55 protein-coding genes (2 of these 55 cut by a window edge) are annotated in these 57,671 nt (G+C 52.9%); 46 read left to right on the plus strand and 9 right to left on the minus strand.

The window, feature by feature from the left end; genetic code table 11:
- The 6 genes from serS to SD69_RS09615 all read left to right on the plus strand — a co-directional run.
- Positions 1–450, plus strand: partial view of a serine--tRNA ligase gene (serS, locus tag SD69_RS09590; RefSeq protein WP_041523041.1) — the 3' end only. It extends 837 nt beyond the left edge of the window; 450 of the gene's 1,287 nt are visible here — the last part of the coding sequence; its start codon lies off the left edge, out of view; the stop codon is at positions 448–450.
- Positions 451–453: 3 nt separating this feature from the next.
- Positions 454–1,857, plus strand: coding sequence for a siroheme synthase CysG (gene cysG / locus SD69_RS09595; protein WP_041523042.1), 1,404 nt, complete (start codon positions 454–456; stop codon positions 1,855–1,857).
- 60 nt (positions 1,858–1,917) lie between these two features.
- Positions 1,918–2,157 carry a hypothetical protein gene (locus SD69_RS09600; protein ID WP_041523043.1) on the plus strand — a complete coding sequence of 80 codons (240 nt, stop codon included), beginning with the start codon at positions 1,918–1,920 and terminating at the stop codon, positions 2,155–2,157.
- Between the two features lie 78 nt (positions 2,158–2,235).
- Complete coding sequence (gorA, locus tag SD69_RS09605; protein WP_041523044.1) at positions 2,236–3,582, plus strand: glutathione-disulfide reductase; 1,347 nt, start codon at positions 2,236–2,238, stop codon at positions 3,580–3,582.
- A 132-nt stretch (positions 3,583–3,714) separates the two neighbouring features.
- Positions 3,715–4,161, plus strand: a complete 447-nt coding sequence (locus SD69_RS09610; RefSeq protein WP_041523045.1) for a hypothetical protein — start codon at positions 3,715–3,717, stop codon at positions 4,159–4,161.
- 571 nt (positions 4,162–4,732) lie between these two features.
- Positions 4,733–5,932 carry an alginate export family protein gene (locus SD69_RS09615; protein WP_052481040.1) on the plus strand — a complete coding sequence of 400 codons (1,200 nt, stop codon included), beginning with the start codon at positions 4,733–4,735 and terminating at the stop codon, positions 5,930–5,932.
- Positions 5,933–5,993: 61 nt separating this feature from the next.
- On the opposite strand, the gene SD69_RS09620 is transcribed toward SD69_RS09615, so the two are convergent.
- Together SD69_RS09620 and SD69_RS09625 are read right to left on the minus strand one after the other, a co-directional pair.
- Positions 5,994–6,602: a hypothetical protein gene (locus tag SD69_RS09620; protein ID WP_041523046.1), complete on the minus strand. Its 609-nt coding sequence runs from the start codon at positions 6,600–6,602 to the stop codon at positions 5,994–5,996.
- A gap of 102 nt (positions 6,603–6,704) precedes the next feature.
- Positions 6,705–7,979 (minus strand): citrate synthase, encoded by a 1,275-nt coding sequence (locus tag SD69_RS09625; protein WP_041523047.1) that lies wholly within the window; start codon positions 7,977–7,979, stop codon positions 6,705–6,707.
- Positions 7,980–8,764: 785 nt separating this feature from the next.
- On the opposite strand from SD69_RS09625, the gene sdhC reads away from it, so the two are divergent.
- The 12 genes from sdhC to nspC all read left to right on the plus strand — a co-directional run bounded on the left by sdhC (position 8,765) and on the right by nspC (position 24,782).
- Complete coding sequence (gene sdhC / locus SD69_RS09630) at positions 8,765–9,139, plus strand: succinate dehydrogenase, cytochrome b556 subunit (RefSeq protein ID WP_041523048.1); 375 nt, start codon at positions 8,765–8,767, stop codon at positions 9,137–9,139.
- Positions 9,133–9,501, plus strand: coding sequence for a succinate dehydrogenase, hydrophobic membrane anchor protein (sdhD, locus tag SD69_RS09635; RefSeq protein WP_041523049.1), 369 nt, complete (start codon positions 9,133–9,135; stop codon positions 9,499–9,501). Before sdhC ends, sdhD begins: the two co-directional genes overlap by 7 nt.
- A 3-nt stretch (positions 9,502–9,504) precedes the next feature.
- The gene (sdhA, locus tag SD69_RS09640; protein WP_041523050.1) at positions 9,505–11,277 is read left to right on the plus strand and encodes a succinate dehydrogenase flavoprotein subunit; all 1,773 of its coding nucleotides are present in this window, start codon (positions 9,505–9,507) and stop codon (positions 11,275–11,277) included.
- Positions 11,278–11,291: 14 nt separating this feature from the next.
- Entirely contained in the window at positions 11,292–11,996 is a 705-nt protein-coding gene (locus tag SD69_RS09645) for a succinate dehydrogenase iron-sulfur subunit (RefSeq protein ID WP_041523051.1), read from the plus strand.
- A gap of 273 nt (positions 11,997–12,269) precedes the next feature.
- On the plus strand, positions 12,270–15,101 hold the full coding sequence (locus tag SD69_RS09650) for a 2-oxoglutarate dehydrogenase E1 component (RefSeq protein WP_041523052.1): 2,832 nt from the start codon (positions 12,270–12,272) through the stop codon (positions 15,099–15,101).
- Between the two features lie 46 nt (positions 15,102–15,147).
- On the plus strand, positions 15,148–16,362 hold the full coding sequence (gene odhB, locus SD69_RS09655; RefSeq protein WP_041523053.1) for a 2-oxoglutarate dehydrogenase complex dihydrolipoyllysine-residue succinyltransferase: 1,215 nt from the start codon (positions 15,148–15,150) through the stop codon (positions 16,360–16,362).
- Positions 16,363–16,459: 97 nt separating this feature from the next.
- A complete protein-coding gene (gene lpdA, locus SD69_RS09660) occupies positions 16,460–17,914 on the plus strand; it encodes a dihydrolipoyl dehydrogenase (RefSeq protein WP_041523054.1) in 1,455 nt (484 codons plus the stop codon).
- 212 nt (positions 17,915–18,126) lie between these two features.
- A complete protein-coding gene (gene sucC / locus SD69_RS09665; protein ID WP_041523055.1) occupies positions 18,127–19,293 on the plus strand; it encodes an ADP-forming succinate--CoA ligase subunit beta in 1,167 nt (388 codons plus the stop codon).
- Positions 19,294–20,166, plus strand: a complete 873-nt coding sequence (gene sucD, locus SD69_RS09670; RefSeq protein WP_041523056.1) for a succinate--CoA ligase subunit alpha — start codon at positions 19,294–19,296, stop codon at positions 20,164–20,166. It begins immediately after the preceding gene.
- Positions 20,167–20,391: 225 nt separating this feature from the next.
- Positions 20,392–22,305, plus strand: a complete 1,914-nt coding sequence (gene speA, locus SD69_RS09675; protein WP_041523057.1) for a biosynthetic arginine decarboxylase — start codon at positions 20,392–20,394, stop codon at positions 22,303–22,305.
- Positions 22,306–22,330: 25 nt separating this feature from the next.
- The gene (locus tag SD69_RS09680) at positions 22,331–23,533 is read left to right on the plus strand and encodes a saccharopine dehydrogenase family protein (protein WP_041523058.1); all 1,203 of its coding nucleotides are present in this window, start codon (positions 22,331–22,333) and stop codon (positions 23,531–23,533) included.
- Positions 23,534–23,612: 79 nt separating this feature from the next.
- Positions 23,613–24,782 (plus strand): carboxynorspermidine decarboxylase, encoded by a 1,170-nt coding sequence (gene nspC / locus SD69_RS09685; RefSeq protein ID WP_041523059.1) that lies wholly within the window; start codon positions 23,613–23,615, stop codon positions 24,780–24,782.
- Positions 24,783–24,795: 13 nt separating this feature from the next.
- Here the strand turns inward: nspC and SD69_RS09690 are convergent, their stop codons facing one another.
- Complete coding sequence (locus SD69_RS09690) at positions 24,796–25,383, minus strand: uracil-DNA glycosylase family protein (RefSeq protein ID WP_041523060.1); 588 nt, start codon at positions 25,381–25,383, stop codon at positions 24,796–24,798.
- A gap of 122 nt (positions 25,384–25,505) precedes the next feature.
- Here SD69_RS09690 and udk point away from each other — a divergent pair, with 122 nt between their 5' ends.
- From udk to SD69_RS09725, 7 genes are all read left to right on the plus strand, one after another.
- Positions 25,506–26,135, plus strand: a complete 630-nt coding sequence (gene udk / locus SD69_RS09695) for a uridine kinase (protein ID WP_041523061.1) — start codon at positions 25,506–25,508, stop codon at positions 26,133–26,135.
- A complete protein-coding gene (locus SD69_RS09700; RefSeq protein ID WP_041523062.1) occupies positions 26,120–27,340 on the plus strand; it encodes a NupC/NupG family nucleoside CNT transporter in 1,221 nt (406 codons plus the stop codon). Before udk ends, SD69_RS09700 begins: the two co-directional genes overlap by 16 nt.
- Positions 27,341–27,746: 406 nt before the next feature.
- The gene (locus tag SD69_RS09705; RefSeq protein ID WP_041523063.1) at positions 27,747–28,259 is read left to right on the plus strand and encodes a GbsR/MarR family transcriptional regulator; all 513 of its coding nucleotides are present in this window, start codon (positions 27,747–27,749) and stop codon (positions 28,257–28,259) included.
- 32 nt (positions 28,260–28,291) lie between these two features.
- Positions 28,292–29,635, plus strand: coding sequence for a cytochrome ubiquinol oxidase subunit I (locus SD69_RS09710; RefSeq protein WP_041523064.1), 1,344 nt, complete (start codon positions 28,292–28,294; stop codon positions 29,633–29,635).
- Positions 29,632–30,633 carry a cytochrome d ubiquinol oxidase subunit II gene (locus SD69_RS09715; protein ID WP_041523065.1) on the plus strand — a complete coding sequence of 334 codons (1,002 nt, stop codon included), beginning with the start codon at positions 29,632–29,634 and terminating at the stop codon, positions 30,631–30,633. Before SD69_RS09710 ends, SD69_RS09715 begins: the two co-directional genes overlap by 4 nt.
- Positions 30,634–30,721: 88 nt before the next feature.
- The gene (locus SD69_RS09720; protein ID WP_052481041.1) at positions 30,722–31,378 is read left to right on the plus strand and encodes a class I SAM-dependent methyltransferase; all 657 of its coding nucleotides are present in this window, start codon (positions 30,722–30,724) and stop codon (positions 31,376–31,378) included.
- Between the two features lie 334 nt (positions 31,379–31,712).
- Positions 31,713–32,171, plus strand: coding sequence for a DUF2383 domain-containing protein (locus SD69_RS09725; protein ID WP_041523066.1), 459 nt, complete (start codon positions 31,713–31,715; stop codon positions 32,169–32,171).
- Here the strand turns inward: SD69_RS09725 and sppA are convergent.
- The 4 genes from sppA to arsC all read right to left on the minus strand — a co-directional run bounded on the left by sppA (position 32,152) and on the right by arsC (position 35,502).
- Entirely contained in the window at positions 32,152–34,038 is a 1,887-nt protein-coding gene (gene sppA, locus SD69_RS09730; RefSeq protein WP_052481042.1) for a signal peptide peptidase SppA, read from the minus strand. The two genes, SD69_RS09725 and sppA, sit on opposite strands and share 20 nt — an antisense overlap.
- Before the next feature lie 93 nt (positions 34,039–34,131).
- Positions 34,132–34,542, minus strand: coding sequence for a DUF2069 domain-containing protein (locus tag SD69_RS18105; protein WP_052481043.1), 411 nt, complete (start codon positions 34,540–34,542; stop codon positions 34,132–34,134).
- Positions 34,543–34,544: 2 nt separating this feature from the next.
- Positions 34,545–35,147 carry an NAD(P)H:quinone oxidoreductase gene (gene wrbA, locus SD69_RS09740; RefSeq protein WP_041523067.1) on the minus strand — a complete coding sequence of 201 codons (603 nt, stop codon included), beginning with the start codon at positions 35,145–35,147 and terminating at the stop codon, positions 34,545–34,547.
- Between the two features lie 7 nt (positions 35,148–35,154).
- Positions 35,155–35,502, minus strand: coding sequence for an arsenate reductase (glutaredoxin) (gene arsC / locus SD69_RS09745; RefSeq protein WP_041523068.1), 348 nt, complete (start codon positions 35,500–35,502; stop codon positions 35,155–35,157).
- A gap of 192 nt (positions 35,503–35,694) precedes the next feature.
- Between arsC and SD69_RS09750 the strand changes: the two genes are divergently transcribed.
- The 3 genes from SD69_RS09750 (at position 35,695) to SD69_RS09760 (ending at position 39,109) form a co-directional block, all read left to right on the plus strand.
- A complete protein-coding gene (locus tag SD69_RS09750; protein ID WP_041523069.1) occupies positions 35,695–36,060 on the plus strand; it encodes a response regulator in 366 nt (121 codons plus the stop codon).
- Positions 36,061–36,136: 76 nt separating this feature from the next.
- Complete coding sequence (locus SD69_RS09755) at positions 36,137–37,393, plus strand: valine--pyruvate transaminase (protein ID WP_041523070.1); 1,257 nt, start codon at positions 36,137–36,139, stop codon at positions 37,391–37,393.
- Positions 37,394–37,501: 108 nt separating this feature from the next.
- Complete coding sequence (locus SD69_RS09760; RefSeq protein WP_232301174.1) at positions 37,502–39,109, plus strand: inorganic phosphate transporter; 1,608 nt, start codon at positions 37,502–37,504, stop codon at positions 39,107–39,109.
- Positions 39,110–39,192: 83 nt separating this feature from the next.
- Here the strand turns inward: SD69_RS09760 and SD69_RS09765 are convergent, their stop codons facing one another.
- Both SD69_RS09765 and SD69_RS09770 read right to left on the minus strand, forming a co-directional pair.
- Entirely contained in the window at positions 39,193–39,564 is a 372-nt protein-coding gene (locus tag SD69_RS09765; protein ID WP_041523071.1) for a hypothetical protein, read from the minus strand.
- A 34-nt stretch (positions 39,565–39,598) separates the two neighbouring features.
- The gene (locus tag SD69_RS09770; protein WP_041523072.1) at positions 39,599–40,921 is read right to left on the minus strand and encodes a flavohemoglobin expression-modulating QEGLA motif protein; all 1,323 of its coding nucleotides are present in this window, start codon (positions 40,919–40,921) and stop codon (positions 39,599–39,601) included.
- A gap of 186 nt (positions 40,922–41,107) precedes the next feature.
- Here SD69_RS09770 and SD69_RS09775 point away from each other — a divergent pair, with 186 nt between their 5' ends.
- The 18 genes from SD69_RS09775 to SD69_RS09860 form a co-directional block, all read left to right on the plus strand.
- Positions 41,108–41,425 carry a Rieske (2Fe-2S) protein gene (locus SD69_RS09775; protein WP_041523073.1) on the plus strand — a complete coding sequence of 106 codons (318 nt, stop codon included), beginning with the start codon at positions 41,108–41,110 and terminating at the stop codon, positions 41,423–41,425.
- 48 nt (positions 41,426–41,473) lie between these two features.
- Positions 41,474–44,986 (plus strand): hybrid sensor histidine kinase/response regulator, encoded by a 3,513-nt coding sequence (locus tag SD69_RS18110; protein ID WP_052481044.1) that lies wholly within the window; start codon positions 41,474–41,476, stop codon positions 44,984–44,986.
- A 14-nt stretch (positions 44,987–45,000) separates the two neighbouring features.
- Positions 45,001–46,020: an HD domain-containing phosphohydrolase gene (locus tag SD69_RS09785; RefSeq protein ID WP_041523074.1), complete on the plus strand. Its 1,020-nt coding sequence runs from the start codon at positions 45,001–45,003 to the stop codon at positions 46,018–46,020.
- 164 nt (positions 46,021–46,184) lie between these two features.
- Complete coding sequence (locus SD69_RS09790) at positions 46,185–46,454, plus strand: FmdB family zinc ribbon protein (protein ID WP_041524658.1); 270 nt, start codon at positions 46,185–46,187, stop codon at positions 46,452–46,454.
- Positions 46,455–46,498: 44 nt separating this feature from the next.
- A complete protein-coding gene (gene aspS, locus SD69_RS09795; RefSeq protein WP_041523075.1) occupies positions 46,499–48,286 on the plus strand; it encodes an aspartate--tRNA ligase in 1,788 nt (595 codons plus the stop codon).
- Positions 48,287–48,389: 103 nt separating this feature from the next.
- Positions 48,390–49,136: a YebC/PmpR family DNA-binding transcriptional regulator gene (locus SD69_RS09800; protein WP_041523076.1), complete on the plus strand. Its 747-nt coding sequence runs from the start codon at positions 48,390–48,392 to the stop codon at positions 49,134–49,136.
- A gap of 59 nt (positions 49,137–49,195) precedes the next feature.
- Positions 49,196–49,714, plus strand: a complete 519-nt coding sequence (ruvC, locus tag SD69_RS09805; protein ID WP_041523077.1) for a crossover junction endodeoxyribonuclease RuvC — start codon at positions 49,196–49,198, stop codon at positions 49,712–49,714.
- A 109-nt stretch (positions 49,715–49,823) separates the two neighbouring features.
- Positions 49,824–50,429, plus strand: coding sequence for a Holliday junction branch migration protein RuvA (gene ruvA, locus SD69_RS09810; RefSeq protein ID WP_041523078.1), 606 nt, complete (start codon positions 49,824–49,826; stop codon positions 50,427–50,429).
- A gap of 9 nt (positions 50,430–50,438) precedes the next feature.
- Positions 50,439–51,461 carry a Holliday junction branch migration DNA helicase RuvB gene (gene ruvB / locus SD69_RS09815; protein ID WP_041523079.1) on the plus strand — a complete coding sequence of 341 codons (1,023 nt, stop codon included), beginning with the start codon at positions 50,439–50,441 and terminating at the stop codon, positions 51,459–51,461.
- Positions 51,458–51,889: a tol-pal system-associated acyl-CoA thioesterase gene (gene ybgC, locus SD69_RS09820; protein WP_052481045.1), complete on the plus strand. Its 432-nt coding sequence runs from the start codon at positions 51,458–51,460 to the stop codon at positions 51,887–51,889. The genes ruvB and ybgC overlap by 4 nt, the downstream gene beginning before the upstream one ends.
- Before the next feature lie 105 nt (positions 51,890–51,994).
- Positions 51,995–52,696 carry a protein TolQ gene (tolQ, locus tag SD69_RS09825; RefSeq protein ID WP_041523080.1) on the plus strand — a complete coding sequence of 234 codons (702 nt, stop codon included), beginning with the start codon at positions 51,995–51,997 and terminating at the stop codon, positions 52,694–52,696.
- A 30-nt stretch (positions 52,697–52,726) separates the two neighbouring features.
- The gene (tolR, locus tag SD69_RS09830; protein ID WP_041523081.1) at positions 52,727–53,155 is read left to right on the plus strand and encodes a protein TolR; all 429 of its coding nucleotides are present in this window, start codon (positions 52,727–52,729) and stop codon (positions 53,153–53,155) included.
- 16 nt (positions 53,156–53,171) lie between these two features.
- Complete coding sequence (tolA, locus tag SD69_RS09835) at positions 53,172–53,966, plus strand: cell envelope integrity protein TolA (protein WP_041523082.1); 795 nt, start codon at positions 53,172–53,174, stop codon at positions 53,964–53,966.
- Positions 53,963–55,249, plus strand: a complete 1,287-nt coding sequence (gene tolB, locus SD69_RS09840) for a Tol-Pal system beta propeller repeat protein TolB (RefSeq protein WP_052481046.1) — start codon at positions 53,963–53,965, stop codon at positions 55,247–55,249. Before tolA ends, tolB begins: the two co-directional genes overlap by 4 nt.
- A gap of 45 nt (positions 55,250–55,294) precedes the next feature.
- Complete coding sequence (gene pal, locus SD69_RS09845; RefSeq protein ID WP_084591539.1) at positions 55,295–55,807, plus strand: peptidoglycan-associated lipoprotein Pal; 513 nt, start codon at positions 55,295–55,297, stop codon at positions 55,805–55,807.
- 13 nt (positions 55,808–55,820) lie between these two features.
- Entirely contained in the window at positions 55,821–56,657 is an 837-nt protein-coding gene (locus SD69_RS09850) for a YbgF trimerization domain-containing protein (RefSeq protein ID WP_041523083.1), read from the plus strand.
- A gap of 141 nt (positions 56,658–56,798) precedes the next feature.
- A complete protein-coding gene (locus tag SD69_RS09855; protein ID WP_041523084.1) occupies positions 56,799–57,056 on the plus strand; it encodes a Trp family transcriptional regulator in 258 nt (85 codons plus the stop codon).
- A 9-nt stretch (positions 57,057–57,065) separates the two neighbouring features.
- Positions 57,066–57,671 carry the 5' portion of an anthranilate synthase component I family protein gene (locus tag SD69_RS09860; RefSeq protein WP_041523085.1) on the plus strand. It continues 792 nt past the right edge of the window, so only the first 606 of its 1,398 coding nucleotides appear in the window; the start codon lies at positions 57,066–57,068; its stop codon lies off the right edge, out of view.

Consider the following 57,671-nt stretch of genomic DNA (forward strand, 5'->3'; position numbering starts at 1 on the left):
CATCAGTTTGAGAAAGTCGAGTTGGTGCAGTTTGTGCGCCCTGAGGAATCCGATGCAACCCTCGAAAGCTTAACCGGCCACGCCGAGGCGATACTGCAAAAGCTCGGGTTGCCATACCGCACGGTGATTTTGTGTGGTGGCGACATCGGTTTTTCGGCCGCCAAAACCTACGATATCGAAGTGTGGGTGCCTTCTCAGGGAAAATACCGCGAGATTTCATCGTGCTCCAGCTTTCGCGATTTTCAGGCGCGCCGCCTAAAAGCGCGTTACCGCGATCCGGAGACCGGTAAGCCCGCACTACTGCATACCTTAAACGGCTCTGGGCTCGCCATTGGCCGCACGCTGTTAGCGGTGCTGGAAAACTACCAGCAAGCTGACGGCAGTGTGCTGGTACCCGAGGCCCTGCAAGCTTATATGGGCGGCGTAAAGCGCATCGGCGCCGAGGGCTAAATCATGCAGTACTTCCCGTTTTTTATGCACCTGCGCGGCGAGCGCGTGCTGCTGGTAGGCGGGGGAGATATTGCCACACGCAAGGCGCGCTTGCTGAGTAAAGCCGGCGCGCACTTGGTGGTTATTGCACCTGAGGTGGAGGCCGAGCTGCAGGCTCTTATCGCTGAGACCCGCGGGGAGATTGAATTGCGCGAGTACCGCCCGGGTGATTTAGACGGCGCGGTACTGGCGATAGCGGCAACGAATATTGCCGCGGTGAACGAGCAGGTGTCGCAAGACGCCAGAGCCCGCCAACTCCCTGTCAATGTTGTCGATAGCCCCGAGCTGTGTACAGTTATCACCCCTGCCATTGTCGATCGCTCGCCGTTGGTGATTGCGATCTCCAGTGGTGGTGAAGCACCGGTATTGGCGCGTATGGTTCGCGCCAAGCTCGAGACCCTGATTCCCGCCAGCTACGGGCGCCTTGCCGGGCTTGCCAGCCGCTTTCGCGAGCGGGTTAAGCAGACCTTTAGCAGTGGCGATGAGCGCCGACGCTTTTGGGAGGATACCCTGCAAGGGCCGGCCGGCGAATTAATGTTAAGCGGGCGCGACGCCGAAGCGGAGCAGTTGTTGCGCCAGCGGCTGGATGATAGTACCGGCTCGCATCGTCAGGGCGAGGTCTATTTGGTGGGCGGTGGGCCGGGCGATCCGGAGCTGTTAACCCTAAAGGCGCTGCGACTGATGCAGCAAGCCGAGGTAGTGCTCTACGACCGGTTGGTTTCCCCCGAGGTGATGGAGCTTGTGCGCCGCGATGCGGATCGTATTTATGTGGGTAAGCGGCGCAGCGAACACGCCGTCGAGCAAACCGCCATCAACCAAATGTTGGTGGACCTTGCCCGTGAAGGCAAGCGGGTGTTGCGCTTAAAAGGCGGTGACCCGTTTATTTTTGGCCGTGGTGGCGAAGAGATCGAGTTGCTGGCCGAGAACAATATTCCTTTCCAGGTGGTGCCAGGTATTACCGCAGCCTCGGGCTGCTCGGCCTACGCCGGTATTCCGCTGACGCATCGGGACTACGCCCAGTCGGTGCGCTTTGTCACCGGCCACTTAAAAACCGATAGCGCCAATATTAGTTGGCCCGAGTTGGCTCGTCCCGATCAAACTCTGGTTATCTATATGGGGCTGATCGAGTTGGAGGCCATTTGTCGTGGTCTAATGGAAGCCGGTCGCGCCGCCACGACTCCGGTCGCGTTGGTCGAGAAAGGTACGACTCAAGAGCAGAGGGTTATCGTCAGCGACTTGGCGGGTATTGGTAGCCGGGTTGTCGAAGAGGCGGTTAGTGCTCCCACCTTGCTGATTATCGGAGAGGTGGTCAAATTGCATAGACAGCTGGAATGGTTTGCCCCGGCCACTGGCGAGAAAAGTGGCTAAAGTTTATCCGTGATCGGCCGCTAGCCGTGCATATAGTGACTATTTATCGAGGCTGATGTCATGGTGTATTTGGGACCCATCACCCGGCTCACGCCGGTTAGTAAGCCAAAACCGGCAACAGGTTACGAGCCCGATCGAGATATTCTGGTCAGTAAGCAACTCCCCGAGCATCAGCCGCCGATTGTTGAACGCCGCCGTGGAGACCGCCGCAAACAACGTGACGACGCGATGTTAGATACTCGTAGTGGTAAAGACCGGCGCCGTTCACAGCCTCGCCCTAAAATCGATATCGAAGTTTAATTCCTGTCATCCTGCCGACGTTAGTCAGTGCTACACTTGCAGCTATATTTTTAACACCTGAAAAAGGCGAAAACACCTATGCAACACTTTGATTTGCTGGTAATTGGTGCCGGCTCTGGTGGCGTGCGTGCCAGCCGAATTGCCGCTAACCTGGGCGCCAAAGTAGCCGTAGCGGAAGAGCGGTATTTAGGCGGCACTTGCGTAAACGTCGGTTGCGTCCCCAAAAAGCTGTTTGTTTATGCGTCACATTTTAGTGACTTGTTCTCACAGTCGCGCGGGTATGGGTGGAGCTTAAGCGACTCCCGGCTGAGCTGGCAGAAGCTGCGTGAGAACAAAGATCGGGAAATCGCCAGACTTAACGGCGTTTACGGCAATTTGCTTGATAACGCCGGAGTTACTTTGCTGCAGGGGCACGCTCGCTTGCTCGGCCCGAAACGTGCGATGGTTGCCGATCAAGAGGTCTCTGCGGAGCGAATCATTATTGCGGTAGGGGGCTGGCCCTTTGTGCCAGAGTTTCCTGGGCGCGAGCACGTCATTGATTCTAATGATGTGTTTTACCTCGATGAATTACCCGAAGAAATTGCCATAGTCGGTGGCGGTTATATTGCCGCTGAGTTTGCCGGCATTTTTAACGGGCTAGGGGTTAAAACCCATTTGATTTATCGCCGCGAGTTGTTTTTGCGTGGTTTTGATCGTGAAGTTCGCGAGTTTATGGCCGAGCAAATGCAAGCCAAAGGTATTGAGCTGCATTTTAATGCTGATGTGGAGTCTATTGCTTTGACAGGTTCTGGCTCGCGTCTAGTGGCGCTCGATAATGGCCGCTCTTTAGAGGTCGGCGAAATCATGTACGCGACCGGTCGGCGCCCGCTGTTGGATAATTTAGGGCTTGAGAATACCTCGGTTAGCCTGACGGATAAGGGCACTATTGCGGTTGATGATAATTTTGAGACTACAGAGCCCGGCATCTATGCTATTGGTGATGTTGTGGGGCGTGCGGAACTGACCCCCGTAGCGTTAGCAGAGGGGATGGCGCTGGCGCGGAACTTATTCGGCGAGCCCGGGCAGAAAGTGAATTACGATTTGATTCCCACAGCTATATTTACCCAGCCTAATGTCGCGACCGTAGGGCTATCTGAAGAGCTGGCCCGAGCTCAATACGATGAAATTGCGGTATATCAGTCTAACTTTAAGCCTATGCAATTATCACTCACCGAGAGCACTGAGCGCTGCTTGATTAAAGTTATTGTTGATGTCGCGACAGATACGGTTATTGGTTGTCATATGGTGGGGCCAGATGCGGGCGAGATTATTCAGGGGCTCGCGGTTGCTATGACAGCGGGAGCCACTAAGGCAGATTTTGACCGCACGATTGGTATACACCCTACGTTAGCGGAAGAGTTTGTGACTTTGCGTGAGGCTCGTTAGGTGCAATAGATATTAGGTTTTAATTGCGGCTATTAAGCAGGTTGCGCTACTCTGCACGGCACGGGTTGAAACGATTGGCATTAAAAGCAATGCGCTTTTGATGAGTATTATAATGTGAATGGGATCAATACAATGAGTTTACAGGTTAAGGCTATTTTGGGGGGGCTGGGCTTGGCGCTCTTGCTGGGTGCTGCACATTCTCAGGCTCGCGATGACAAATCAATGCGACCGATTAATGACGTGCTTGATAAGTACACTGAGCAGCTTAATAGTGATGTGGCACTGTACTTTGGGGAGCAATCGTATCCAGCCGTTACAAAGAAGCTAGGTGAGTATCCAACCAATAAAAAAACCAACGGGTTTAATAAGTCAGACGCCGAAGCCTGTGAGTGGGTAATGTTGTCGGCGCTGTTGTCACTGCAAGAGCGTGCAGTGCGTGAAGGTGGCGATGCGGTGGTTAACATTCGTAGTTACTACAAGAAAAATGAGCTCAGCAGTAAAACCGAATATGAATGTCACAATGGTACGTTCGTCGCGGGTGTCGCGCTTATCGGTGAAGTTGTTAAGCTCGGCAATTAACGCATACGTATTCGTTTAGGTTGCTCGCTTTACATAAAGTGAGCGTGGAAAAAAGCGCTGTAGATCAGCGCTTTTTTTATGTCTGTACCATGCACCTGCGGCTCACACGAGCTTTGATTGCACACGCTTAATCGGGCGGAAAGTAGTTCTCTTCACTGGCTGTACACTTCTTTCGTGCCATACTTTTGTGCGGGTTTAGCGGTGTGCACCACCACCTGCGCCTTGTTGTGGGGCGATATACGCGCTTTCTATTGAGGCGAGTTTCTCAGTTAATGTTCAAAACAGTGCGAGCTTGCAACGCTATCGATTGACCTGAGGCTTGCGACTACTGTGTTGATCTTGCTTTTTTTAAGGTTGTAAGTTTCTGTATTGTAAGAAAAATTTTGATTTTCCTGATGTTTTTGAAGTCGCTGGCATAGGCCTTGCTCTATGGCCTGTAGCCGCAGTGAGCCGGCGAGGCAGGTAAAAGTGCAGTGCACACTAATCGCTCACAAATTACCGAAAACAAGAGATGTCAAAAATAGGGCACGGTGGGAAGAAACCCGATAATTGACAAGTTTGGAGACGAGCAATGAAAAAACCAATGGTTCAACTGATGTGCGCGGCAGCCGCCGCAATGAGTGTGGGGGCCCAGGCGCAAGAGGCGTCAGCGACAAACTTAAAAGAAGCGCTGACAGAAGCTGACGTAAAGCTGAACCTGCGTTTACGCTATGAAGATGTAAGTTGGGATGGGCTTGAGGATTCTGATGCGCTGACACTGCGAACTCGCCTGTCGTTTACCTCAGCCGATTACCACGGTTTTGGTTTAATGTTGGAGATGGACGATGTTACAGCCCTGACGGAGGTGGATTACCGCACTGCCGGGAATGATGCAAGTAATCCGGGTACCGCTATTATCGCCGACCCAGAGGGTACCGAGGTCAACCAGTCGTACTTGTCTTATCAGGGGTTTGATACCACCTTTCGCTATGGCCGCCAGCGTATATTGTTAGATAACCAGCGTTTTGTGGGCGGAGTGGGTTGGCGCCAAAACGAACAAACCTACGATGCTTTTTCGATTAAGAATAACAGCGCCGACGACATAACACTGTTTTATTCGTATGTGTACAACGTCAACCGAATTTTTGGTGAAGAAAATCCCATCGGTGACCACAAACACGAAAGTCATTTGCTAAACGCTCACTTTGGTGGTTGGGACGCGGGAAGTTTATCGGCTTACGCTTATTTATTAGATAACAAAACAGCCGCCGCCTTATCGAGCGATAGCTATGGTGCCCGTTGGATGGGGAAGGTGGGTGATTCCTTCACCTATAACCTGGAGTATGCCACGCAAACAGACGCCGGTGATAATCCGGTCAGCTACGACGCTGATTACATGTTGGCGGAGGCGGGTTTAATGGTTGGGCCGGTTAAGTTGGGTGGCGGTTATGAATTGCTGGGCTCCGACGAAGGGCGTGCGGCGTTTAACACGCCACTGGCAACATTGCATAAGTTTCAGGGTTGGACCGACCGATTCTTAACAACACCGGATGATGGTGTCGAAGACTTTTACCTGAGCGCCAGCGGTGCAGTAGCCGGTATTAAGCTACTCGCGACTTACCACGATTTAGCGTCAGATTATGGCGGTATCGATTACGGTCAGGAGCTGGATTTGAGTGCCGCGAAGCAGCTTGGTCCAGTAACGGTTTTGGTTAAGTACGCCGACTATCAAGCGGATGATTACGGCAGTGATACACAGAAATTTTGGTTGCAGCTTAGCTCCGTTTTTTAAGGTGCGCAGGCACGCTTAGCACTGTGTAACCGCCGCTCGTTTGACCGCGTTTGCCTACTTATTACAGGTAGTCCTCGAGCCAGCGGCGAATCTTCTTTTGATGCCGGCGACCGGTTAGGTTGTCGGTATCGATATGGGTCGGGTTTAAACAGATATCGCCGTGGTGATCTGTGTCAAAACAAAATTCTCGCTTAGCGCCAACCGCCTGATTTTCAGAGCCGTATATCCCAATCACGTACAGCGTTAATTTTTGAGCCTGTTGCAGCATTTGCTCGTCTAAGTCGTTCGCCTTAAGTGCACCTTGCACGATGTTATTGAAGGCGCCAATGTTGCGGTAGTCCCCGCCTTTTATCGGCCCTTGAATCGTGATGTTTTTTGTTTGTTCGGCCTCGTGAATTTCCAGGTCGGTAACCGAGCAGCGGTAGGCTTGATCATCAATGGTGAGGTCGGCTAAAACCAGCGAAACATAAAACGATTGCTCGCTCATGTTGCAAATGAGGCAGTGCGACTGTAGGGCTGTACCGAGGCTTTGGTTAATTAAGATTTTTGGGCGTAGTTTTCGGCGGTAATCACGCAGCAACAGTTGCGCGTAAAGCACCCAAATACCCAGCATGCCGGCGTTGATAAGTACCGACAGTGGCCCCTGATTTTTCGCGATCCAGTCCAACACATTAGCGCCCTCACAAAGCTAAACCTGTAAGGGTAACATTTTTTTGTCACTGGCAATAAAAAAAGGCCCCGAAGGGCCTTTATGGATACACTGAGTTAACCGTTAGACTGGGTAGTCGCGCTGAGTGTAGCCGGTATACAGCTGACGTGGACGGCCGATTTTGTATGGCTGGCTGACCATTTCATCCCAGTGGGCGTACCAGCCAACGGCGCGGCCGGTGGCAAAGATAACGGTAAACATCTCGGTTGGGATGCCGATCGCCTTCATGATGATGCCGGAGTAGAAGTCAACGTTAGGGTAGAGCTTCTTCTTGATGAAGTACTCGTCTTCCAGGGCAATCTTTTCCAGCTTTTTAGCAATCGCCAGCAGTGGGTCGTTCTCCAGCCCCAGCTCGGCCAGTACTTCGTCACAGGTTTGCTTCATTACTTTGGCGCGGGGGTCAAAGTTTTTGTAAACCCGATGGCCGAAGCCCATCAAGCGGAATGGATCGGCCTTATCTTTCGCTTTGGCAACGTAAGTATCGATGTTGTCGACACTGCCGATTTCTTCAAGCATGTTGAGCACGGCTTCGTTGGCACCACCGTGAGCGGGCCCCCACAGAGTAGAGATGCCTGCGGCGATGGCGGCAAACGGATTGGTGCCCGACGAACCCGACAGGCGTACAGTCGAGGTGGAGGCGTTTTGCTCGTGATCCGCGTGCAGCAAAAAGATGCGATCCATGGCTTTGGCCAGTACCGGGTTAACGGTGCTTTCGTCGCTTTTGCCGAAGGTCATATTTAGGTAGTTTTCGGCGTACTCAAGCGCTGCGTTCGAGTCGATGAAATCTTCGCCTTTCAGGTGCTTGTAGGTCATGGCAGCCAGTGTTGGCATTTGACCAATCAAGCGGAACGCGGTGGTGTCGCGGTCTTCTTCTTTGGTGATGTCGATTTCATCGTTATATACCGCCGCCAGCGCCGCAACCGCACTACAAAGCACCGCCATTGGGTGGGCATCTTTGGGGAAGGTTTGGATTAGGTTGGCAACGGAGGGGGCAACAGCGGAGTTATCTTTAACGGCTTGCACAAAGGTGCTTTTTTGCTCGGTATTGGGTAGTTCACCCTTCAGTAGCAAATAGCAGCTTTCCAGGTAGTCAGAGTGTTCGGCCAATTGGTCGATAGGGTAGCCACGGTGCAGTAGAACCCCTTTGCCACCGTCAATAAAGGTGATCTGTGATTCACACGCTGCGGTGGACATAAAGCCCGGATCGTAAGTGAAATAACCGTTTTTTGTCAGGCTGGTGACATCAATGACGTCTGGACCAACGGCGCTGGCATAAATGGGCAGCTCTACATCTGCATCCAGGCCCTCGACCGTTAAACGTGCTTTTTTGTCAGTCATTACGGACTCCTGTAGTTACTTGACGGGCTCGACTGCCCCGTGGCGGTCAAACCGATAAATTGCATGACACGCGACCGCATGGCTCCGGCCCGACAAGGGTGCCAGTGATGGGTCTGTACGCTATATACATGGGTTGTGAAGGCGAATCAGGCAAATGCCAAGGGGCAGACTGCAGGTCGCGCTCACCAGGTGGTGTTGCTGCGGCTCTTATCTGAGCTCTTTGTTTTAGTCGAGCTGTTGGATTAACCAACGCGACTCGGCGTGGCTCTGTTTTACACAATATTCGCAGAATATTGGTAATGGCAACACTTTTCTGAGTCAGGGCTGAGTCAACAACCCTGTCGTCAGGAGGCGGCATTATAGAGGAGATTTTACGTTCAGGCATAGCTTTGAAGGCTAAACGGTGTGTTTTTGTTGTATTTTTTGCCGGCCAGCTGGTTGTTTTGTGTTCGCATGCGCAAACTTGGTGCGCGCGGTAAGGCCAGTTTGGGGCGGTCGCCGGTATTTGCACGCTCTTGGCGCAAAAGTCCGCAGTGCGAAGGGGCGAATGTGCTGGGAATTGCTTAGAATTTCGGCAAAAAAACCAATTTTGCACGTCTGCTTTTTATTTGTGTTTCGTCGGCCAAATCCCTATAATACGCCGCGACTTGCAGGATGCGGCTGGGGGTTGTCTGCGGTGCACAATTATGGCGCATGTCAGATGTTATCTTCTTATCCATGGGCGATAGACCCAGACGCTGATTCTTAAAACCGGCCCCACAAGGGCAAAAAGGTGATTAGCTACCGTGAACAACAATAGACCCGTCAATCTCGACCTAACGACGATTAAATTTCCAATAACAGCCATCGTCTCTATCTTACACCGCGTCTCGGGCGTTTTTATTTTTGCCGGCATGGCCGTGCTGCTGTGGATGCTTGATTCTAGCTTAAGCTCAGAAGAAGGTTTTGCCGCTGTACAAGATGCGCTGGCAAGCCCCGTCTGTAAATTCATTATCTGGGCCGTTTTGGCCGGCTTGGCGTATCACTTGGTGGCGGGTGTGCGGCACTTGATTATGGATTGCGGCATCGGTGAAAGCTATGAGGGCGGTCGCCTGGGGGCCAAGCTGGTATTGGTGTTTTCAGTAATTTTGATCGTGTTGGCGGGGGTTTGGGTATGGTAACGGCAATTACAAATTTGGGGCGCAGCGGTCTGTACGATTGGCTGATTCAGCGCCTCAGCGCGGTTGCGATGACCGCCTACATTATTTTTCTGGTCGCTTATATAGCAATCAACCCCGATCTGGATTTTGGTCAGTGGCGCGCGCTGTTTGATCAGCTGTGGATGCGTGTTTTTAGCTTGATCACCTTGTTGTCGATTGTGACGCATGCGTGGATCGGCTTGTGGTCCGTGCTGACCGACTACATTACCAATCAGGCGATGGGTGGCAAGGCCACTGTGGTGCGCGTATTTGCTCAGGTTATCCTGGGTGTGGTCGCCATCACTTACACCGTCTGGGGAATCCAAATCATCTGGGGGCTTTGATAGATGTCTAATATGCGTACGATTTCGTTTGACGGCATTGTTGTCGGTGGCGGTGGTGCAGGTATGCGCGCCGCGCTGCAGCTGGCCCAATCCGGCTACAAAACAGCCGTAATTACTAAAGTGTTTCCCACTCGCTCGCACACGGTTTCGGCCCAGGGTGGCATTACCTGCGCGATCGCCAGTGACGACCCGCAAGACGATTGGCGCTGGCACATGTACGATACCGTCAAGGGCTCCGATTATATTGGTGACCAAGACGCTATCGAGTACATGTGTTCGGTAGGTCCAGAGGCGGTATTTGAGCTTGAGCACATGGGCTTGCCTTTCTCCCGTACAGAAGAGGGGCGTATTTATCAGCGTCCATTTGGCGGTCAGTCGAAAGATTTTGGTCGCGGTGGGCAGGCGGCTCGTACCTGTGCGGCGGCAGACCGTACCGGTCACGCTTTGTTGCACACGCTGTATCAAGGCAATATTAAAAATAACACCGTGTTCTTAAACGAGTGGTTCGCTGTTGATTTGGTGAAAAACGACGACGGTGTTGTGGTAGGTGTTATCGCCATCAATATGGAGGACGGTGAAACCGTCTTTATTAAGTCTAAGGCCACCGTACTGGCCACGGGTGGTGCGGGCCGGATTTACGCATCAACCACCAACGCTCACATCAATACCGGCGATGGCATTGGTATGGCGCTGCGTGCGGGCTTCCCGGTGCAGGATATCGAGATGTGGCAGTTCCATCCCACCGGTATCGCCGGCGCCGGGGTTTTGGTTACTGAGGGGTGTCGCGGTGAAGGTGGCTACCTGATTAACAAAGATGGCGAGCGCTTTATGGAGCGCTACGCACCGAACGCCAAAGACTTGGCGGGGCGCGATGTGGTGGCCCGTTCGATGGTGCTGGAGATTCTGGAAGGGCGTGGCTGCGGTGAAAACGGCGATCACGTGTTTCTGAAGTTGGATCACTTGGGTGAGGAAACTTTGAACGCCAAGTTGCCCGGCATTTTGGAGTTGTCGCGTACGTTTGCTCACGCCGATCCGGTTAAGGTGCCGATCCCGGTCGTGCCAACCTGTCACTATATGATGGGCGGTATCCCGACTAATGTCAGCGGCCAGGCCTTGTGTCAGGACGAAAACGGCAACGATAAAGTGATTGAGGGGCTGTACGCCTGCGGTGAAGTGGCCTGTGTATCGGTACACGGTGCAAACCGCTTGGGTGGTAACTCGCTGCTGGATCTGGTGGTGTTTGGCCGCGCGGCAGGTCAGTACATCGAAAAAGCGTTGCGTGAGGGTGTTGAGTACCGCGAGGCCACTGACGACAATATCGCCTCGGCGATGTCACGCTTAAACAGCTTAAACAACTCCACTGGCGGAGAGTCAGCCGCGGCGCTGCGCACCGAGCTGCAAAGCGTAATGCAGAATCACTTTGGTGTATTCCGCAAAGGCGAGTTTATGGAGCAGGGCATCAAAAAGCTGGCCGATTTACGCGAGCGAATCGCCAACGTAGCCCTTGACGACAAAAGTAATGCGTTTAACACGGCGCGTATCGAAGCGCTGGAGCTGCAAAACTTGTTTGAAGTGGCCGAAGCTACGGCGATCGCCGCTGATGAGCGCAAGGAGTCACGCGGTGCTCACGCTCGTGACGACTACACCGAGCGCGACGATGATAACTGGTTGTGTCACTCTATGTACTTCCCTGGTGAAAAACGTGTGGGCAAGCGCGATGTGAACTTTGCGCCTAAGACCATGGACAAGTTCGAACCAAAAATCCGTACATATTAAGGGGTGGGCCTGCTATGTTGAATGTAGAGATATATCGCTATAACCCAGAGACCGACTCCAAGCCTTACATGAAGCGCTATGAGATTGGTACTCAGGGCAAAGATTTGATGGTGTTGGATGTGCTCGAGCTGTTAAAGGCTCAGGATTCGACCATTGTTTACCGCCGTTCTTGCCGCGAAGGTGTGTGTGGCTCTGACGGTATGAACATCAACGGTAAAAACGGCTTGGCTTGTGTTACGGCGCTGTCCGAGTGTGTTAAAAACAATAAGCTGATTCTGCGTCCGCTACCGGGTTTGCCGGTAATTCGCGATTTGATCGTGGATATGTCGCAGTTTTATGCGCAATACAAAAAAATAGAGCCATATTTGCAAAATGAAAGTCCCGCTCCGGCAATTGAGCGGTTACAATCTCCAGAAGACCGTGCCAAGCTGGATGGCCTGTACGAGTGTATTCTCTGCGCATGCTGTTCAACCAGTTGTCCGTCTTTCTGGTGGAACCCCGATAAATTTATTGGCCCCGCCGGCCTGTTGCAGGCCTACCGCTTTTTGGTAGATACCCGCGACGAGGCGACGGAACATCGTCTGGCAAACCTGGATGATCCTTTCAGCGTATTCCGCTGTCATGGCATTCAGAATTGTGTGGCGGTATGCCCCAAAGGGTTAAATCCCACCCGGGCAATTGGCCATATCCGCTCTATGCTATTGCGCAGTGCGACATAGCGCGGAATCGGTTGTATGAACGAGTAAACAGATGCGCTGCCCGGTTGTGATCATGAATGACAACCTGCGGCGCATTTGTGTATGTACCAAACTCTGAAATGGTGCGATTAAGCGGCGAGCCCGGCCACAAGCGGGGCGCGTTTTGGAAGCTAACGGCTATTTATAGCAGGGGGGCTTGGGGCATCACCTGAGCCTGTCCAACCGCCTGTAAACGCGTGCCTGACATGGCGTGCGAGCAATCGGTAGGATAATCCCCGTAAAAAGGTGGGTGGAATGCAAGACAGCATTATGGAGAGACTATGGAGTACGTCCCATATATCTGGTGGGAATGCCTCCTATGTTGAAGACCTCTACGATACTTATTTACATGATCCTAATGGCGTGCCAGAGCAGTGGCGCGAATACTTTGACCAGTTACCTCGTGTCGAGGGAGTGGTTTCTCAAGATTCTCCGCACTCGGTTATCCGGCAACAGTTTGCTCAGCTGGCTAAAAGCCGCTCGAACAGTGCCTCGCCCAACGCGGCCTCGGCCATATCTATCGAGCACGAGCGCAAACAAGTAAAAGTTTTGCAGCTAATCAGCTCTTACCGCTTTCGCGGTCATCAACGCGCCCAGCTCGATCCACTTGGCATCATGGAGCGTGAGACAGTCCCAGATCTCGACCTCGCTTACCACGGCTTAACATCGGCCGACCTCGATACCAGTTTCCAAACCGGCACTATGTTCATCGGCAAAGATGAGGCTCCACTGCGCGAGATCGTCGAGGCGTTAGAGCAGACCTACTGTGGTCATGTCGGCCCGGAAATCATGCATATCACCAACCTGGCTGAAAAGCAGTGGTTGCAACAACGCCTTGAGAGTGTCCGCTCTAAGCCAAGCTACGATGCCGAGCAGAAATTGGCCGTGCTTGAACGCCTGACGGCGGCTGAGGGGCTTGAGCGTCATCTGGACAGCAAATACCCCGGTACCAAGCGCTTTGGTCTTGAGGGCGGGGAGAGCTTTATCCCGCTGGTAGATGCTGTAGTGAAACGCTCTGGCTCCTACGGTGCCAAAGAAATTGTGTTGGGTATGGCCCACCGCGGTCGCTTAAATACGCTGGTAAACGTATTTGGTAAAAGCCCCGCTGAATTGTTTGGCGAGTTTGAGGGTAAGCGCCTGGTGGATACCTCGGGCGATGTTAAGTATCACCAAGGGTTTTCGTCTAATGTCATGACACCCGGTGGCGAAATCCACATGGCGATGGCGTTTAACCCGTCGCACTTAGAAATTGTATCTCCTGTGGTCGAGGGTTCAGTACGTGCCCGTCAGGATCGCCGGGATGATGAAGTAGGCCACAAAGTTGTACCAATTGTGGTACACGGTGATGCCGCTTTTGCTGGTCAGGGTGTGGTGATGGAGACATTCCAGATGTCTCAAACCCGCGCCTACAAAACCGGTGGCACGTTACACTTGGTGATTAATAATCAGGTAGGTTTTACCACCAGTCGCCGTGAGGACGCCCGCTCAACCGAGTACTGCACCGATACCGCTAAAATGGTTGAGGCGCCGATCTTTCACGTCAATGGTGACGACCCAGAGGCCGTGCTGTTTGTGGCTCAGCTGGCCACTGATTACCGTTACGAATTTAACAAAGATGTGGTCATCGATTTGGTTTGCTACCGTCGTCGCGGCCACAATGAGGCAGATGATCCGTCGTCTACTCAGCCGTTGATGTACAAAAAGATCCGCAACCAAAAAACCACGCGCACGCTCTACTCAGACGCTTTGATCGAAGCCAATGTGCTGAGCGCCGAAGAATCCAGCAAAATGATGGACGACTACCGGGCGGCATTGGATCGTGGTGAAAGTGTCGCCAGTGGTTTGGTCTCAGAGCCCGACAGCTCACTGTTTGTCGATTGGTCGCCGTATATTGGCCACGATTGGCAGACCCCGGCGGAAACCGGGTATGAACTTAAAGCGCTGCAAGCGACGGCCTATAAAATGTGCGAAGTACCCGACGGTGTTGTACTGCAGCGTCAGGTGTCTAAAATTTACGACGATCGCCGTAAAATGGCCGGTGGTGCACTGCCTATTAACTGGGGTTTTGGCGAGACACTCGCGTACGCGACCTTGCTGGAACAGGGCTTTCAGATTCGTCTGACCGGGCAAGACGTGGGGCGCGGTACTTTCTCGCATCGCCACGCCGTGTTGCACAGCCAAAAAGACGGCGTTAGTTATACGCCGTTGGCCCACATGAATGAAGACCAGCCGGCGTTTGACCTGTACGACTCGTACCTGTCAGAAGAGGCGGTACTGGCGTTTGAGTACGGCTATGCTACCACCATGCCAAAGGGTTTGGTTATCTGGGAGGCGCAGTTCGGCGACTTCGCCAATGGTGCTCAGGTAGTGATTGATCAGTTTATTACCAGCGGTGAGCACAAGTGGGGTCGTTTGTGTGGCCTGACTATGTTGTTGCCACACGGCTATGAAGGGCAGGGGCCGGAGCACTCCTCCGCACGCCTGGAGCGCTTCATGCAACTGTGTGCCGAGCACAATATTCAGGTTTGTATTCCTACTACACCGGCGCAGGTCTTCCACATGCTGCGTCGTCAGGCGATTCGCCCGATGCGTCGTCCGCTGGTGGTGATGAGCCCGAAATGGATCTTGCGTCACCCGTTGGCGACCTCGAGCATTGAAGAGTTATCCGAGGGAACCTTCCAAAACGTGATCGGTGAAAAAGATATCGATCCGGCCAAGGCTAAGCGCGTTGTGCTGTGTAGCGGTAAGGTTTACTACCACCTGTTAGAAGAGCGGATGAAACGAGAGCAGGATGACGTCGCGTTAATCCGGTTGGAGCAGCTGTATCCGTTCCCGGAAGAAGAGCTAAAAGCTGCGCTTGCGCCATACGCTAATGTTAAGGATGTCATGTGGTGTCAGGAAGAGCCCATGAACCAAGGCGCCTGGTACTCCAGCCAGCACCACATGCGCCGAGTTGTTTATGACTTAAATCCCGAGCTGTTCTTAGGTTACGTTGGGCGCGACCCATCGGCCGCCCCAGCCGCAGGTTATGCCTCGGTGCACCTGGAAGAACAGAAACGTTTCATTAACGAAGCATTGAGTGTTTGATACGCAAACTGCAGCACAGAAAACTAGCGAGAGCTAAGGACACGTAATGAGTACTGATATTAAAGCCCCTACTTTTCCCGAATCTGTTCAGGACGGGACCATTGCGACCTGGCACAAACAGCCAGGTGAAGCGGTTTCGCGTGATGAGCTGATCGTAGATATTGAAACAGATAAAGTAGTACTGGAGGTGGTTGCCCCCGCCGACGGTGCACTGACAGAAGTGTTAAAAGGCGAAGGCGACACCGTCTTGAGCAATGAGGTGATTGCTAAGTTTGAAGCCGGTGCCGGCGGCTCGGCAAAAGCCGAGACGAGCGAGCCTGCCACCGAGCAAAAAGACGAGGCGCCTGCTGAGTCGAGCGCCGATGCTGGCGATAAGCTGTTAAGCCCAGCCGCGCGTAAAATTGCTGAAGAGAACAACATTGACCCAGCCGCAGTTGCGGGTACTGGTAAAGATGGCCGTGTGACTAAAGAAGACGTGATGAATCACGTTAAGTCAGCGGGTTCTAAGCCGGCTGCTGCTCCTGCTGCGGCGGCCGTACCTGCTGCGCCAGAAGGTGACCGCGTTGAGAAGCGAGTGCCGATGACTCGCTTGCGTAAGCGCATCGCCGAGCGCCTGTTGGAAGCCACCAGCACCACTGCCATGTTGACTACCTTTAACGAGGTAGACATGGGGCCGGTGATGGAGTTGCGCAAACAGTACAAAGATAAGTTTGAGAAAATTCATAATGGCACTCGTCTGGGCTTTATGGGCTTTTTCGTAAAAGCCGCTACCGAAGCTCTGAAGCGCTTCCCGGCGGTGAACGCGTCACTGGATGATAACGATGTGGTTTACCACGGTTATCAGGATATCGGTGTGGCCGTTTCTACCGAGAAAGGTCTGGTTGTGCCCGTATTGCGAAGCACCGACAACATGAGCATTGCCGAAGTTGAGTCCACCATTCGCGATTTTGGTTTGCGTGCCCGTGACGGTAAGCTGGGTATTGATGAGATGACTGGCGGTACCTTCACCATCACCAACGGTGGTGTGTTCGGCTCGTTGCTGTCGACGCCTATTTTGAATTTGCCGCAAACCGCTATTTTAGGGATGCACAAAATCCAAGAGCGACCCATGGCGGTAAACGGCGAAGTTAAAATTCGCCCGATGATGTACTTAGCTCTGTCTTACGATCACCGTCTGATCGACGGTAAAGAAGCCGTGCAGTTCTTGGTGGCTATTAAAGAGCTGCTGGAAGATCCGGCGCGCATCCTGCTGGAAATCTAATACAGCTGCACTCGCTCCGGCCGGCTTACCCGCTGGCCGGATAAATGTTTTGCCGGAACACCAACGCCGGCTACGCTAAAAATTTTGGGAAACGACTATGTCTGACAAATACGATGTGATTGTAATTGGTTCTGGTCCGGCCGGTTATGTGGCTGCTATTCGCGCCGCTCAGTTGGGCTTAAAAACCGCCTGTATCGAGAAGTGGAAAGACGATAAAGGTAAGGGCGTTAACGGTGGAACCTGTTTGAATGTTGGCTGTATTCCATCTAAAGCACTGCTGGATAGCTCTGAAAAATACCACGAAGCTGAAGTTTCTTTTAGCAAGCACGGCATTTCTACCGGTAAGCTGGCGATTGACGTGCCCGCCATGATCGAGCGCAAAAACAAAGTGGTTCAGCAAATGTCAGGTGGCATTGGTGGCTTGTTTCAGGCCAACAAGGTAACCAGCCTGTTCGGTACCGGTAAGCTGCTGGCTGGTAAGAAAGTCGAGTACACCAATAACGACGGTAAAACTGAAACCCTAGAAGCCGAGAACGTGATTCTGGCCTCAGGTTCTGTTCCCGTTAATATCGGTGTTGCCCCGGTGGATAACGAGGTGATCGTTGATTCAACTGGCGCGCTGGAGTTTACTGAAGTACCTAAGCGTTTAGGCGTGATCGGTGCCGGCGTTATCGGCCTTGAGCTGGGCAGTGTTTGGAAGCGTCTTGGCTCTGAAGTGGTATTGCTTGAAGCGATGGATAATTTCCTGGCCATGATGGATCAGCAAATTGCTAAAGAATCGCTGAAGATTTTTGGCAAGCAAGGCTTAGATATTCGCCTGAGCTGTCGTGTGACTGGCTCTGAAGTTAAAGTTAAAGGTAAAAAGAAAGAAGTTACCGTAACCTTCACCGATAAAGACGGCAACGAGCAACAGGAAACTTTTGATAAGTTAATTGTGTGTGTTGGTCGTAAACCTTACACCGACGGTCTGTTGGCTGAAGATAGCGGCGTTAATTTGGATGAGCGTGGCTTTATTTACGTTAACGATCTGTGCTCTACCGACGCCCCAGGGGTATGGGCGGTGGGTGATGTGGTACGCGGTCCAATGCTGGCTCACAAAGGCTCCGAAGAAGGGGTTATGGTCGCTGAGCGTATCGCCGGTCAAAAACCACTGGTGAATTACGACATTATCCCCAATGTGATCTACACTCACCCAGAGGTTGCCTCTGTCGGTAAAACCGAAGAGCAGCTAAAAGCCGAGGGCGAGCCCTACGAAGTAGGTACCTTTCCGTTTTTGGCCATTGGTCGCGCCGTTGCGGCCGATCAAGCCGAAGGTATGGTTAAGATGATTGCCCACGCTGACACTGACCGTATTTTGGGTTGCCACATTGTTGGCCCAAGCGCGTCGGATTTGATTCAGGAAGTGGCAATCGCTATGGAATTTGGCGCCAGTGCCGAGGATATTGGCATGACCGTATTCGGCCATCCAACATTCTCCGAGGCCGTCAAAGAAGCAGCGTTGGCAGTGGCGGGTCACGCCATTCACATGCCAAACCGCAAGCGCAAAAAATAATTATTTAAAACAACGATGAAGCACGGAGCCACTCGATAGCCTTGCGCTGTCGGGCAGGCTTTGTGGTCGCGACCTAGAGCCACTAGAGGCGCGATCGGGAAGAACCAGGTGCAGGAACGGTGTATGCGACTTTGTGTTACACAATGTGTCGTAGAAAGTTTCGCCGGCTTGCAAGCAGTTTTCAAATCACGTTAACAGAACGGAAGAACATCATGAATTTGCATGAGTACCAAGGMAAACAATTGTTTGCGCAATATGGTTTGCCCGTCTCCCAGGGTGTAGCGGCTCAAACTCCCGCAGAAGCGGCCGCTGCGGCCGATACAATTGGCGGCAATGAGTTTGTGGTTAAAGCTCAGGTTCACGCCGGCGGCCGCGGTAAAGCGGGCGGTGTAAAGCTGGTTAAAACCAAAGGTGAAATCGAAGCGTTTGCCAAGCAGTGGCTGGGCAAAAACCTGGTGACCTATCAAACAGATGAGAAAGGTCAGCCGGTTAGCCGTATTTTGGTTGAAACCTGTACCGATATCGATAAAGAATTGTACTTGGGTGCCGTACTTGATCGCTCTAGCCGTCGTATCGTCTTTATGGCGTCTACCGAAGGTGGTGTAGAGATCGAGAAGGTTGCCGAAGAAACGCCTGAGAAGATCCTGAAAGCGACTGTTGATCCCCTGGCGGGCGCGCAGCCCTACCAAGGCCGTGAGCTAGCGTTCAAGCTTGGCCTGGAAGGCAAGCAGGTTAAGCAGTTTGTTCATATCTTTTTGGGCTTGGCTAAGCTGTTTAAAGAAAAAGATTTGGCGTTGATCGAAGTAAACCCGCTGGTTATTACTCCAGCAGGGGACTTGCACTGTCTGGACGCCAAAGTCGCCATCGACGGCAACGCCCTGTATCGTCATGCGGACTTGCGTGAAATGCACGATCCGTCGCAAGAAGACGAGCGTGAAGCACATGCTGCTAAGTGGGAGCTTAACTACGTAGCGCTTGATGGCAACATCGGCTGCATGGTTAACGGAGCAGGCTTGGCCATGGGCACCATGGATATCGTCAAGCTGCACGGTGGCGCTCCGGCCAACTTCCTTGACGTGGGCGGCGGTGCAACCAAAGAGCGCGTTGTCGAAGCGTTTAAAATTATCTTGTCTGACGAAAATGTTAAAGCCGTATTGATTAACATTTTTGGCGGTATTGTTCGCTGCGACCTGATTGCCGAAGGTGTTATTGGCGCCGTAGAAGAAGTAGGCGTTAAAGTGCCGGTAGTGGTGCGCCTGGAAGGTAACAATGCTGAGCTGGGTGCAAAAGTACTGGCTGACAGTGGTTTGAATATTATTGCTGCGACCAGTCTGACTGATGCTGCCGAGCAAGTAGTTAAAGCAGCGGAGGGCAAATAAATGAGCGTTTTAATCAATAAAGATACTAAAGTTATCTGTCAGGGTTTTACCGGTTCACAAGGTACTTTCCACTCTGAACAAGCGATTGCCTACGGCACCAAAATGGTTGGCGGTGTAACTCCGGGTAAAGGCGGTCAAACGCACTTGGGTTTACCCGTATTTGATACCGTAGCAGAAGCGGTTGCTGAAACCGGCGCTGAAGCCTCGGTAATCTATGTTCCGGCGGCTTTTTGTAAGGATTCAATCCTTGAAGCGGCTAACGGCGGCATTAAGCTGATTGTTTGTATCACCGAAGGTATCCCTACCCTGGACATGCTTGACTGTAAAGTTAAGTGCGACGAGTTGGGCGTACGTTTGATTGGCCCCAACTGCCCGGGTGTTATCACCCCCGGCGAATGTAAAATTGGTATTATGCCAGGGCACATTCACAAGCCAGGTAAAGTGGGCATCGTATCGCGCTCTGGTACCTTGACCTATGAAGCGGTTAAGCAGACCACCGATTACGGTTTTGGTCAGTCTACCTGCGTTGGTATTGGTGGCGATCCAATCCCAGGTTCTAACTTTATCGATATTCTGCAGATGTTCCAGGACGACCCGCAGACCGAAGCGATCGTAATGATCGGTGAGATCGGTGGTAGCGCCGAGGAAGAAGCTGCTGCGTTTATCAAAGCGAATGTAACCAAGCCTGTTGTGTCTTACATCGCCGGTGTCACCGCACCTGCCGGTAAGCGTATGGGGCATGCTGGTGCCATTATTGCTGGTGGTAAAGGTACTGCCGACGAGAAGTTTGCTGCTCTGGAAGACGCCGGTGTTAAAACCGTGCGCAGCTTGGCAGACATCGGTACTGCACTAAAAGAAGTAACTGGCTGGTAAGTTTTACAGTTGTTACCTAAAGGCGGCCAATTGGCCGCCTTTTTTGTATCTGGATAATGCTATCCTAGCGAGCGGAATATTGCGAAGGCTGGGCATCTCTGGCATGGTGAGCAAACTGTAAATGCGGGTTAAAAACGCTTTTCTTTTAGCTCAGAATGTGGAAAATTGCGCGACCTTAAGCGGGTATGCCCCGCTATCAGCACACCCTACACAGGAGTTGAGCGATTGAAACAAACCACAGATAGTTGGTCGGCGAAGCACTCGGCTGAACTCTACGGCATTGAGGAATGGGGTAGCGGCTATTTTGGCATTAACCAGGCCGGCAATGTCGAGGTGCGAGCGCCCGGTGAGAGCGCCGATGTAGCGGTTGATTTAACCCATATTATTGATGGACTGCAGCAGAGAGGCCTGGATATGCCGGTGTTGCTGCGCATCGAAAACCTTGTCGATAGTCGTATCAGTATCCTCAATGAGTCCTTTGCTGAAGCCATAGCCACAACCGGCTATCAAGGTGTCTATCGCGGCGCCTTTCCCATAAAGGTTAACCAACAAAGCCACATTGTGGAAGAGATTGCCCGCTTTGGCGAGCGTTACAATCACGGGCTAGAGGCCGGTAGTAAAGCTGAGTTGATGATCGCCATGTCGACTCTTAAAAATCGGGAAAGCCTGATTATCTGTAACGGCTACAAAGATGCAGAGTTTATCGATTTGGGGCTGCAGGCTCGTAAATTAGGCTTTAAATGTATTTTTGTGCTCGAGACCGTGGCTGAAGTGAAGCTGGTTATCGAGCGCAGTCGCCTGCTAAAGGTTGATCCAATACTCGGCGTGCGATTAAAGCTCTCCACCAAGGTGGAGGGCCATTGGGCCGAAGACAGCGGTGACCGCAGTCTGTTTGGTTTAACCACCAATCACTTAGTCGAAGTAATGGATGAACTGCGCGGCGCGGACTTGTTGCACTGCCTGGAGCTTTTGCACTTTCACCTAGGCTCACAAATTCCCAATATCCGGAGTATTCGCGCCGGCGTGCTAGAGGCATGCCGTTATTATATTGCTATGGTGGCTGAGGGGGCTCCGCTAAGCTATATTGACTTGGGTGGTGGCTTGGCAATTGATTACGATGGCACCAGCAGTGTCAGTGGTCATAGCCGTAACTATTCGGTTCAGGAGTACTGCGTCGACGTGGTCGAGGCGCTGGCGCAACAGCTAAATGCGCATGATTTGCCGCACCCAACCATCGTGACTGAGTCTGGCCGTGCCACGGTTGCTCATACCTCGGTGCTGTTGTTTAACGTGTTGGATGTGGGTCACTTCGAGCCCGGGCCTGTGCCTGATGAGCTGCCAGAGGGCAGTCACGAGCAAGTGTCAAATCTGTGGTTTACCCTAAAAGCCATTAACGTTAGCAAGCTGCAAGAAAGCTATAACGACGTTATCTATTATCGTGATCAAGTGCGCGATTGCTTTTTTTCTGGCGAGATAAATTTGCGCGAGCGGGCCTTTGCCGAGAATCTGTGCCTCGAGGGGTTGCAGCGTATCGTAGCGCTATTGCCTGAGATGAAACGTATTCCACCAGAGCTCGAGCAGTTGCCAGAGCAATTGGCTGATATTTATTACGGTAATTTTAGCGTTTTTCAGTCACTGCCAGACTCGTGGGCCATTAACCAGGTGTTCCCCGTGATGCCGATTCATCGGTTGGATGAAAAACCCACCCGGCAGGCAACCATTGCTGATTTGACGTGTGATTGTGACGGCAAGCTAGATAGTTTTGCCGGGCCCGAGGGTGAAACCCGCACTCTGTCGTTGCACCCGGTAAAAGCGGGCGAAGAGTATTATCTGGGAGTGTTTCTGGTGGGCGCTTACCAAGAAACTCTGGGCGATTTACACAACCTGTTTGGTGATACCAATGTGGCGAGTGTGCGGATCAATCCTGACGCCAGCCTAGATTTTGTGCACGAGTTACACGGTGACAGTATTGCCGATGTGCTGAGCTACGTGGAATACGACCCGCAACAGATGTTTCGCCAGTTTCGCGTGGCCGCCGAGCAGGCCGTACGCGATGGACGAATTAATGTTTCGGAACGTCAGAGTATGCTGAGTGCATACTCTGAGAGTTTGCGTGGCTACACCTATTTTGAACGTTAATGACACAGCGTTAGAGGAAAGGATTATGGCTAAAGTAATGATTATTGGCGCCGGCGGCGTCGGTGGCGTAGTAGCGCACAAATGTGCCCAGTTACCGGAAGTATTTACGGAGATTGTGTTGGCCAGTCGCACTGAGTCTAAGTGTAAGGCGATTGCTGCGCAGCTGCCACGACCGGTGACCACTGCCCAGGTCGACGCCGATAATGTCGCCGAAACCGTAGCGCTGCTAAAACGCGAACAACCAGATTTGGTTATTAATGTGGCGTTGCCGTATCAGGATTTGGCGATTATGGATGCCTGCCTCGAAGCGGGTGTTGATTACTTAGATACCGCGAATTACGAGCCACCAGAAGAAGCTAAATTTGAATACAAATGGCAGTGGGCGTATCAGGATAAATTTACCCAAGCGGGCCGAATGGCGTTGTTAGGTTCAGGGTTTGATCCAGGTGTAACCAACGTCTACACCGCGTATCTTAAAAAGCACTACCTCGACGAAATTCATTATCTGGATATTATCGACTGTAATGCAGGTGATCACGGCCAGCCTTTCGCGACGAACTTCAATCCTGAGATTAATATTCGTGAAGTAACGGCCAATGGCCGCTATTGGCAAGATGGGCAGTGGCAAGAGACTGCGCCATTAAAAGAGAACCGCTCGTTCGACTTTCCGGCGGGTATTGGCCCCAAGCAAATATACCTGATGTATCACGAAGAGCTGGAGTCAATTACCAAACACTTGCCTGAGATCAAGCGCGCCCGTTTTTGGATGACCTTCTCGGATAACTATTTAAAGCACCTTGAGGTGCTTGGCAATATCGGTATGACCTCTATCGACCCGGTACAGTTTGAAGGCAAAGAGATTGTGCCGCTGCAGTTTTTGAAGGCATTGTTACCGGATCCGGCAAGTCTGGGCCCCTTGACCAAGGGTAAAACCTGTATCGGTTGCGTCGCTCAGGGTGTAAAAGATGGCGTTAAAAAAACCTACTACATCTACAACATCTGTGATCATGAAGAGTGCTATGCAGAGGTTCAGTCACAAGCGATTTCCTACACCACAGGTGTGCCGGCGATGATTGGTGCCAAGATGATGTTAGAGAAAAAGTGGGCGGCTGCCGGTGTTTGGAATATGGAGCAGCTGGATCCAGACCCCTTTATGGATGATTTAAATAAATACGGCCTGCCTTGGCAGGTGGTCGAAATTGACCAGCCAACCGGTATGGAAGAGTAGTTAATAATCACCCTAATCAGTAGTCAGAAAAACGGCGGCGCAAGCCGCCGTTTTTCTGTCGAGTTAAACGGAAATTACTATGGAAAAACGCCAGTACTTTACTCAGTTTGATGCAACACGCGTACCTTCACCCTGTTTTGTGGTGGATCGAGTGGCGATAGAGGACAATCTCAAATTGTTGCATCGGGTTGGTGTTGAGAGTGGTGCGAAAGTATTAGGCGCACTCAAAGCTTTCAGTTGCTGGTCACTGGCCGATTTAAATCGTAAGTACCTTTGGGGAAGTTGTGCCAGTGGTGTGAACGAGGCGAAGCTGGCACGTGAGTACTATGGCGGCGAGGTGCATACCTATTCGGCGGCGTTTAAAGAGGCCGATTTAATCGAAGTGCTTAAGCTCTCCGATCACGTGGTATTTAATTCCATGAGTCAGTGGCAGCGTTTTAAACCTTTGTGTATGGCGGCAAAAGAAAAACGCCCGGAATTAAAGTTTGGCTTGCGTATCAACCCTGAGCACTCAGAGGGCGACGTCCCGCTGTACGACCCGTGTGCGCCTAAATCCAGAATGGGTGTACCTTTAGCGGAGTTTGACACTGAGTTATTGGAGGGTATCTCGGGACTGCATTTTCATACGTTATGCGAGCAAGACGTTCCGCCATTGGCACGGACTTTAGCGGCGGTTGAGCAAAAGTTTGGCCATGTCTTAGGCACATTGGAGTGGGTTAATTTTGGTGGCGGGCATCATATTACTCGCGAGAACTATCAAGTTGATGAGCTAATCGACTTGGTGCGAGGCTTTTCAGAAAAGTTTGATGTGCAGGTGTATCTGGAGCCCGGGGAGGCCGTAGCGATACACAGCGGTGTGTTGGTGGCCGAAGTGCTGGATGTTTTTACCAGTACCGTGCCTCAGGCCATACTCGATACTTCGGCTACTTGTCATATGCCGGATACCTTGGAGATGCCGTATCGCGCGGATATTTTTGGCGCAGGCGAGGCGGGCGAAAAAGCGCATACCTATCGATTGGGGGGGATGACCTGTTTGGCGGGTGATGTGATTGGCGATTACAGCTTTGCTCAGCCGCTCGAAGTGGGGCAGCGTTTAGTGTTTGACGATATGGCCCATTACACCATGGTCAAAACCACTACCTTTAATGGTATTAACCTGCCTGCAATTGCTCTCTGGAATTCCGAGACGGACGAGTTAGAGGTGGTTCGCGAGTTTGGTTACGGGGATTTTAAAACGCGCTTATCGTAGCGCCTAAAGGCAGTTATAGCGCTATAAGCTCTTGTATTTTCGCTTGCAGAACGGGTATTACCTCTCGCTCAAACCACGGGTGTTTTGCCAGCCAGCGGTTGTTGCGGCCGCTTGGGTGGGGCAGTGGGAGCTGTTCTGGCCAATAATGGCGCCAGTTGCGTACGCGCTCGGTCAGAGTTTTTTCACTGTTGGGTAGGTGGTAGGCCTGAGCGTACTGGCCAATGACTAGTGTGAGCTCTACGTGCGCTAAATACTCGAGTAACGCAGGCCGCCAGGTGGGGGCGCACTCGGGGCGCGGCGGTAAATCACCGCTTGCGCCACGACCAGGGTAGCAAAATCCCATGGGGACAAGGGCGAATAGATTGGGGTTGTAAAACTGCTCGTGGGTGACACCCAACCATCGGCGCAAGCGGTCGCCACTGGGGTCGTCAAAAGGGCGATTGGCCTCGTGAGCGAGTTTGCCCGGCGCCTGCGCCGCTATCAGTATTTTCGCATCGGGGGAGGCCTGCAGTACGGGCCTGGCTGGCAGGGGAAGGTGAGGCTCGCACAGCGTACACTGGCGAATACGGCTCATTAATGTTGTGTCGTAAGGGCTGGGCATAAAACACTTCCCTAGAGGTGAAAACCCCCTAACTGGCATTCGGTAATTTCTGTGACAATACTGTCATAATTCTGAAGAAACAAGCGGTTATCATTAGGCTTTTTCGCCAAAATGAGGTTGCTTTGACTCCCACCTTAATTGCTATTGCCGGGGCCTCGGGCTCGGGTAAAACAACTCTGGCACAACAGCTGGCCCGGCTGCTTGGCTCCGATACAGCACCGGCGCCGGTCATAAACTTAGACCGTTACTACCGCGATTACTCTCATCTGGAACTGCATCAGCGGGCTGCCATCAATTTTGACCACCCTGACAGCCTTAATTTAACGCGTTTTGCGGCCGATTTGAGGGCTTGGCGCAAAGGCGGGACAGTGGCGCCTCCAGGGTACGATTTTACGCAGCATCGCCCACTGCAGGCAGGCGAACGTGTTCATGCCGCGCCCGTAATGATCGTTGAAGGGATTTTGGTGTTACATACGGCTGCCCTGCGAGAGTTGTTTCAGGTGTCGCTATTTATTGATACGCCGCTAGAGGTTTGTTTGTCGCGTCGCATCGAGCGGGATGTGCGCGAGCGAGGCCGCAGTCGCGAGTCAGTCATTACACAGTTTTCGCAAACGGTCATGCCTATGACACAGCAATACGTACTGCCGCAGCAAGACTATGCCGATGTTACGCTCACGCCAGCTGATCAGCCTGCGGTCATTGTAGAAACAATTCGTCAACACCTGTCGAACACGCTATGTCAGCACTTGTAAGCTTACTTGGAATCTTGGTGCTGCTGGGTGTGGCCATTGCACTGGGCGAGAACCGGCGGCAGATTAATTGGCGTACCGTCGTGGCGGCCCTATTGTGTCAGCTTGGGTTGGGAGCTTTGGTGTTGTACTCCAGTTGGGGCCGGGCACGGCTCGATGATATATCTCAAGCGGTGCTGCAAGTGATTAGCTACGGCCAAAACGGTATCGAGTTTATGTTTGGCGAGCTTGCAGGCGACTCTTTGGGTTTTATTTTTGCGTTTAATGTGTTGCCGGTGGTGATATTTTTTTCCTCGCTGGTGGCGGTTTTGTATTACTTAGGGATTATGCAGTGGGTTATTAAGATACTGGGTGGGGCGCTGCGTTGGCTGCTTGGCACCAGTAGGGCCGAGTCGCTCTCGGCCACGGCGAATATTTTTGTCGGCCACACCGAGGCTCCGATGGTGGTAAAACCCTTTATTGCCAGCATGACGCGCTCGGAGTTGTTTGCCGTCATGGTGGGCGGCATGGCGACGGTGGCCGGCTCGGTATTGGCTGGGTATGTGGGCCTAGGTATCGATTTGCGTTATTTATTGGCGGCAAGTTTTATGGCGGCGCCTGGCGGTTTTCTGATGGCTAAAATAATGATGCCTGAAACGGACACGCCCAATGAGCAGCTGGATGAAATAGCCGCCCGTGAACAGCAATACAGTAACGTCTTTGATGCCGCCGCCGGTGGCGCATCCAGTGGCCTGCAAATGGCGGCTAATATTGGCGCCATGTTGATTGCTTTTATCAGTCTTATCGCCATGGTTAACGGACTGTTTGGTTTGATAGGGCAGTGGGTTGGCGTAGAGCAGCTCTCGCTTCAGTGGTTGTTGGGTTATCTCTTTCAGCCATTGGCGTTTGTACTTGGGGTTCCTTGGGAGGAAAGCCAGCTTGCGGGTAGCTTGATTGGACAAAAGTTGGTGTTAAATGAGTTTGTGGCGTTTATCGACCTTGCCGCACACCGCAAAGAGTTATCTGAGCACTCAGCGGCTATTGTCTCTATCGCGCTGTGTGGCTTTGCCAATTTTGGCTCTCTAGCCGTACTGTTGGGTGGCTTCGCTACTCTCGCACCTAGTCGCCGTCAAGATGTGGCCCAAATGGGGCTCAAGGCTGTATTCGCGGGCTTTTTAGCTAATATGATGAGCGCTGCTATAGCGGGTTTTTATCTGGGGTTAATGTAGAACCGCCCAAATTTTTTAAAAAGTCCTAATCCGTTCCTTAAAACCCGGTGGGCTGCCGGTAATCTTGCGATTTTAAGAGAACCTTTACAATCGCTACCGATCCATTGAGTGCCATATTGAAGTTGAGCTTACCGGTCGTGCCTTAATAGTAACGGAGTGCCCGTTATTTTCACGGAATTAGGTTTCCATGAATTTCTTACCGGAGGCGCTTAGCCGCAGTGGGACTCGATTAAAATTTGGGTAAAACCAGGTTTGCAATCCTCCGCTCAGCGACCGCTTGACGGTGCTTCTCGCCTTCGTACAAACGGTAAACGCCAACGCTACCCTTGAATCTCTTAGTAGACCTACTTGCGTGGGTCGTGTTCTCTTGTATAATTACTGAAATTTCAGTAATTAGTGAAAATTGATGTCGCCGTTGATCGAATCTTTTGTGCGCCACTTTGGCGAAATGGGAAGTCGTTGGGGTATTAACCGTACCGTAGGGCAGATGTATGCCTATATTGTGTTGTCCGAAGAGCCGGTTAATGCCGACGAACTGGCGGCTGCCTTATCGGTGTCACGTTCAAATGTCAGTATGGGGCTAAAGGAGTTACAAAGCTGGAACCTGGTGCGCTTAAAGCACATTGCCGGCGATAGAAAAGACTATTTTACCGCCCCAGAAGATGTCTGGGAGATCGCCCGTACATTACTTAACGAGCGACGTAAGCGTGAAATTGACCCGACGCTAACCGTGATGCGAGAGTTGTTGATGGATAAGCCCGCCGACCGTGGCGAGCGATACGCGCAGTCGCGTATTGAGGATATGTACAAGTTGATCGAGATGATGACCCACTGGAGCGATGAGATTCAACGTCTCTCACCCAAACAGCTGGCCCGTATGCTCAAGCTCGGTGCCGGAGTCAGCAAGCTGCTCAGTTAGCCGAGAATCTATTTTTATCCATCGAGGTTGTTATGTTGGATGTGTTTATGCTGTCGCGAATTCAGTTCGCGGCCAATATTACCTTTCATATTTTGTTTCCCACTATCACCATTGCGCTGTGTTGGTTGTTGTTGTTTTTTAAGCTGCGCTACAGTCGCACGGGTAACGAAGCCTGGATGGCGGCCTACCGCTTTTGGGTAAAAATCTTCGCCTTGTCGTTTGCCCTTGGTGTTGTCAGTGGCATCACTATGTCTTTCCAGTTTGGTACCAATTGGCCAGGCTATATGGAAACCGTGGGTAACGTAGCGGGCCCTTTGCTGGGTTACGAGGTGCTAACCGCGTTTTTCTTAGAGGCTACCTTCTTAGGCATTATGCTATATGGCACTAAGCGGGTGTCGAATAGAGTGCACACCATAGCCACAGGATTGGTCGCCGTGGGCACCTCGCTCTCGGCTTTTTGGATATTGGCACTGAACAGCTGGATGCAAACGCCGGCGGGGTTTGAGATGCGCGATGGAGTAGCGTTTCCGCTCGACTGGATGGCGATTATTTTTAATCCATCGATGCCGTACCGGGTAACGCATATGCTGTTGGCGTCGGGTTTGGCGGCGGCGTTTTTTGTGGCGGGGGTCTCGGCGTATCGGCTATTGCGCAACGACCGCTCAGAGGAGGTTCGGTTAACCTTAAAAACCGGGGTTTACCTTGCCGCTATGGTGATTCCGCTGCAAATCTTTGTCGGTGACCTTCATGGACTGAATACCTTAGAGCATCAGCCCGCCAAGATTGCGGCTATGGAGGGCGTTTGGCATACGGAGCGGGGTGCTCCTTTACAGCTGTTTGCACTGCCAAACGAGGAAACACAAAGCAACGATTACTCTATCTCGATTCCACGGGGGGCAAGCTGGATACTAACGCACTCTGGCGACGGTGAGATTAAAGGGCTTAATGAGTTTGCCGGTGAGCATCCGCCTGTTATGCCGGTGTTTTGGGGGTTCAGAGTGATGGTGGGCATGGGGATGTTAATGCTGCTGATTTCGTGGAGTTGTTCCATTCAGCTTTGGCGGCGCGACCAGGTGAGCCCCCTCTGGCAGCGTGCCTTAGTGGCTATGACGTTCTCGGGCTGGCTGGCGACTTTGGCTGGCTGGTATGTGACCGAAATTGGGCGCCAGCCATTTCTAGTCTACGGTGTGCTGAAAACCGCTGATGCCGTCACCTCGACGGCCTCGGGCAATGTTCTGTTTACTGCAGTTACTTATGTGCTGCTCTATATTGTGTTGATTGTGGCGTTTTTGCATACCTTGTTTTACCTGGCTCGTAAGGCTGTACAAAACGATGTCGAACCATTGGCCACCACAGCTAAGGAGGCGCAGTTATGAGTGGGGAAGCTTATTGGTTACCGGTAATATTTATCGCCTTAATGGGGCTCGCGGTTTTAATTTATGCGGTGCTTGATGGCTTTGACCTTGGGGTGGGTATATTGCTGCCTATGGGTAAGCCTGATCATAGGCACACTATGATCGCCTCCATAGGGCCGTTTTGGGATGCCAATGAAACCTGGCTGGTATTGGCGGTAGGGCTGCTACTTATTGCTTTTCCGTCGGCTCACAGTGCGGTATTGGGGTATTTGTATTTGCCGGCATTTTTCCTCTTGCTGGGGCTAATACTGCGCGGCGTGGCGTTTGACTTTAGGGCTAAAGCACGCGCGGATTACCAAAACCGATGGGACCGCTGCTTTAAAGCAGGCTCCATTATCGCATCTTTGGCGCAGGGCTACATGCTGGGGATTTATGTTACCGGCTTTAGCGGCGGGTTACTGGCTGTTGGCTTTGGTTTGCTCAGTGCGGTTTGCGTCACTGCCGCCTATGCTTTTGTCGGGGCCTGTTGGTTGATTTTAAAAGCCGAAGGCGATTTGCAACGTTGGGCGGCGGGCAGGGCTAAGATTACCGCCATTTTGATGATTGTCGGGATCGTGGCGGTGAGCGCGGTAAACCCTTTTATGAGTAGTGAGGTGTTTGATAAGTGGTTTAGTCTTCCTCAAGCATTATTGCTGTTGTTGATTCCCTTTGTGTGCGCGATTTTGTTTGTCACATTGTTTGTGTACCTTCGCCACTTTCCCTACGACAATGACTTTGGCAGCTGGGTGCCGTTTGCCAGTGCGGTCGGTATTTTTGTGTTGTGCTTCTTGGCGTTGGCCTACAGCTATTTTCCGTATGTTGTCCCCGGCAAGCTCACTATATGGGAGGCCGCCAGTGCCCCTGAGTCACTGCGCTTTATTTTATACGGGGCGGCGATCGTGTTGCCCAGTATTATCGCTTACACGATTTTTATGTACCGCATCTTCCGGGGTAAGGCCCAAGCGTTAAGTTATTACTGATTCGTGCGCCGGGCGAGGTTATGCGAATTTTTTTGACGTGGTAGCATAAGGCTAAATGGCTACTGATTAAACGCTCATAAGGTTTCCTATGCCCGCTAACGCAAAGCCCCGCGCTAAACAAAAAGCGTCCGACTCAGATAAACACTTATACAAGCTTCATGGGTTGCTGCTGCCTAAAGCACAACACAAAGAGATTCGTCGCTTTAAGCGCTTGTACGATGAGCCGTCATTACATGGCACTAAAGTATGGCGCACGAGTGCGGTGCTTATGGATTATTTATTGCAAAACCCTATAAAAAAGGGTGCTAAGGTTCTTGAGATTGGTTGCGGTTGGGGCGGCTTGAGCTGTTTTATGGCAACGCAATTTAACGCAAAGGTTATTGCCACTGATGCCGATAAAGCACTAGCGCCCTACGTAGAGTTTGTGAAGCAGCTAAACGATGTTAAGCGAGTTACGTTTCAGGCTAAGCGCTTTGAGAAAATCACCAAAAAAGACCTGCAAGGGGTGCATACCCTGATCGGTAGCGAAATTTGTTTTTGGGATGAAATGACAAAACCGCTGTTTAACCTAATCAAACGGGCAAGAGCGGCTGGGGTTAAGCGCATTTTGATTGCCGACCCGGGGAGAACGCCATTTTTAAAGCTGGTCGATTTGTGCGACGAGAAGTTTGAGTGTGACATGTTTGGTCACAGCATTAAAAAACCCTGGAAGACAGAAAAATTTATTTTGAGCGTTGAAAGCTAATCGCGTTAACTATTTTCATGGGTATTGAGCGGGCTCGTACGAGTCCGTTACGTGCTGTAGTGAGGTAGGTGTACCCGCAGCCTACCACAGGCAATGCCCACCGCTTTTATGTAATTTGTACATACTGCTGTGTAGTATCTCTTCGCTCCTCTATAAAAACCCCAAAAAAGACGCAAAAATAGTCGATCCTCCCCCCCATGACGTGACCTGGTACTGCTGGCTGATAGTTGGCTCAAGTTTTGCTGCAAGCTAACTAGGTCTTTTTGTACGGCACTCTGGTGCTGCGTATAAAAAGTAACGCGCCGAGAGGCGCCACTGCTGTCGAGGTAATGGTATGCGTATTACACATGAAAATGTTAAAAGCGAATTCTTAACCGACGATTTAAACGGCTTAATCAGTCGCCACCACGATCTGTTGCAAAGTTACCAAGACGCCTGGGATAAAGTCCGGGCGCCAAGTTTGCGCCGCGTGTTCGACAGCGTTGTGCGCGGCCATGAGAGGGCGATTGAGTCGCTGAGCGGCGTGGTTCAGGCGCACCACGACGATGTGTCTTCGGGCCCGGATATGGGCGCTGTGCCAGCACGCATGCGAGTTATCTTTGGTAAGTTGCTCAGTGACGGAGCGGTTGTGCGGGCGATGCTCAACAATGAACAGAAACTGTTGCGCATGTACACGGCCACCATCAATACCATGGTTTACCTGCCCGAGTTTGAGCAGGTATTGTTGGATAACCGCCTCGACACCCAAAAGCGTGTCGCGCGGCTGGAGTTGGTTATCGGCTTGGACGGCTAATAAGGCTGCAGCTTAAACAGCGCGCCTGAACGTCGCCTGAGTCGTCGCCAAACAGTTCTGTAAGTGCTTCTTGGCCTCGCTTGCCAAGCCCTCCGCCGAGCGGATTTAAGGTGGTAAGGGCACCGAGTGAACTCTGCCAGTCGCCGGGTAAGCTTACGCCAGAGTTGGCCAGCTGCATGATGAGCTGCTCCATTGGGGTGAGCGGTGGGGTAATCTCTTTGGTCTTCCATTGTGTTAGTTCGGCCATTGCAGCGGCAGCGGCGGTAGCCTCCTGGAGGGTACCGAGTTGGTCTACAAGCCCCAGCTCTTTGGCTCGCTCGCCACTCCAAACTCGCCCTTGAGCGATCTCGTGAACTTGCTCGACCGTAAGGTCGCGCGCGTCGGCCACTGTCTGCAAAAAGCGCTGATAAATACTATCGACACCCATCTGCAACGCGGCGGCGGCCGGCTCACTTAGCGCTCGCGTTGGGTCCAGGCTGCCGGCCAGTTCGCTGGTGGCGATACCGTCGGTGTAAACGCCGAGCTTGGCAAGGGACTGTTCGAGTGTCGGCATAATGCTAAACACGCCAATCGACCCGGTAATGGTGGTAGGTAGCGCCCAGATCTCATCCCCGCCAGTGGATATCCAGTAGCCGCCACTCGCGGCGACACTGCCCATACTGATGACGACTGGGATACCGGCGTTACGTGTAGCTTCAAGCTCGGCGCGAATAACCTCCGATGCAAACGCACTGCCCCCTGGGCTGTCTACCCGAACAACAAGGGCTTTAATATCTTGGTCATCCCGGGCCTGGCGTAGTAATTGAACGAGAGTTTCACTACCGACCACCCCGGGGGGATGATCACCGGAGTGAATGGCGCCCCGAGCGGTTATTAAGCCCACGTAATCGGCGCCGGGTAACGGTATGTCGCGGCGGTGTTGCAAGTAGCGCGACCAGTTGACGTGCTTGTACTGGTCGGTTTGTGTGTCCAGGCCAAAGCGCTGAATCAAAGTATTGCTAATCTCTTGCCGGCTGGCGACGGTGTCGATAAGCCCGGCTTGCTGCGCCATGAGCGCAGTGTCGCCTTCGGCCTGCTGTAACAGCTCGGACGAGCGGCTGATTATATCGTCGATGGCACCACTGGGTAATTCGCGCTGGATCTCAATGTTGTGACGGTACGCTTGCCAAAGCGTGTTGAGCCAAAGGCGGTTGTGCTCACGCGAGGCCTCTGACATACCGTTGCGTGTATAGGGTTCGACCGCATCTTTGTATTTTCCGACTTTAAACACATGCATGTTTACCGCGAGTTTATCCAGTGCATCTTTAAAATACTGGTGATAGCTGGCAAAGCCGGTTAACAGCACAAAACCCATATCATGCAAATAAACTTCATCGGCGTAACTGGCCAAAAAGTACTGATCTTGGTTGTAGTGATCGGATACTGCGGTAATCGACTTACCGCTGGCCTTAAATTGCTCCAGGGCTTGGCCGATCTCGTAAAGCTTGCTAACGCCGCCACCGCGTAAACTGTTTAAGTCGAGAACTAAATGGCTGACTTGTTCGTCGGTGGCGGCAAGGTTAATCGCTCTGATGACATCGGCTACCAGAGTTTCTGATTGCTCGGCTGATTCATCGGCGGTTAGTGCAGCGAACGCGTCCAGAGCCTGTCGTTGATCTACCAGTACGCCAGAGGGGGCGAGGCGCAGAGCGAAGTCTTGCGGTAGTACGTCGGTGCGGCTCTGCCCGATCAGCGCAAGTATCGCCACGATGATGATAATAAAAATGACGTTGGCCAATGCGCGCCTAAGCCAGGTAATAGCGCCCCAGATACTGCCAAAGAGTTGGCGTACAGGTCCTTTGCGTTTTTGGTTTTCGCTGTTGGTCACGTGGTCTTCCTTTTGGAGCTGAATGATGAATTCTCGTGTCCCTGTCTTAAATCCACAGGTGTTGTTGTCTCGACCTAGGGTTTGTTTCGCGGCCTAAGTGCCCGCTGACGGGTTCTGGCTTAAAGCCAAGCGCGAGTGCTGTCGCCAGCGGCTGCTCATCATCGCAGCTAAAAACAGCACCACTGAGAGCGCGGTAGCCAGATAATCCACCAAATTACCAAACGGGGACATGGCCTCCACCACAAACGCGGTAAAGTAAAACAAAATCACAAAGCAAAGCCAGCTGTAGGTACGGTGATGGCCAATCCAGATACCGGGTATAAAAAGTGCTAATGGCACGCATTGGATTAGGAGGCGAAACAAACTGCCGCTCGGCTCGATTAAATTGCTAACACAAAAGAGTGCAATCAGGCCGACGAGGCACGCGAGAGTCGTCAGCCGTCCCTGTTGATAGCGACGGGTTAAGGGCGCGACGTCGGCCGCGCTGTACTCAGGTGTTTTCATTGTTAACGGTTATCCAGTTGTAGGGCTAAACGCGCCAGACGCTGCCCCTGAGCGTGGCAAAGTTCGGTTTCACTATCACTTAAGCCCGAGGCTTTGTGGCCCGACCAGTGTGTTGCTCCATAGGGTGTGCCACCGCTGTGGGTTTGGTTGAGCCCGGCCTCAGAGTAGGGGATACCGCTAATCAGCATGCCGTGATGCAGCAGTGGCACCATCATATTCAGCAGGGTCGACTCCTGCCCGCCATGTAAGCTGTTGCTGGCGCAAAAGACGCCGGCGGGTTTGTCGATAAGGCAGCCTTCTAGCCATAGATCGCTGGTGGTGTCTAAAAAGTACTTAAGCGGTGCCGCCATATTGCCAAAGCGGGTAGGGCTGCCGAGTAACAGGCCGCTGCAGTGGCGTAAATCGTCACGGGTGGCATAAATGGCACCCTCTGCGGGAACGGCGGGAGCGCTTGGCTCGCAATCTGGGGATACCGGTGGCACGGTGCGAATGCGGGCCTCTATGTTGCCTTCGCGCTCGACGCCGTGGGCCAGCTCTCGGGCAAGTGCCGCCGTTGTGCCACTGCGGCTGTAATATAAGACAAGTACGTAAAGCTGGTTGCTCATAAGCGGCTCATCCTAAGATCTCCAGTACTTGCTCGGGTGGCCGGCCCAGTCGGGCGCTATTGCCGTTAATCACAATGGGGCGCTCGATCAGTTTAGGGTGGCTGCACATCGCTGCAATAAGCTGCTTGTCCGACAACGAGCTGTCCTCCAGGTTTAGCGCTTTGTAATCCGCCTCTTTGCGGCGTAACAGCTCCCTTGGGCTGATGTTGAGCTTGTCGATCACGTCGCTCAGCTCGGCGGGAGTGGGTGGCGTATCCAGGTATTTAATAATCTCGGGTGTTAAACCTTGCTCTTCCAGCAGTGCCAGTGTTTGACGGGACTTAGAGCACCGCGGATTATGGTAGATAGACAGCATAGTGTGGCATCCGGTTAACAGGTAATAATTGCGCCGATTATAGCGTTTTAGGGCTCTGCGGGGCACCCCAGAGGCGGCAGATCTGTCGGCCTTAGTTAAAAAGCGTTTATTGTTTGGCCCTAGGGGGCTTCTCGTGGCTATAATGGAGGAGAAAATAGTAAATACGCTTTTGGCTATACTAACGGTTAGTGAATGAGCACACCGCTGCTAATATGTGATGACTCCAATATGGCTCGCAAGCAAGTTGCGCGCGCCTTGCCCGCCTCCTGGGATGTCGAGATCAGCTTTGCCACCAATGGCACCGAGGCACTGCAGGCCATCCGTAATGGCTTGGGTGAGGTCGTGTTATTGGATCTTACCATGCCCGAGATGGACGGCTTTGCGGTGCTGGAGGCTATTTCCTCCGAGCGGTTAAAGTGCCTTGTGATCGTTATTTCTGGCGATATTCAGCCGGCGGCCCGCGAGCGAGTGACAGCGCTGGGCGCCATCGATTTTATTAAAAAGCCGGTCAGTGCTGCCGCCTTAGAGCAAACACTGCTTACATACGGTTTATTGTAATTGTCCTGCTGCCCACGGTTGTGTCTTTGTACCACTATACTCTGGCCGCACAGCCTTTTCGTTAAGCTCTCATTTCATGCGTTTATCCAGGTTCGGTAATCATTTAAATCAAGGCTCCGGCATTGTCTCGCTGATGGAAGACTTGGGCGATGCGCTGCGAGTCAACCCAGACATGCTGTTTCTCGGTGGCGGTAACCCCGCGCGGATTCCCGCTGTAGAGCAGGCGTTAGCCGATGCTTTGCAGCAAGTGATGGATGACCCGGTTAAGTCACAGCAAATGCTCGGTGTCTATCAGTCGCCCGCTGGCGACGTCGCACTGCTGGATGAGTTAGTAGCGTTGCTCAACCGGGAATTCCAGTGGGGTTTAACCCGTGACAACGTAGCCTTGGCCAATGGCAGCCAATCTGCTTTTTTTGTGCTGTTTAATATGTTGGCGGGCGAGGGGTGCGATGGCATTAAACGGCATATTCAATTGCCCCTTGTGCCTGAGTATCTAGGCTATAGTGACTTAGGGCTGAGTGATGATTTTTTTCGCGCAGATAGGCCCAGCATTGAGTTGATTGGCGATCACCAGTTTAAATACCATGTGGATTTAAACCACCTTGAGGTTGACGAGCGCAGTGCAGCTTTGTGTGTGTCTCGCCCGACCAATCCAACAGGCAACGTTATTACCGACGCCGAAATGGCGTGCTTAGATCAATTGGCCCAAGCCCATGGTATTCCGTTAATTGTCGATGGTGCCTACGGTACACCGTTTCCAGAGATTATCTTTACCGATGCCAGCCCGAGCTGGAATAGCAATACTATCCTGGTACTGAGTTTATCAAAGCTCGGCTTGCCTGGGGCGCGCACTTCGGTTGTCATTGCCAGTGAGCCGCTGATTCAGTCGTTTGCCCGTGCTAATACGGTACTTAGCCTAGCGGTGGGCAATATGGGGCCGGCGGTAGCGCGCCAACTTATTGCCAATGAGCAGTTGTTGGCCCTCGGGCGCGAAGTGGTGAGTCCGTTTTATCGCGAGCGCGCCTTGCAAACCGTTGTGCTCATCGAGCAAGCTCTGGCTGGGGTGCCGTTTCGCTTGCACAGGCCCGAGGGCGCCATATTTTTATGGCTCTGGCTCGAGGGGCTGCCGATAACCAGTGAGCAGCTCTACCAGCGGTTAAAAAAGCGCGGCGTACTGGTGATCTCGGGGCATCATTTTTTTCCGGGTTTACGTCAGCCTTGGGCGCATCAGCACGAGTGCCTGCGGCTTAGTTATGGTCAGCCTATCGAGGTGATTCGACGGGCGATCGATATCTTGGCCGATGAAGTTCGCGGGCTCTATCGCGGGATGTAAGCTGGCGAAGCGGCCGGCCAGGGCGAGATAAGCGTCAGTCTCCTGTCATAAATATGACACTTTGGTTTGCCACAGTGAGCGTCCTTATCGAAACCTGAGACATGCCCTGTGAGCGAAAACAACTCTTCTATGAGCCCGGTGCGTCCCACTGAGCCCGTCCACGTACGCAATTTAAACATGTTCTTTGCCGTGGCGATGTTTGCCATCACGGCTTATTTTGTTTTTTGGGGCATGGGCTACACCAACAATAATCACACCGTTATATTTCTGTTAGCCACCTCGTTTGGCCTGTTTATGGCCTTTAATATCGGTGGTAACGATGTCGCCAACTCGTTTGGTACCAGTGTCGGGGCGGGCACCTTAACCATCACTCAAGCGTTGGTGGTAGCGGCGATATTTGAGGTCAGTGGGGCGGTTATTGCCGGTGGTGAAGTTACCAAGACCATTCGCAAAGGCATTGTGGATTTATCGGCAATGCATATCGAGCCGATGCAATTTGTCTACATCATGATGGCGGCGCTGCTGGCGGCGGCTCTGTGGTTGTTGTTTGCCTCCCGGCGCGGCTATCCGGTTTCCACCACGCATTCGATTATTGGCGGTATTGTCGGTAGCTCCATTGCGTTAGGTATTGTATTGAACGGTGCCGATACTGCGTTTGATTTGGTGATGTGGAATAAGGTCGGGGCGATTGCGGCTTCGTGGGTTATCTCGCCGCTGCTGGGCGGTATTGTGTCTTATTTGCTTTATGGCACCATCAAAAAGCACATTCTGCGTTATAACGAAAAAGCCGAAGAGCATCTGGGCCATATCAAGCAACAAAAAATTGAGCACCGAGAAGCCTTTAAAAACGCGTTTGAGCGTTTGAGTGAAATTCAAAAAATCTCTTACACCAGTGCGATGGCCCGCGATGCGGCGACGATTAATGATGTGCGTATTAATCCCGATGAGCTGGAGTCGGAATATTTTCGTGAGCTGCACCGGATTGATAAGCAGGCCGAAGACGTTGATGCTCATAGGGCGTTAGAGCAGTGGGTGCCTTTATTTGCGGCGCTTGGGGGAATGGTGATTTCATCCATGCTGCTTTTTAAAGGGTTAAAAAATATGGAGCTGGGGCTGTCCACGCTGCATAATTATTTAATTATTGGCATGGTGGGGGCTGGCATTTGGATGGCTACCTTTATCTTTGCCCGGACACTCAAAGGTACATCGCTCAATCGCTCCACTTGGCTGATGTTCAGTTGGATGCAGGTGTTTACCGCGGCCGGATTTGCTTTTAGTCATGGCTCTAATGATATCGCCAATGCCATCGGGCCTTTTGCGGCTATTTTAGAGGTGTTGCGTACCGGGGCCATAGGCTCAACATCGGCGGTACCCACTGTTGCGATGATTACTTTTGGTGTGGCGTTAATTGTGGGCTTGTGGTTTATCGGTAAAGAGGTGATTCAAACCGTCGGCCATAACTTAACAAAGATGCACCCAGCCTCGGGGTTCTCGGCCGAGCTAGCCGCCGCCGCGGTAGTGATGATGGCCTCAACAATGGGGCTGCCGGTATCGAGCACCCATATTTTGATTGGTGCTGTGTTGGGCATTGGTGTGGTGAACGCTCAGACCAACTGGGGTTTGATGAAGCCAATCGCGCTGGCGTGGGTGATTACACTGCCCGCAGCGAGTTTATTGAGCGGTATTATCTTTGTGGTGCTCAACAGTATTTTTTAATGGATACGTTTCAAAGGTAGCTGTTTCAAAGCCACACCGACTAAAAGGCGCTCTACGGCAGCTGCGCCTTTTTTATAGCCGCGTCAGACGGTTTTAGCGGGGCGGGTTTTACGTAAGCGGTACCAAGGGCGGGCGCTGTCGATAATCCACGCCAGGTGCTCTTGCTTGCGCTCTTCACTGTCAAAAAAGTAGAAGTCTTCCGTTGGGCTGCGATGTAGCCACTTGTTAACAGGGCGAACCTGCACTGTCGTCAGCTTGGGGATGCCCAGTTTTCGGTCGGCGTTGTAGGTGTGATTCCAGTCGATCAGTAAGTCGTGCCGCGCCCGGAGCACGGCATTTTCAAGTGAGTCATTTGCGATTCTGCGGGCACTTAAAAACCCGATGATGCTCTGTTCTGTGCCGTTGTCAAAAAAGATCTCTGTGCCGCAGAGTAAGACGTCAAAAAAGCGGGGCATGGTGTAAGCGTTATCCTGTTTCTGGGTGTTTGACTTAAGGGTGATTGCCGGTGGCCGTGGAGCTGCCGCTAAAAAGTCGTGAAAAGTGTTTTCTAACCCGCACATTGTCGAGCCCGGCAATGCTACTGGAAAAGCCAAACCAAACATATAAACCGTTTAGGTTTTTAAACATCGGCGGCAAGAAGCGCGGTGCAACAATATGCCCCAATTGTAAGTGTTCTTGCAGCGCCGGTATGTCGTCCAGCGCCAGTTTCCCCAAATACAGCAGCGGAATCATTTCAGGGCGGCCGGCATAAATGGCGCTGCGAATAAAACCGACGTTCTCGACAAAGCCTTTAACGTAGCTTATATCTTTGGTGAAAACGGAGCCGCCGTTAACCGTGCCGCCGCGAAATACCCGTTGTGCAACCCGAAAGCTGTCGTGCTCACTGTCGCCGCGCTCACGAAAAAAGCGATACAGTTCAACAAAGTCGGCGCCGCGTTCGGCCATGTCGACGGCGACGACCCGATCGCTTACTCGCTGTGCTCGCTTTGGAAACGAGCTAAAGGTTAAGGTTTCCATCAACACCGCCATGCCCTCTTGGATGGCGGTGATGCGAGGTGAGCCGACACTCAGCCAGCTGGCCCAGGGTTGCGCCCGCCCGTTGAGGGTGGTGCCTATGTGCACCCAGCCCTCGTGCACCTCAAGAACGTTAAGGTCCTGGGGGGTAAATATCGAGCGTCGGTTAAGTTTTAGACAGTCACCTCCGGCGGCCGCATCAGAAACGATATCATCGCTTAGGGTTACGTTTACTGTGCCAGGGGTAAAGTATTCGTCCATTCGTGTACTTAAGTACGCGGTAGCCTCAGTGGCATTTAGCTGGCGTTTGCCCGAGGGTGTCAATTGTGCTGCGGCCGGCAGTGAAAAAACGCGGCATAGCTCTTGGCCGACTTCCAGCAACGTTTTGTTGTCGCCGGTAATGCAGTCACTGGGCGAGCCATAAAGGCGTCGGCTGAGCTCGCCAAAACGCGCGGTGCCGCGCGAGCCAAGCATCTCTAACACGAGACGGTATTGGTTGATGGTATCTCGCAAAATGCGGCCGAGCGCATCCTGGGCGCCAAGCTGGCGCACCACGTCGCGTTCAAGCTCAATAAAGGAGTCGGTGAGCTTGTGGCGATCGAATGGCAGGGGGTTGTGCTCGTAGTAATCACGTCCAACGTCGGGTAGGCGTTTACCGCCGGCGGCAAAAAAACGCTCTTGCACTTCGGCGGGCCATTTGATGGCGTCGAGAATGCGGATCGGCTTTTGCAGGGCCACCAGTTGATCGGATAAGGCTTTGAGCTTGTTAAGGTATACCTGTGTGTTGGAGCTTGCCATGGAAATACTCTGACGGGCCTTCTGACATGGGGACATAGAGTGCGTGCGTGCACGACTAGCAATGGCTATAAGTGTAGCGTGCTATCGGGTGAGTGTCGCGCCAATTCTGGCGTCTTTTCTTCATACGTGACTTAGGGCATAGTACGGCGGAGCAAATCTAAAAACATACCGGCCGGGTAGGGTACGATGGCGTACGTTGAATTGGCAAAACTGCACGAGATAGAAGATGGTTTTATGCGCCCGGTACGCCTAGCCGGGCTCGAGCTGTTACTGCTGCAAGACGCTGGGCGACTTTATTTAATTGCTAATCAGTGCCCCCACCGGCAAGCACCGTTAACTCGCGCTACCCTCAGCGGCGGTGTGTTGCGTTGTCCCAGTCATGGTATCGAGTTTTCACTTGCAAGCGGGCGTGCACTCAACTCATCAGAGTGTCAAGCTGGTTTGACTTTTTACCCGCTGGTGTATGAAGGCTCGACCGTGGGGGTCGAGGTGAGTGATCGATGACACAAGATGTAAGTCGAAAGCAGGGACATCTACCAAGTGGGACATTTTTTGAGCAGCCGTAAAATTTCATTTCGCAACGCTTTATTGGCCAGCATGGCCGGACTCTTGTTAATTGCCTTAGCCGGGGCTTATTGGGGTTACGTTAAGCTGGTATTTGAGCCCAGTTTACGCAAGGTTTCGATGGTGCAGATGCAGCGCAAAGGCGATAGCGTGCACTATCAATTGGATGGTTTGCTGGGCGATACCGCACGACTGCTGTCTATGGCGCAGCGTTGGGCCGAGCAGTCGCAGGCGAGCCCCGACAGTGTCGCATCACTCAATGCTTATTTTTACCCACTCCTGCAAGAGACTCCGCATATTACTGCGGCAATGTTGGCGACGGGCGATGGCCACGAGTGGATGTTGATGCAGGGCCGGGGTGCACAGCCTTGGCGCATGCGTTTGAGCGATGTGGATCAGGGGGCTTATCAACTGTTAGAGATGGACGCCTCGGGCGCGCGCCGCCCAGGTGGAGAGTCGGCGCCGGCGTTAGACTATGATCCGCGTAAAAGACCTTGGTTTACCGGCGCTGTGAGTGCCGGGGGGCAGGTGCACTGGACGGATGTGTACTTATTTTTCACCTCGGGGCAGCCGGGCATAACTGTGTCTACATCGTGGTTAAATAGTGCTGGCGAGACCATGGTGTTGGGCTTAGATATTCGGTTGTCTGACTTGTCGTCACTGGTGGATACGCTCAACAAAGGAGCAGACACACAGATTATTATTTTTACCGATGCTAACCAGGTGTTGGGTGCCCCGAGCAATTATCGGGTCGCCAGTGGCGCCAATCGTAGCGACCAGGGGTTACAGCAACTGGATACAGTGCTCACCGGGCCGCTGCTGGCGGGTTGGCAACAGTGGCAAGAAAGCGGGCGGCACGAGCACGATGTGGGGCGTTATCAGGCGAGTGAGGACGCTTGGTATTACTCGTTTATGCCCTATACCTTAGAGACCATGCGCATCTGGGTGGGCACCTACGCGCCCGAGCGGGCGTTTATCCCCGGCGCTGCTAGTCATCAGCGCTGGCTGGTTGGCATTATGCTGTTTGTGCTGCTTATTGGGGCTTTGTTGGCGGCGGCCTTGGCGCGCCGCTTTACTCGCCCTTTAAGCGAGTTGATTCGACAAAATCAGCGTATTGCCGAGCTGGACTTTAGCGAACCTGCGACACCACATGTGGCTATCATGGAGATCGATCAGCTGTTTGCAGTGCAGCATCGCACCCGCCAGTTGTTGCGCAGCGCCACCGGAGAGCTGCGGCGCCACAAAGAGCAGCTTGAGCAAACTGTCAATCAGCGCACTCGCGCGCTACAAACGACCAATAAAAAATTAGTACAGGCGCGCCGTGAAGCCGAGGCCGCCACCGATGCAAAATCATCGTTTTTGGCCAATATGAGCCATGAAATACGTACGCCAATGAACGCCATTATTGGGCTTGGTCACTTGATGGGCAGTACCGAGCTCAATGAAAAACAGCGTGAATACCTCGATAAAATCAACGGTGCCTCGCATTCGCTGTTGGGCATTATTAACGACGTATTAGATTTTTCTAAAATCGAAGCCGGGCATATGGAGCTTGAGAGTATCGAGTTCAGTGTGTTGGAGATGGTCGATACGGTTTGCACGATTGCCGGGGTTAAGTTTAGTGAAAAACCCGAGGTGGAGCTGCTGCTCTATCTGGATGCCCGTGTGCCGGAGGTCTTAAAAGGCGACCCAGTGCGTTTACAGCAAGTGTTGATAAACCTGCTGGGTAATGCGATTAAATTTACTGAGCAAGGCTCGGTAACCCTGGCCATCGAAGTTGCCGGCTCAGAGCCCGAGCCGGGCGCGCTTGAGCTAACTTTTAGTGTAACCGACACCGGTATAGGGATGACCAACGAGCAGCAAGGCAAGCTGTTTAAGGTGTTTTCTCAGGCGGATGAATCGACCACCCGAAAATACGGCGGCACGGGGTTGGGGTTGTCGATATGCCGTCGCTTGGTCGAGCTTATGGGCGGCGAGATTGACGTTAAAAGTGTGCCCGGCAAGGGCAGCCGCTTTAGCTTTTACGCCCCCTTCGTGACACCTAAAAAGAACATTGCGGTGCGCTCGTTGCCTGTCGCTATTCAGGGTAAGCGGGTGCTGGTGGTGGATGATAACTCTACCTCGCGCCAGATTCTGGCCGTCTATGGCAAGGCCGCAGGGTTACAGGTAACAGCGGTAAATTCGGGGGCTGAGGCGCTTGAAGTTCTGTCTGACACGAGCTTTGATTTGCTACTGCTAGACTGGAAAATGCCAGAGATGGACGGCATTCAGTTTGCTCATGAATTAATCGCGCGGGACGGCGAGTTGCCGCCGAGTATCATGGTGACGGCTTATGATAGCTACACGCTAACAACGCAAGCGAAGGCGCTTGGCATTCAGGAGGTGCTGGTAAAACCGATTGACCCGCTGCGCTTGCGCGATGCGATTGGTCGGGCATTTGGGCAGCCTGTGCCGCACAATGCGGGGCTCAGCACCGATCGCAATGACTGTGTCGATTTGACCGGAGCCAAGTTGTTGGTGGTGGATGACAACGAACTCAATCGGCAGGTGGCGAGTGAATTACTCGAGGCGGTTGGGGCCAAGGTGCAATTGGCCTGCGACGGTCAACAAGCACTGGAGGCGATGTCGGGCGACTCCTTTGACTGCGTTTTGATGGATATTCAAATGCCGGTTATGGATGGTTATACCGCCACCAGCCGGATTCGTGTACTGGGGCAGGTAGGCACATTGCCCATAATTGCGATGACGGCCAACGCCACCGCCGAGGATCGCGACCGCGCCCGAGCCGTAGGAATGAATGACTACATCGCCAAACCCATCGATGTGCGCGAGTTGTATCAGAAAATTGCTCAATACTTGCCCAAGCGGCAAACAAACAGCGTTGATGTGCCGTCTGCGGCCGGTACGGCGGCGCCAGTGGTGTCTAATGCTGCGCTTGATAAAAATATTGTGGCGTTTGACGAGGCGTTAGAGCGCGTTGGCGGCAATGAAGGTACCTTGTGGCGCCTCGCGGATAGCTTTTGTCGCACCCAGGGAGGTGCCAGCCGGGCAATAGCCGAGGCCTACGCGCAAGACCCGGAGGAGGCCCAGCGCATGGCGCACACCCTAAAAGGTCTGGCCGGCTCTCTGGGGGCGCACCAGTTGCAGCCACTGGCGGCAAAAGTAGAGGCCGACATTGCCGAGGGCGAATTAGAGCAGTCGACGTTGATGGAGCTGTCGCGAGCGCTCAAGGCCGTGGTTAACGAGCTAGAGCGCTTGCCGCGGCCCGACAGTCCGGTGGCGGAACAGACTGAGCTGAGCGCCGCCGAGGTAGAGGCTCTGATGGAGACTTTGACGGAACAGCTAGAAAGCGCTGATACTAACGCTAGGCTAACCATAGCAACCCTACGCGGGGCGCTGCCGGAGGATGACGGCCTGGATGAGATAGAACAGGATGTCGAGCACTACGAATTTGATCAGGCGCTGGCCGCGCTAGGGCGCTGGCGTCAGAGCCGAATATAACACCAGAGGTGCAAATGGAAGGCAAAAAAACGATTTTAGTGGTCGATGATACCCCTGAAAATATCGATGTGCTGGTTGGGCTGTTGTCTTTGGAGTATCGCGTAAGGGCGGCTACCCGTGGGGTTAAAGCGCTAGAGCTGGCCGCCTCCGATCATCCGCCGGATCTTATACTGCTCGATATCATGATGCCTGAAATGGATGGCTTTGAGGTTTGCCGCAGGCTAAAGGCCAACCCGCTTACCGCCTCGATACCGGTTATTTTTGTCACCGCCAAAATCGAGGTAAGTGACGAAATTCAAGGCTTTGAGCTGGGCGCCACCGACTACCTCAGCAAGCCTATTAGCCCGCCTATTTTGTTGCGTCGGGTAAAAACGCAACTGGCGCTTGCCGACCAAACCCATGCGTTACAAGACATGGTTCTGGAGCGCACCGCTGAGTTAGAGCTTAGTCAGTTGCAGGTGGTGCACTGCCTTGGGCGCGCCGCGGGGCTTAGGGAAAAGGGCAGTAATGCTCACGCTTTGCGTATCAGCCGCTACAGCCGGATGTTAGGCGAGGAGGCCGGTATGGGACCGGTGGATGCCGCATTGCTGCTAAACGCCAGTTTGATGTACGACGTCGGTAAAATAGGCTTGCCAGATGAGCTGCTCGAAACGGCCAGCAACCCGGGTAAAGGCGCTCGGGCTATTATCGATGCCGAGATTAAGTTTGGGGTTAGAATCCTGGGAAATGATAACTCGCCACTGCTGACGATGGCTCGGACTATCGTGACGACTTTTCGTGAGCACTATGACGGTAATGGCTACCCCAAAGGCTTAAAAGGCAGTGATATTCCGCTGGTAGGGCGTATTGTCGCTATTGCCAATATGTTTGAGACGCTGACCACGCAAAGGGCTCATACCGAGGCTTATACAGTGCCCGAGGCCCTTGTCCAGCTTGAGGCTTGTGCCGGGGTTCAGTTTGACCCTGAGCTGGTTCGGCGTTTTTGCAGTGCCGAGTCTGAGATTTTGGAAATTAAAAGCGTGTTGGGTGACTAACGCGCAATGGCGATCCCCGCGGTACCTTGAGCGGTTTCTCCACGCCCCCCTCTGGGGTATAATTGCGCGTTTTTTAACGGCCAGAGGTTAGCCTCTGTGTGTTTTTGGTAGGTTTAAAGGGCCTTTTTGCATACCCTCGGCCCTTTATTGTGGAGAATCTGGTAATGCCTATCTATGAATATCGCTGTCAGGGGTGCGGTCATGAGCTCGAAGCCTTGCAAAAAATGAGCGATGCACCGCTGGTGGACTGTCCTCAGTGCCAGCAGGCGGAACTGACCAAAAAAATATCAGCGGCGGGCTTTCGTCTTAAGGGCGGTGGCTGGTATGAGACAGACTTTAAGTCGGGCAACAAAAAGAACCTCGTCGGAGACGCTGCCAAAGCTGGTAGCAAGCAAAAGGAAAGCGCGCCAGCGCCCAGCACTCCGGCCAGTTAATTTCGGGTGTAGACCCTAAAAACAGAGACAACGGGAAACAGATTATGCGCAGTGAATACTGTGGCGCTTTAAATGCCTCATTTATCGACCAAGAAGTCACTTTGTGTGGCTGGGTTGATCGTCGCCGCGACCACGGTGGTGTTATTTTTATCGATCTGCGAGACCGCGATGGTATTGTGCAGGTGGTATTTGATCCGGATACCAAAGAGAACTTTGCCCTGGCCGACAAAGTCCGTGGCGAATACGTATTGCAAGTTACCGGCAAAGTGCGTGCCCGCGATGCAGCCACGGTTAACGCTAATATGGCCACCGGTGAGGTTGAGGTTTACGGCACCGCGCTGGAGATTCTCAACGAAGCTGAGACGACGCCGTTTCCGCTGTCAGAGCACTCGAGCGTTGGTGAGGATGTGCGCCTTAAATACCGCTACCTCGATTTGCGTCGTAACGAGATGCAAAAAGGCCTGCAGTTTCGCTCTAAGGTAACCATTGCCATTCGTAACTATCTGGACGAAAACGGCTTTTTGGATATCGAAACGCCGATTCTGACCCGCGCCACCCCCGAGGGTGCCCGGGATTATCTGGTGCCCTCACGTACCCACGAAAACAAGTTTTTTGCTTTGCCGCAATCGCCCCAGCTGTTTAAGCAGCTGCTGATGGTGTCGGGTTTTGATCGCTACTACCAGATCGCCAAATGTTTTCGTGATGAAGACTTGCGCGCCGACCGTCAGCCAGAGTTTACCCAAATTGATATCGAAACCTCGTTTATGGACGAGGAAGGTATTATGGCGATTACCGAGGGCATGATTAAAAAGCTCTTTGGCGACTTGATGAGCGTCGATTTGGGCGAGTTTCCGCGTATGGATTACGCCACAGCCATTGCGAAATACGGCTCGGATAAGCCGGATATGCGTATTCCGCTAGAGATGGTGGACGTTAAAGATTTGATGCTGGATGTGGACTTTAAAGTGTTCTCTGGCCCCGCCAAAGACCCGAAAGGCCGTGTCACTGCGCTTAAAGTCCCAGGTGGCAACGATAAACTGACCCGTAAGCAGATCGACGACTACACCAAGTTTGTCGGTATTTACGGCGCTAAAGGCTTGGCCTATATCAAGGTCAACGATAAGGCCGACCTGGAAAATGGCCTGCAATCGCCCATTGTGAAGTTTCTGCCTAACGACGTGCGCGGCGCTATCCTCGAGCGCTTAGAGGCCGACAACGGCGATCTGATCTTCTTCGGTGCCGACAAAGCTAATATCGTTACCGAAGCGCTGGGCGCTTTGCGCTGCAAGCTGGGTGAGGATCTCGATCTTTACACCTGCGAGTGGGCACCCTTGTGGGTGGTTGACTTCCCGATGTTTGAAGAGGGCGATGACGGCTCGATGCAGGCTTTGCACCATCCGTTTACCGCGCCTTCATGCTCGCCCGATGAGCTTAAAGCCAATCCGGGCACAGCGCTGTCGCGCGCCTACGACATGGTACTTAACGGTACCGAGCTCGGTGGTGGTTCGGTGCGTATCCACAATCAGTCGATGCAGCAAGCCGTGTTCGATATCCTCGGTATCAGTGCCGAAGAGCAGCGCGAAAAGTTTGGCTTTTTGCTGGATGCTCTTAAGTACGGCGCGCCGCCGCACGGAGGTTTGGCCTTTGGTCTCGATCGCCTGATTATGTTGATGACCGGTGCCAGCTCGATTCGCGATGTGATCGCCTTCCCTAAAACCCAGAGTGCGGCCTGTGTGATGACCGACGCTCCCGGTGCGGTGGATGCGGCCCAGCTGCGCGAGTTACATATTCGTTTGCGTCAAAAAGAGCAAAAAGAAAAAGCCGCCGAGTAATACCGGGCGGGAAGGCCTGAAATCGGGCCCTAAAAACGGCCGGGCTTGCCCGGCCGTTTTGCGTTACCTACTCAGAAAAACTCAGATAAAAGCGGAGTCGACTATGGCTGGCCACAGTAAATGGGCAAACATTAAACACCGCAAAGCCGCTCAAGATGCCAAGCGCGGCAAGGTATTCACCAAAATTATTCGCGAGTTGTCGGTGGCTGCCAAAGGCGGCGATAACCCCGATGACAACCCGCGCCTGCGTGCTGCCATGGATAAAGCGCTGGGCGCCAATATGAAAAAAGACACCATCGACAAGGCCGTGGCGCGGGGCGCCGGTACCGCCGATGGTGATAATTACGAAGAGTGCACTTACGAGGGTTACGGTGTTGGCGGGGTTGCTGTGTTGGTTGAGTGCATGACTGACAACAAAAACCGCACCGTCGCCGAGGTGCGTCACGCGTTTAGTAAGCGCGGCGGCAACCTGGGCACCGATGGTTCGGTGGCTTACCTGTTTAGCAAAGTAGGGCAGCTTAACTACCCGCCAGAGGTAACTGAAGAGACGCTGATGGAGGCTGCACTTGAGGCGGGTGCTGAAGATGTGGTGGTGCATCGCGATGGCAGTAAAGAGGTCGAGACCGCCTTTGAAGATTATTTTGACGTAAAAGAGGCGTTGCAGGAGCAGGGGCTCGCCCCTGAGCAGTCGCAAATCACTATGAAGCCTTCAACGACGGTAGATCTGGATGCAGCCGGGGCAGAGAAGGTGATGGGCTTGGTGGATATGCTCGAAGATCTCGATGACGTGCAAAGCGTCTATACCAACGCCGAGATCAGTGATGCGGTACTGGATGAGCTTAATGGCTAGCTGTATTGCGCTGAGATGACGTCCGTGTGACACTTAAAAGCACAAAAGAGGCGCACGCTATGGCAATCATTATGGGAGTCGACCCGGGCTCTCGCAAAACTGGCTTTGGGCTGATCAATACGGTTGGCGGGCGCAGCGAATATATTACGAGCGGTGTTGTTCGTGTGCCGGATGTTAGTTTGCCCGAGCGCCTCAAAGTGATTTTTGACAGCGTTAGCGAGCTGATCGAGCGTTACATTCCCGAGCAATTTGCCATCGAGCAAGTGTTTATGGCGAAAAACGCCGGCTCCGCCTTAAAGTTGGGGCAGGCTCGGGGAGCCGCCATTGTCGCTGCGGTCAACCAGGGCGTACCCGTACACGAATACGAAGCGCGGAAGGTGAAGCAAGCCATTACTGGCACGGGAGCGGCCGATAAGCTGCAGGTGCAGCACATGGTGAAAACCTTACTCAAATTGCCTGCCGCCCCTCAGGAAGATGCCGCCGACGCGCTGGCCATTGCGTTATGTCATATAAACTCGCAGCAGCACCTGATAAAGCTCGCGACGGCGCGCAGCTTTCGGCGCGGGCGTGTGGTATAAAGCCCCTGATATTTTGGTTCTTGTGGTTAGGCGTTGGTTTGTAGAAAAGCAGCTACGCAACCTAAGTAAAGCCAGACGACTATAACGATGTAGAGATTAATAGGTAAACATGATCGGACGACTGAGCGGCGTGCTGGTGGAAAAACAGGCACCTTTTCTATTGCTGGATGTACAGGGTGTCGGTTATGAGCTGCAGGCGCCGATGACAACGTTTTACGCCTTGCCTGAGGTTAATCMCCCCGCCACGGTTTATACCCACTTGGCCGTTAGCGATACGGCTCACCAACTGTTTGGTTTTGCCAAGCGCTCTGAGCGAGACCTGTTTCGCACCCTTATTAAAGTGAATGGCGTAGGTCCGAAAATGGCCGTGGCTATTCTATCGGGTATGGACGCCGAGCAGCTTTCCCGTTGCGTCCACGATGACAATGTGACCGCGTTGGTCAAGGTGCCTGGTGTTGGCAAAAAAACCGCAGAAAGGCTAATTATTGAATTGCGCGATAAACTTGTGGCCGCCCCCGGTGCCGACCTGCTAAGTGACCCGGTAGCCAGTGGCGATAATCCGCGGGATGAGCGAGATGAGGCCGAGAGTGCCTTGATTAGCCTGGGTTACAAACCAACCGAGGCGGCAAAGATGGTGTCCGCCGCAGCGCGCACCAATGAGTCCGCCGGGGCCCAGGAGCTTATTCGGCTCTCGCTCAAGCGTATCGCAAGCTAGGTATTTAGGATGATAGAAACCGACCGCCTTATTGCTCCTGAGCCGAGCTCCCGCGAAGAGCAGCTCGACCGGGCTATCCGCCCAAAATCGCTCGCCGAGTACGTGGGCCAGCCAGCGGTGCGCGAGCAAATGGAAATTTTTATCGAAGCCGCCAAAAAACGTGGCGAGTCGCTCGATCACACCCTGATTTTTGGCCCGCCGGGGCTCGGCAAAACCACGCTGGCGAATATTATCGCGCAAGAGATGGGCGTATCGCTCAAAAGTACGTCGGGCCCGGTGCTTGAAAAAGCCGGTGATCTGGCGGCGCTTATGACCAATTTAGAGCCGGGTGATGTACTTTTTATCGATGAGATTCATCGTTTAAGCCCGGTAGTGGAAGAGATCTTGTATCCGGCGATGGAGGATTTTCAGCTGGATATCGTGATTGGCGAAGGGCCTGCGGCGCGTTCTATCAAACTCGATTTGCCTCCGTTCACTCTGGTGGGGGCAACCACCCGGGCCGGGCTGTTAACCTCGCCGCTGCGCGACCGGTTTGGCATTGTGCAACGGCTCGAGTTTTACAATATTGCCGATCTCACGCACATTGTGGCGCGTTCGGCTAATTTGTTGGGGATGCCCACCGAGCCCGAGGGCGCGGCCGAAGTGGCCAAGCGCTCGCGCGGTACGCCGCGTATTGCCAATCGCCTGTTGCGTCGCGTGCGAGACTACGCCGAAATTAAAGCCGATGGCACCATTGACGCCAATGTGGCCGACTTAGCGCTTAATATGCTCAAGGTCGATGCGCGTGGCTTCGATCATATGGATCGACGCTTGTTGCTGGCCATGATGGATAACTTTCTCGGCGGCCCGGTGGGTATCGATTCGCTGGCGGCGGCGATTAGTGAAGAGCGCGGCACCATCGAAGACGTGATTGAGCCCTATTTGATTCAGCAGGGCTTTGTTTCGCGCACCCCACGCGGGCGGATTTTAACTGCGCTCGCCTATGAGCATTTTGGCATCGATGTGCCCGCCAGATTAAGCCATCCGCAATGAGTCTGGCCGATAAATCACAGAGCCTTAGCGGCGCCTTCTCGATACCGGTCAGGGTCTATATCGAAGATACGGATGCCGGTGGAATTGTCTACTACGTCAATTACCTAAAATTTATGGAGCGCAGCCGTACAGAATTTTTGCGCCAATACGGTTATGATAAGCCGGCTATTTTAGAAGACGGTACTTTGTTGGTTGTGCACAAGGCCGAGGTCAATTACCGCCGCTCGGCGCGGCTGGACGATTTATTAACGGTTACCACCGAGGTTGATACCTTGGCGCGTACCAATGTAGTGTTTAAACAGCGCATCTATCGTGGGAACGAATTGCTTTGCGAGGGTCTAATTCGCATCGCGTGTGTTAACCCCGATACCATGAGGCCGTGTGCAATGCCTGCGGTAATGCGCGAGAAAATTGCCAAAGGTGGGTGATTTTTAATCATTTGTCGGTGCGCATGTTAACGCAACTGAAATAATGGGAAGGTTGTGCCCGCAGTTGGGTGTAACCACGGAATAACTTTAAGAGCTGAACGATTTATGCCAAATGAACATTCGTTATCCATCTGGGGATTAATTGCCAACGCCAGCTTATTGGTACAAATGGTCATGGCACTGTTATTTCTGGCATCCATCGTTTCGTGGGTCATGATTATTCAGCGCGGCATGTACCAGCGCCGTGCGCGGGCCAAATTTTTAGCGTTTGAAAAACAGTTTTGGTCGGGTATCGACTTAAATCAGCTCTACCGCCAGAGTAATGGCCGTACCGGTAAAAATGCGGTCGATGGGGTCGAAAATATTTTTCGCGCCGGCTTTAAAGAGTTTACCCGGTTGCGTTCTCAGTCGAGTGCTGACTCGGATGCGGTGATGGAAGGCTGTCAGCGTGCGATGCGGGTTGCGCTGGCGCGTGAGGAAGAAAAGCTCGAAGCTAACTTGCCATTTTTGGCGAGTGTGGCTTCGGTCAGCCCCTACGTTGGGCTGTTTGGTACGGTGTGGGGCATTATGAACTCGTTCCGTGGCCTTGCGAACGTGCATCAGGCTACCTTGGCCACTGTGGCCCCGGGTATTTCCGAGGCGCTGGTGGCGACCGCGATGGGGCTGTTTGCCGCCATTCCCGCTGTTTTAGCCTACAACCGCTACTCGGCGCGGGCAGAAACTATGGAGAATAATTATCAGACCTTTGCCGAAGAGTTTTCGGCAATTTTGCACCGCCAGGTGCACAGTAAACAAGTCTCTTCTTGATTCTGATAACCGGCGATTACAGGCAGCAAAATGGCAGCGTTTGGCCCGAAAGTTAAAAAGAAACCCATGGCAGAGATCAACGTCGTGCCCTATATCGACGTGATGCTGGTGCTGTTGGTGGTGTTTATGGTGACCGCGCCGATGCTAATGCAGGGTGTGCAGGTGGATTTACCGCAGGCGCCATCTGAGCCCATCGACGATAAAGAAGATGAGCCACTTATTGTGTCAGTCGATAAGTCCGGCGCTTACTACATTGAGCTTGGTGGCGAGCCCAAACAAGCTAAACCCTTGCCTGATATTACCGCCATGGTTAGTAAGGTGTTGGGCGAAAAACCCACCACGCCGGTACTGGTGTGGGGGGATAGCGAAGTGAGCTACGGCGTAGTGGTTTCTTTGATGACCGAGCTACAGGGGGCCGGTGCGCCCTCGGTGGGCTTAGTGACAGACCCACCTAAGTGATGGGCTCTATCACCCTATGAATTGGCGTAACTTATATACCCTTCCGGTTATTATTAGCGTTGGCTTGCACCTGGTTTTGGTGCTGGCTATCACTATTGGCTGGGAGTCAACCATTGACCCCACACCGCGCGTGTTTAAGCCCAATGTGGTGCAGGCGAAGTTGGTGGAGCTCAAGGCCAAAGATACGGCGGAGCCGGCGCAAAAAAAGACTAATGTCATTGATCTGACCAAAAAGCGCGAGCTGGAGCAGCAACAAGCGGCCGCGGCAAAAAAAGCCAAAGAAGAAGCTGCGCGCAAAGCCCGAGTCGAGCGCGAGAAAAAAGCCAAAGCTGAGGCCGAGCGCAAACGTAAACTTGAAGAGCAGCGCCAGGCAGAAGCCGAGGCTAAACGCCGCGCCGAGAAAGCTGCACAAGAAAAGGCCGAGCGCGAGCGGCAAGAGCGCATTGCCCAAGAGCGCCTGGATGAAGCGATGCGTAAAGAAGAGCAGCAGCACCAGGCCGAGCTTGCCGAGGCGCAAAGCCAAAGCTACGTCAATATGATCGCTTCACGTATTGAGCAAAATTGGAGCCGGCCACCCTCGGCACGCCGTGGAATGCAGGTCGAGCTCTTGATACAGTTGGTGCCAACAGGCCAGGTGGTGAATGTTACCGTCACTAAAAGTAGTGGCAACGCGGCCTTCGATCGCTCGGCCGAGCAGGCGGTGCGCCGCATCGACCGTTTTAGCGAGCTCAAAAATATGTCGCCCGAGCTGTTTGAGCAGAATTTTCGCCAGTTAAGATTAGTCTTTAACCCCAAGGATTTACGATTGTGAGAAAACTACTAGCGCTGTTATTTTGTTGTTTTGTGTCGCCGGCATTTGCCCAGCTCACCATCGAGATTACCCAGGGCGTCGATAACCCCACCCGCATCGCTGTTGTGCCAATGGGGTGGGGCGGTACGGCGCCCTTGCCAGAAGACGTTGCCGAAATTGTATCGGCCGACTTACAGCGCAGCGGGCAGTTTGACCCGGTGGCGCGTACCAGCATGTTGTCGTTTCCGACCAAGCCGGAGGACGTCTTTTATCGCGATTGGCGTGCTATGGGCGCTGAGTATTTGCTTGTCAGCAGCGCTGAACAACGCGGGGGTCGCTATTTTGTGACCTACGATGTGTTTGATGTTCTGGCCCAGCGCAAGGTGATTAGCTCAGGCAAGGTCGACGGTAGCCCTGAGCAATTGCGTGATATTGCTCACCATATTAGCGACAAAGTGTACGAAAAGATTACCGGTATTCGCGGGGCGTTTTCGACCCAGGTACTGTATGTAGAGGCCTTCCAACAGGAGGGGCAGGATGACAACTTTCGGTTGATGCTGGCCGATGCCGACGGTGCGCGCTCGCGCTTATTGTTGGAGTCGAGTGAGCCACTGCTGTCGCCCACCTGGTCACCCGATGGCCGGGAAATCGCTTATGTGTCCTTTGAGACAACACGCCCGGCGATCTTCAAGCAAAATTTGGCTACCGGTCAACGTGAGCAGCTAACCAATTTCACCGGTTTAAACGGTGCACCGGCGTTTTCTCCGGATGGCAATAAGCTTGCCATGGTACTCTCAAAAGACGGCAACCCGGAGATTTACACGCTAGACTTACGCACACGACAATTTACCCGGGTGACTAATCATTACGCGATTGATACCGAGCCGAGCTGGACAGCCGAGGGCGATGGTGTCGTATTTACCTCAAATCGCGGCGGTAAGCCACAAATTTATAAAGTGACACTTGCCAGCGGGCGGGTAGAGCGCTTAACCTTCGATGGCGAGTACAACGCTCGCGGGCGAGTCTCAAAAGACGGAAAAACCCTGGTTATGGTCCACCAGCGCAATGGCGTATTTCACATTGCGGCGCAGGATCTTACTACCGGGACTTTACGGATATTAACCGAGACAAACCTCGATGAATCGCCTACTATAGCGCCTAATGGGGCTATGTTGCTGTACGCGACACGGTTTGGGGGAAAGGGTATACTGGCAGCGGTTTCACTGGATGCCGGTACAAAGTATCGTTTGCCATCTAAGCAGGGAGATGTAAGGGAGCCTGCTTGGTCGCCATTTTTTAACTGATTGTTCAGTTTGCTCAAAAAATCAACAACTTGATCGGAGTTAATCATGATTACTAAAGCAATGAAACAGGGTTTAAGTTTTGCATTTGTCATGGCTTTCCTTGTGGGCTGTTCTAGCACAGACACCAAAACCGACGAAGATGCGGCGGGTACTGGCGCTAACGGCGGTGTAACAACCGGTACCGCGGATGGAAGCGGACTGGGTTCCAGCGATGGCATGAACGACGGCATGGAAGAGCTGGATAAAGTTATTTACTTTGACTTCGATCAGGCAGTGCTGCTGCCAGCTGCGCGCTCTTTGTTATTGGCTCACGCCGAGCGCCTGCGCAACTCTGATGCGTCTGCGCGTCTTGAAGGTCACGCGGATGAGCGCGGTTCGCGCGAATACAACATGGCCCTGGGTGAGCGTCGTGCCAATGCCGTACGTGACTTCCTGGTTCTGCAAGGCGTAAGCCGCTCAAACCTTGAAGTTATCAGCTACGGTGAAGAGCGTCCGTTGGCACTCGGCAGCGGTGAGTCTTCATGGAGCAAAAACCGTCGCGTAGAAATCGACTACTAAGAGTCACTGCGTGATGAGAGCCCATCTGTTAGTTGCAGCCACGTTGGTGGCTGCCGTTTCGACAGCACAGGCTCAGGTTCAGGTTACCGACTCCTCGCCGCAATCGGCGGCGGGGCGTTCGGCTGATATCAATGTTCCTGGTGCCCGTCAATCTGTACCTACCCCATCTAATAGTAATCCTCAGGCCGAGTTGTTTTACCAGCTGCAAGCGTTGCAGCAAGAGGTGATGACTTTGCGCGGGCTGGTCGAAGAGCAGGCGTTTGAGCTTAAGCGGCTTAAACAGCAGCGTCTGGACGACTATCTAGATCTTGATCGTCGCGTTAGCGCCTTGACCACAGGAGCGGCAGGCACTGCGGCTGCTACCCCCCGAACGGCGGGTGCGCCTTCTGAGTCGGAGGCAAGTTTTACGCCTGATCCGGCGCCCACAGTAAGTGCTGGCGGTGCAGATGCTATCGCGGCCAAATCGGTGACACCGGCGGATGCCTCCGAATCTGAGGTTTACGGTGCGGCCTACGAGTTACTGCGTCAGCGTCAAGTGGATGAATCCATTGCGGCCTTTAAAGACCACTTAACCCGCTTTCCGAATGGTGAGTACACGGGTAATAGTTATTATTGGCTGGGTGAAATTTACTTGCTCAAGAATGATCTGCCAGCGGCCCAGCAGTGGTTTAGTGACTTGCTGCGGGAGTTTCCGGATAGCCGAAAGGTGCCCGATGCGCAGTTTAAGCTGGGCAAGGTCTATCACCTGCAAGGTCAGGATGCTCGCGCCAAAGAGCTGCTAAATATTGTGGCCTCCAGCAATTCTGATGCCTCACGTTTGGCGCAGCAATACCTCAAAGAAAGTTTTTAAAAATGGCCGAGCCTCGCTCGAGGCTCGTTCTTTTTTATACCTGCTCCTAGCATAACCACACCGCGCGCTCCACGAGATGACTCAGTCTCCAATCCTGTTTGGGGTTGCGGAGTGTAAGCTTCGATGATAGTGTACTAGTACATGAATACGGATGAGCAAAGCTTAAATGAGTTGGTGGACTATCTGCTGCAGGCCGATAGTGCAGACCGCTTGCGTGACATACTGGAGGGATTGCTAACTCCGGCTGAGTTGCACGCCATCCCGCAGCGCCTACAGATTACGCGATTGCTTAAGGCTGGGGTCTCTCAGCGCGACGTCGCAAAGCGGCTCGGCGTGGGTATTGCGACCGTCACTCGAGGCTCGCGAGCGCTGCAAGCCGGACAGTTGGACAATATTTAAGGTTGAATTATGACGAAGCCGGAAAAAATTCAGATTCCGCGCAAGCCCAATTACGTCACACTCGCGACTGAGTGTGACTTCTTTGAGTTGTTTAAAAAAATCGAAAAGCGCTTTGATAATTGTTTTTTGTTGGAGTCGCTGGGTGAAGAGAGTCACATCTCGCGCTATTCGCTTATTGGATTTGATCCCTGCCAATTATTTTCGGCTCGTGACAAGGCGCTTACCATTACCGAGCGCGATGGTTCGTCAGTCGATTACCCCAGTGACAACCCGTACTATTTGCTGCGCGATATTATGCCGCAGGATATTTTGTCTCGTGGTTATGCCGGTGGGTTAACCGGGTATATTGGCTACGACTGCATGAACTACTTTGAGCCAAGCATGAGTATTCAGTCGAGCGAGCACTTTGCGGCATTTAAGTTTGGTTTGTATAAAGACGGTTTGATTTTAGACAAGATGACCGCTGAGATATTTTATTTTTACTACGATGACGATCGTCAGGCGCTGGTGCAGGAGCTGATAGCGCAAGAGTATAGCGGTGATGGTCAATTAAGTGTAACCCCTTTAGGGGATACGATGGATCGCGCTGGACATGAGGCGGCGGTCGAAAAGGTC

The sequence above is a fragment of the Gilvimarinus agarilyticus genome (assembly GCF_000832015.1).
Lineage (GTDB): Bacteria > Pseudomonadota > Gammaproteobacteria > Pseudomonadales > Cellvibrionaceae > Gilvimarinus > Gilvimarinus agarilyticus.

Coding starts and splice junctions, on each gene's coding strand:
- SD69_RS09725 (WP_041523066.1), top strand. CDS start 31,713: ATGCGTATTACACATGAAAATGTTAAAAGCGAATTCTTAACCGACGAT.
- sdhD (WP_041523049.1), top strand. CDS start 9,133: ATGGTAACGGCAATTACAAATTTGGGGCGCAGCGGTCTGTACGATTGG.
- SD69_RS09705 (WP_041523063.1), top strand. CDS start 27,747: ATGTCGCCGTTGATCGAATCTTTTGTGCGCCACTTTGGCGAAATGGGA.
- odhB (WP_041523053.1), top strand. CDS start 15,148: ATGAGTACTGATATTAAAGCCCCTACTTTTCCCGAATCTGTTCAGGAC.
- SD69_RS09610 (WP_041523045.1), top strand. CDS start 3,715: ATGAGTTTACAGGTTAAGGCTATTTTGGGGGGGCTGGGCTTGGCGCTC.
- SD69_RS09615 (WP_052481040.1), top strand. CDS start 4,733: ATGAAAAAACCAATGGTTCAACTGATGTGCGCGGCAGCCGCCGCAATG.
- ybgC (WP_052481045.1), top strand. CDS start 51,458: ATGAGTCTGGCCGATAAATCACAGAGCCTTAGCGGCGCCTTCTCGATA.
- SD69_RS09765 (WP_041523071.1), bottom strand. CDS start 39,564: ATGCCCCGCTTTTTTGACGTCTTACTCTGCGGCACAGAGATCTTTTTT.
- aspS (WP_041523075.1), top strand. CDS start 46,499: ATGCGCAGTGAATACTGTGGCGCTTTAAATGCCTCATTTATCGACCAA.
- SD69_RS09770 (WP_041523072.1), bottom strand. CDS start 40,921: ATGGCAAGCTCCAACACACAGGTATACCTTAACAAGCTCAAAGCCTTA.
- gorA (WP_041523044.1), top strand. CDS start 2,236: ATGCAACACTTTGATTTGCTGGTAATTGGTGCCGGCTCTGGTGGCGTG.
- SD69_RS18105 (WP_052481043.1), bottom strand. CDS start 34,542: ATGAAAACACCTGAGTACAGCGCGGCCGACGTCGCGCCCTTAACCCGT.
- tolA (WP_041523082.1), top strand. CDS start 53,172: ATGAATTGGCGTAACTTATATACCCTTCCGGTTATTATTAGCGTTGGC.
- SD69_RS09755 (WP_041523070.1), top strand. CDS start 36,137: ATGCGTTTATCCAGGTTCGGTAATCATTTAAATCAAGGCTCCGGCATT.
- SD69_RS09710 (WP_041523064.1), top strand. CDS start 28,292: ATGTTGGATGTGTTTATGCTGTCGCGAATTCAGTTCGCGGCCAATATT.
- tolR (WP_041523081.1), top strand. CDS start 52,727: ATGGCAGCGTTTGGCCCGAAAGTTAAAAAGAAACCCATGGCAGAGATC.
- tolQ (WP_041523080.1), top strand. CDS start 51,995: ATGCCAAATGAACATTCGTTATCCATCTGGGGATTAATTGCCAACGCC.
- SD69_RS09850 (WP_041523083.1), top strand. CDS start 55,821: ATGAGAGCCCATCTGTTAGTTGCAGCCACGTTGGTGGCTGCCGTTTCG.
- SD69_RS09700 (WP_041523062.1), top strand. CDS start 26,120: ATGTCAGCACTTGTAAGCTTACTTGGAATCTTGGTGCTGCTGGGTGTG.
- SD69_RS09690 (WP_041523060.1), bottom strand. CDS start 25,383: ATGCCCAGCCCTTACGACACAACATTAATGAGCCGTATTCGCCAGTGT.
- SD69_RS09855 (WP_041523084.1), top strand. CDS start 56,799: ATGAATACGGATGAGCAAAGCTTAAATGAGTTGGTGGACTATCTGCTG.
- wrbA (WP_041523067.1), bottom strand. CDS start 35,147: ATGAGCAACCAGCTTTACGTACTTGTCTTATATTACAGCCGCAGTGGC.
- ruvB (WP_041523079.1), top strand. CDS start 50,439: ATGATAGAAACCGACCGCCTTATTGCTCCTGAGCCGAGCTCCCGCGAA.
- SD69_RS09720 (WP_052481041.1), top strand. CDS start 30,722: ATGCCCGCTAACGCAAAGCCCCGCGCTAAACAAAAAGCGTCCGACTCA.
- pal (WP_084591539.1), top strand. CDS start 55,295: ATGATTACTAAAGCAATGAAACAGGGTTTAAGTTTTGCATTTGTCATG.
- ruvC (WP_041523077.1), top strand. CDS start 49,196: ATGGCAATCATTATGGGAGTCGACCCGGGCTCTCGCAAAACTGGCTTT.
- SD69_RS09715 (WP_041523065.1), top strand. CDS start 29,632: ATGAGTGGGGAAGCTTATTGGTTACCGGTAATATTTATCGCCTTAATG.
- SD69_RS09650 (WP_041523052.1), top strand. CDS start 12,270: ATGCAAGACAGCATTATGGAGAGACTATGGAGTACGTCCCATATATCT.
- SD69_RS09790 (WP_041524658.1), top strand. CDS start 46,185: ATGCCTATCTATGAATATCGCTGTCAGGGGTGCGGTCATGAGCTCGAA.
- SD69_RS09800 (WP_041523076.1), top strand. CDS start 48,390: ATGGCTGGCCACAGTAAATGGGCAAACATTAAACACCGCAAAGCCGCT.
- SD69_RS09680 (WP_041523058.1), top strand. CDS start 22,331: ATGGCTAAAGTAATGATTATTGGCGCCGGCGGCGTCGGTGGCGTAGTA.
- sdhA (WP_041523050.1), top strand. CDS start 9,505: ATGTCTAATATGCGTACGATTTCGTTTGACGGCATTGTTGTCGGTGGC.
- SD69_RS09785 (WP_041523074.1), top strand. CDS start 45,001: ATGGAAGGCAAAAAAACGATTTTAGTGGTCGATGATACCCCTGAAAAT.
- SD69_RS09600 (WP_041523043.1), top strand. CDS start 1,918: ATGGTGTATTTGGGACCCATCACCCGGCTCACGCCGGTTAGTAAGCCA.
- cysG (WP_041523042.1), top strand. CDS start 454: ATGCAGTACTTCCCGTTTTTTATGCACCTGCGCGGCGAGCGCGTGCTG.
- SD69_RS09775 (WP_041523073.1), top strand. CDS start 41,108: ATGGCGTACGTTGAATTGGCAAAACTGCACGAGATAGAAGATGGTTTT.
- SD69_RS09750 (WP_041523069.1), top strand. CDS start 35,695: ATGAGCACACCGCTGCTAATATGTGATGACTCCAATATGGCTCGCAAG.
- arsC (WP_041523068.1), bottom strand. CDS start 35,502: ATGCTGTCTATCTACCATAATCCGCGGTGCTCTAAGTCCCGTCAAACA.
- SD69_RS09645 (WP_041523051.1), top strand. CDS start 11,292: ATGTTGAATGTAGAGATATATCGCTATAACCCAGAGACCGACTCCAAG.
- nspC (WP_041523059.1), top strand. CDS start 23,613: ATGGAAAAACGCCAGTACTTTACTCAGTTTGATGCAACACGCGTACCT.
- SD69_RS09625 (WP_041523047.1), bottom strand. CDS start 7,979: ATGACTGACAAAAAAGCACGTTTAACGGTCGAGGGCCTGGATGCAGAT.
- lpdA (WP_041523054.1), top strand. CDS start 16,460: ATGTCTGACAAATACGATGTGATTGTAATTGGTTCTGGTCCGGCCGGT.
- sucD (WP_041523056.1), top strand. CDS start 19,294: ATGAGCGTTTTAATCAATAAAGATACTAAAGTTATCTGTCAGGGTTTT.